The 57,671-nt window shown below is 57.6% G+C and carries 52 protein-coding genes (2 of these 52 cut by a window edge); 17 read left to right on the top strand and 35 right to left on the bottom strand.

Annotated features, from left to right (window positions below):
- Positions 1-485: the start of an NADP-dependent isocitrate dehydrogenase gene (icd, locus tag QSJ80_RS12600; protein WP_285764820.1), read on the bottom strand. Its footprint begins 772 nt before the window's first position; only the first 485 of its 1,257 coding nucleotides appear in the window; it begins with the start codon at positions 483-485; its stop codon lies beyond the left edge, outside the window.
- Positions 486-795: 310 nt separating this feature from the next.
- Here icd and QSJ80_RS12595 point away from each other — a divergent pair, with 310 nt between their 5' ends.
- From QSJ80_RS12595 to QSJ80_RS12570, 6 genes are all read left to right on the top strand, one after another.
- Positions 796-1,401, top strand: a complete 606-nt coding sequence (locus tag QSJ80_RS12595; RefSeq protein WP_285764819.1) for a pseudouridine synthase — start codon at positions 796-798, stop codon at positions 1,399-1,401.
- Positions 1,402-1,557: 156 nt separating this feature from the next.
- Complete coding sequence (gene mnmA / locus QSJ80_RS12590) at positions 1,558-2,685, top strand: tRNA 2-thiouridine(34) synthase MnmA (RefSeq protein WP_285764818.1); 1,128 nt, start codon at positions 1,558-1,560, stop codon at positions 2,683-2,685.
- A 14-nt stretch (positions 2,686-2,699) separates the two neighbouring features.
- A complete protein-coding gene (gene hflD / locus QSJ80_RS12585) occupies positions 2,700-3,332 on the top strand; it encodes a high frequency lysogenization protein HflD (protein WP_285764817.1) in 633 nt (210 codons plus the stop codon).
- A 39-nt stretch (positions 3,333-3,371) separates the two neighbouring features.
- Positions 3,372-4,745 (top strand): adenylosuccinate lyase, encoded by a 1,374-nt coding sequence (gene purB / locus QSJ80_RS12580; protein ID WP_285764816.1) that lies wholly within the window; start codon positions 3,372-3,374, stop codon positions 4,743-4,745.
- Between the two features lie 52 nt (positions 4,746-4,797).
- A complete protein-coding gene (locus tag QSJ80_RS12575; protein ID WP_285764815.1) occupies positions 4,798-5,973 on the top strand; it encodes a cupin domain-containing protein in 1,176 nt (391 codons plus the stop codon).
- Between the two features lie 5 nt (positions 5,974-5,978).
- Complete coding sequence (locus QSJ80_RS12570) at positions 5,979-6,401, top strand: GNAT family N-acetyltransferase (protein WP_285764814.1); 423 nt, start codon at positions 5,979-5,981, stop codon at positions 6,399-6,401.
- Positions 6,402-6,424: 23 nt separating this feature from the next.
- On the opposite strand, the gene QSJ80_RS12565 is transcribed toward QSJ80_RS12570, so the two are convergent.
- Positions 6,425-8,593 (bottom strand): malate synthase G, encoded by a 2,169-nt coding sequence (locus tag QSJ80_RS12565; protein ID WP_285764813.1) that lies wholly within the window; start codon positions 8,591-8,593, stop codon positions 6,425-6,427.
- Between the two features lie 163 nt (positions 8,594-8,756).
- The gene (locus tag QSJ80_RS12560) at positions 8,757-9,692 is read right to left on the bottom strand and encodes a LysR family transcriptional regulator (protein WP_285764812.1); all 936 of its coding nucleotides are present in this window, start codon (positions 9,690-9,692) and stop codon (positions 8,757-8,759) included.
- A gap of 136 nt (positions 9,693-9,828) precedes the next feature.
- On the opposite strand from QSJ80_RS12560, the gene QSJ80_RS12555 reads away from it, so the two are divergent.
- A complete protein-coding gene (locus QSJ80_RS12555) occupies positions 9,829-11,424 on the top strand; it encodes an isocitrate lyase (protein WP_285764811.1) in 1,596 nt (531 codons plus the stop codon).
- Between the two features lie 97 nt (positions 11,425-11,521).
- Here the strand turns inward: QSJ80_RS12555 and QSJ80_RS12550 are convergent, their stop codons facing one another.
- From QSJ80_RS12550 to ppsA, 3 genes are all read right to left on the bottom strand, one after another.
- Positions 11,522-11,956, bottom strand: coding sequence for a potassium channel family protein (locus QSJ80_RS12550; RefSeq protein ID WP_285764810.1), 435 nt, complete (start codon positions 11,954-11,956; stop codon positions 11,522-11,524).
- Between the two features lie 126 nt (positions 11,957-12,082).
- Positions 12,083-13,483: an asparagine--tRNA ligase gene (asnS, locus tag QSJ80_RS12545; RefSeq protein ID WP_285764809.1), complete on the bottom strand. Its 1,401-nt coding sequence runs from the start codon at positions 13,481-13,483 to the stop codon at positions 12,083-12,085.
- A 224-nt stretch (positions 13,484-13,707) separates the two neighbouring features.
- The gene (gene ppsA, locus QSJ80_RS12540) at positions 13,708-16,077 is read right to left on the bottom strand and encodes a phosphoenolpyruvate synthase (protein ID WP_285764808.1); all 2,370 of its coding nucleotides are present in this window, start codon (positions 16,075-16,077) and stop codon (positions 13,708-13,710) included.
- A gap of 203 nt (positions 16,078-16,280) precedes the next feature.
- On the opposite strand from ppsA, the gene ppsR reads away from it, so the two are divergent.
- The 3 genes from ppsR to QSJ80_RS12525 all read left to right on the top strand — a co-directional run bounded on the left by ppsR (position 16,281) and on the right by QSJ80_RS12525 (position 18,995).
- Positions 16,281-17,105 carry a posphoenolpyruvate synthetase regulatory kinase/phosphorylase PpsR gene (gene ppsR / locus QSJ80_RS12535; RefSeq protein WP_285764807.1) on the top strand — a complete coding sequence of 275 codons (825 nt, stop codon included), beginning with the start codon at positions 16,281-16,283 and terminating at the stop codon, positions 17,103-17,105.
- 84 nt (positions 17,106-17,189) lie between these two features.
- Positions 17,190-18,545 (top strand): aminodeoxychorismate synthase component I, encoded by a 1,356-nt coding sequence (gene pabB / locus QSJ80_RS12530; RefSeq protein ID WP_285764806.1) that lies wholly within the window; start codon positions 17,190-17,192, stop codon positions 18,543-18,545.
- A gap of 129 nt (positions 18,546-18,674) precedes the next feature.
- On the top strand, positions 18,675-18,995 hold the full coding sequence (locus QSJ80_RS12525; RefSeq protein WP_285764805.1) for a hypothetical protein: 321 nt from the start codon (positions 18,675-18,677) through the stop codon (positions 18,993-18,995).
- A 13-nt stretch (positions 18,996-19,008) separates the two neighbouring features.
- On the opposite strand, the gene QSJ80_RS12520 is transcribed toward QSJ80_RS12525, so the two are convergent.
- From QSJ80_RS12520 to QSJ80_RS12495, 6 genes are all read right to left on the bottom strand, one after another.
- Entirely contained in the window at positions 19,009-19,563 is a 555-nt protein-coding gene (locus QSJ80_RS12520) for a DsrE family protein (RefSeq protein WP_285764804.1), read from the bottom strand.
- A 59-nt stretch (positions 19,564-19,622) separates the two neighbouring features.
- Positions 19,623-20,801, bottom strand: a complete 1,179-nt coding sequence (gene prpF, locus QSJ80_RS12515) for a 2-methylaconitate cis-trans isomerase PrpF (RefSeq protein WP_285764803.1) — start codon at positions 20,799-20,801, stop codon at positions 19,623-19,625.
- Between the two features lie 33 nt (positions 20,802-20,834).
- The gene (gene acnD / locus QSJ80_RS12510; protein ID WP_285764802.1) at positions 20,835-23,423 is read right to left on the bottom strand and encodes a Fe/S-dependent 2-methylisocitrate dehydratase AcnD; all 2,589 of its coding nucleotides are present in this window, start codon (positions 23,421-23,423) and stop codon (positions 20,835-20,837) included.
- A gap of 94 nt (positions 23,424-23,517) precedes the next feature.
- A complete protein-coding gene (prpC, locus tag QSJ80_RS12505; RefSeq protein ID WP_285764801.1) occupies positions 23,518-24,642 on the bottom strand; it encodes a bifunctional 2-methylcitrate synthase/citrate synthase in 1,125 nt (374 codons plus the stop codon).
- Positions 24,643-24,690: 48 nt separating this feature from the next.
- Positions 24,691-25,578: a methylisocitrate lyase gene (gene prpB, locus QSJ80_RS12500; protein WP_285764800.1), complete on the bottom strand. Its 888-nt coding sequence runs from the start codon at positions 25,576-25,578 to the stop codon at positions 24,691-24,693.
- Between the two features lie 5 nt (positions 25,579-25,583).
- The gene (locus QSJ80_RS12495) at positions 25,584-26,261 is read right to left on the bottom strand and encodes a GntR family transcriptional regulator (RefSeq protein ID WP_285764799.1); all 678 of its coding nucleotides are present in this window, start codon (positions 26,259-26,261) and stop codon (positions 25,584-25,586) included.
- A 432-nt stretch (positions 26,262-26,693) separates the two neighbouring features.
- Here QSJ80_RS12495 and QSJ80_RS12490 point away from each other — a divergent pair, with 432 nt between their 5' ends.
- Positions 26,694-27,221, top strand: a complete 528-nt coding sequence (locus QSJ80_RS12490; RefSeq protein ID WP_285764798.1) for a DUF2062 domain-containing protein — start codon at positions 26,694-26,696, stop codon at positions 27,219-27,221.
- Positions 27,222-27,266: 45 nt separating this feature from the next.
- Here QSJ80_RS12490 and QSJ80_RS12485 read toward each other — a convergent pair whose 3' ends face one another.
- The 3 genes from QSJ80_RS12485 to QSJ80_RS12475 form a co-directional block, all read right to left on the bottom strand.
- Entirely contained in the window at positions 27,267-28,523 is a 1,257-nt protein-coding gene (locus QSJ80_RS12485) for a lipoprotein-releasing ABC transporter permease subunit (protein ID WP_285764797.1), read from the bottom strand.
- Complete coding sequence (gene lolD, locus QSJ80_RS12480) at positions 28,516-29,238, bottom strand: lipoprotein-releasing ABC transporter ATP-binding protein LolD (protein WP_285764935.1); 723 nt, start codon at positions 29,236-29,238, stop codon at positions 28,516-28,518. The genes QSJ80_RS12485 and lolD overlap by 8 nt, the downstream gene beginning before the upstream one ends.
- A 75-nt stretch (positions 29,239-29,313) precedes the next feature.
- Positions 29,314-30,555 (bottom strand): lipoprotein-releasing ABC transporter permease subunit, encoded by a 1,242-nt coding sequence (locus tag QSJ80_RS12475; protein WP_285764796.1) that lies wholly within the window; start codon positions 30,553-30,555, stop codon positions 29,314-29,316.
- Positions 30,556-30,728: 173 nt separating this feature from the next.
- On the opposite strand from QSJ80_RS12475, the gene QSJ80_RS12470 reads away from it, so the two are divergent.
- Entirely contained in the window at positions 30,729-31,043 is a 315-nt protein-coding gene (locus QSJ80_RS12470) for a hypothetical protein (protein WP_285764795.1), read from the top strand.
- A gap of 93 nt (positions 31,044-31,136) precedes the next feature.
- On the opposite strand, the gene QSJ80_RS12465 is transcribed toward QSJ80_RS12470, so the two are convergent.
- From QSJ80_RS12465 to QSJ80_RS12415, 11 genes are all read right to left on the bottom strand, one after another.
- A complete protein-coding gene (locus tag QSJ80_RS12465) occupies positions 31,137-31,595 on the bottom strand; it encodes a thioesterase family protein (protein ID WP_285764794.1) in 459 nt (152 codons plus the stop codon).
- A 125-nt stretch (positions 31,596-31,720) separates the two neighbouring features.
- On the bottom strand, positions 31,721-33,118 hold the full coding sequence (sthA, locus tag QSJ80_RS12460; RefSeq protein WP_285764793.1) for a Si-specific NAD(P)(+) transhydrogenase: 1,398 nt from the start codon (positions 33,116-33,118) through the stop codon (positions 31,721-31,723).
- A gap of 185 nt (positions 33,119-33,303) precedes the next feature.
- Entirely contained in the window at positions 33,304-33,540 is a 237-nt protein-coding gene (gene nqrM / locus QSJ80_RS12455) for a (Na+)-NQR maturation NqrM (RefSeq protein ID WP_285764792.1), read from the bottom strand.
- Entirely contained in the window at positions 33,537-34,535 is a 999-nt protein-coding gene (locus QSJ80_RS12450) for an FAD:protein FMN transferase (RefSeq protein WP_285764791.1), read from the bottom strand. The genes nqrM and QSJ80_RS12450 overlap by 4 nt, the downstream gene beginning before the upstream one ends.
- A gap of 94 nt (positions 34,536-34,629) precedes the next feature.
- A complete protein-coding gene (gene nqrF, locus QSJ80_RS12445) occupies positions 34,630-35,853 on the bottom strand; it encodes an NADH:ubiquinone reductase (Na(+)-transporting) subunit F (protein ID WP_285764790.1) in 1,224 nt (407 codons plus the stop codon).
- Positions 35,854-35,872: 19 nt separating this feature from the next.
- On the bottom strand, positions 35,873-36,481 hold the full coding sequence (gene nqrE / locus QSJ80_RS12440) for an NADH:ubiquinone reductase (Na(+)-transporting) subunit E (RefSeq protein WP_285764789.1): 609 nt from the start codon (positions 36,479-36,481) through the stop codon (positions 35,873-35,875).
- Between the two features lie 2 nt (positions 36,482-36,483).
- Positions 36,484-37,140, bottom strand: a complete 657-nt coding sequence (locus tag QSJ80_RS12435; RefSeq protein ID WP_285764788.1) for an NADH:ubiquinone reductase (Na(+)-transporting) subunit D — start codon at positions 37,138-37,140, stop codon at positions 36,484-36,486.
- 2 nt (positions 37,141-37,142) lie between these two features.
- Positions 37,143-37,928 (bottom strand): Na(+)-translocating NADH-quinone reductase subunit C, encoded by a 786-nt coding sequence (locus tag QSJ80_RS12430; protein WP_285764787.1) that lies wholly within the window; start codon positions 37,926-37,928, stop codon positions 37,143-37,145.
- On the bottom strand, positions 37,921-39,129 hold the full coding sequence (locus QSJ80_RS12425) for an NADH:ubiquinone reductase (Na(+)-transporting) subunit B (protein WP_285764786.1): 1,209 nt from the start codon (positions 39,127-39,129) through the stop codon (positions 37,921-37,923). Before QSJ80_RS12425 ends, QSJ80_RS12430 begins: the two co-directional genes overlap by 8 nt.
- A 3-nt stretch (positions 39,130-39,132) precedes the next feature.
- Positions 39,133-40,473 carry a Na(+)-translocating NADH-quinone reductase subunit A gene (locus QSJ80_RS12420; RefSeq protein ID WP_285764785.1) on the bottom strand — a complete coding sequence of 447 codons (1,341 nt, stop codon included), beginning with the start codon at positions 40,471-40,473 and terminating at the stop codon, positions 39,133-39,135.
- A 428-nt stretch (positions 40,474-40,901) separates the two neighbouring features.
- Positions 40,902-42,287 (bottom strand): glyceraldehyde-3-phosphate dehydrogenase, encoded by a 1,386-nt coding sequence (locus QSJ80_RS12415; RefSeq protein ID WP_434219183.1) that lies wholly within the window; start codon positions 42,285-42,287, stop codon positions 40,902-40,904.
- Between the two features lie 356 nt (positions 42,288-42,643).
- Here QSJ80_RS12415 and mfd point away from each other — a divergent pair, with 356 nt between their 5' ends.
- Both mfd and QSJ80_RS12405 read left to right on the top strand, forming a co-directional pair.
- Positions 42,644-46,120, top strand: a complete 3,477-nt coding sequence (gene mfd / locus QSJ80_RS12410; protein WP_285764783.1) for a transcription-repair coupling factor — start codon at positions 42,644-42,646, stop codon at positions 46,118-46,120.
- Between the two features lie 24 nt (positions 46,121-46,144).
- On the top strand, positions 46,145-47,158 hold the full coding sequence (locus tag QSJ80_RS12405; RefSeq protein WP_285764782.1) for a CsiV family protein: 1,014 nt from the start codon (positions 46,145-46,147) through the stop codon (positions 47,156-47,158).
- 203 nt (positions 47,159-47,361) lie between these two features.
- Here QSJ80_RS12405 and QSJ80_RS12400 read toward each other — a convergent pair whose 3' ends face one another.
- The 4 genes from QSJ80_RS12400 to QSJ80_RS12385 form a co-directional block, all read right to left on the bottom strand.
- A complete protein-coding gene (locus QSJ80_RS12400) occupies positions 47,362-47,574 on the bottom strand; it encodes a cold-shock protein (protein ID WP_285764781.1) in 213 nt (70 codons plus the stop codon).
- 334 nt (positions 47,575-47,908) lie between these two features.
- A complete protein-coding gene (locus QSJ80_RS12395) occupies positions 47,909-49,030 on the bottom strand; it encodes a mechanosensitive ion channel family protein (RefSeq protein WP_285764780.1) in 1,122 nt (373 codons plus the stop codon).
- Between the two features lie 41 nt (positions 49,031-49,071).
- Positions 49,072-50,106: a beta-N-acetylhexosaminidase gene (gene nagZ, locus QSJ80_RS12390; protein WP_285764779.1), complete on the bottom strand. Its 1,035-nt coding sequence runs from the start codon at positions 50,104-50,106 to the stop codon at positions 49,072-49,074.
- Between the two features lie 50 nt (positions 50,107-50,156).
- Complete coding sequence (locus QSJ80_RS12385; RefSeq protein ID WP_285764778.1) at positions 50,157-50,789, bottom strand: TetR/AcrR family transcriptional regulator; 633 nt, start codon at positions 50,787-50,789, stop codon at positions 50,157-50,159.
- A 206-nt stretch (positions 50,790-50,995) separates the two neighbouring features.
- Here QSJ80_RS12385 and QSJ80_RS12380 point away from each other — a divergent pair, with 206 nt between their 5' ends.
- Together QSJ80_RS12380 and lexA are read left to right on the top strand one after the other, a co-directional pair.
- Positions 50,996-51,310, top strand: a complete 315-nt coding sequence (locus QSJ80_RS12380; RefSeq protein ID WP_285764777.1) for a DUF6763 family protein — start codon at positions 50,996-50,998, stop codon at positions 51,308-51,310.
- Between the two features lie 169 nt (positions 51,311-51,479).
- Positions 51,480-52,085: a transcriptional repressor LexA gene (gene lexA, locus QSJ80_RS12375; RefSeq protein ID WP_285764776.1), complete on the top strand. Its 606-nt coding sequence runs from the start codon at positions 51,480-51,482 to the stop codon at positions 52,083-52,085.
- 93 nt (positions 52,086-52,178) lie between these two features.
- On the opposite strand, the gene QSJ80_RS12370 is transcribed toward lexA, so the two are convergent.
- The 4 genes from QSJ80_RS12370 to QSJ80_RS12355 all read right to left on the bottom strand — a co-directional run bounded on the left by QSJ80_RS12370 (position 52,179) and on the right by QSJ80_RS12355 (position 56,466).
- The gene (locus QSJ80_RS12370) at positions 52,179-52,469 is read right to left on the bottom strand and encodes a hypothetical protein (protein ID WP_285764775.1); all 291 of its coding nucleotides are present in this window, start codon (positions 52,467-52,469) and stop codon (positions 52,179-52,181) included.
- An 89-nt stretch (positions 52,470-52,558) separates the two neighbouring features.
- Positions 52,559-53,041, bottom strand: a complete 483-nt coding sequence (locus QSJ80_RS12365) for a DUF6586 family protein (RefSeq protein WP_285764774.1) — start codon at positions 53,039-53,041, stop codon at positions 52,559-52,561.
- Positions 53,038-55,761 carry a type I DNA topoisomerase gene (gene topA / locus QSJ80_RS12360; protein WP_285764773.1) on the bottom strand — a complete coding sequence of 908 codons (2,724 nt, stop codon included), beginning with the start codon at positions 55,759-55,761 and terminating at the stop codon, positions 53,038-53,040. Before topA ends, QSJ80_RS12365 begins: the two co-directional genes overlap by 4 nt.
- Positions 55,762-55,959: 198 nt before the next feature.
- Positions 55,960-56,466 carry a hypothetical protein gene (locus tag QSJ80_RS12355; RefSeq protein WP_285764772.1) on the bottom strand — a complete coding sequence of 169 codons (507 nt, stop codon included), beginning with the start codon at positions 56,464-56,466 and terminating at the stop codon, positions 55,960-55,962.
- Between the two features lie 123 nt (positions 56,467-56,589).
- Between QSJ80_RS12355 and QSJ80_RS12350 the strand changes: the two genes are divergently transcribed.
- Positions 56,590-57,018 (top strand): universal stress protein, encoded by a 429-nt coding sequence (locus QSJ80_RS12350; RefSeq protein WP_285764771.1) that lies wholly within the window; start codon positions 56,590-56,592, stop codon positions 57,016-57,018.
- On the opposite strand, the gene QSJ80_RS12345 is transcribed toward QSJ80_RS12350, so the two are convergent.
- Positions 57,015-57,671, bottom strand: the end of a protein-coding gene (locus QSJ80_RS12345) for an ATP-binding cassette domain-containing protein (RefSeq protein ID WP_285764770.1). Its footprint extends 1,251 nt past the window's final position; the window shows 657 of its 1,908 coding nt (coding positions 1,252-1,908); its start codon lies beyond the right edge, outside the window; its stop codon occupies positions 57,015-57,017. The genes QSJ80_RS12350 and QSJ80_RS12345 overlap by 4 nt on opposite strands.

Here is a 57,671-nt window from a genome sequence, read left to right as displayed (position 1 = left end):
GCGTAAATGTCTTCGGAGTTTTCACGGAAGATCACCATGTCTACCTTGTTCGGCTCTTTAACCGGAGAAGGCACGCCCTGGAACCAGCGCACCGGGCGCTGGCACACGTACAGGTCCATTTCCTGGCGCAGGGCAACGTTCAGGGAACGGAAACCGCCACCCACAGGCGTGGTCAGCGGGCCCTTGATGCCGACAACGTATTCACGTACGGCTTCCAGGGTTTCAGCCGGGAACCAGTCGCCAGCGTAGGTTTCAGCAGCCTTCTCGCCGCAGTAGACTTCCATCCACGCGATGGACTTGTCTCCACCGTACGCTTTCTCGATGGCCGCATCGGTCACCTTGCGCATGACCGGGGTAATATCAACGCCGATGCCGTCACCCTCGATGAAAGGGATGATCGGGCGGTTCGGGACATTCAGGGAATTGTCCGCGTTGACCGTAATCTTTTCGCCGTCAGCCGGCACCTGGATATGCTGGTAACCCATATTGGTGAAACTCCATACTCCGAATTGGTTTCAGCCACACAATCTGTACAATTCCGCTGCATTCAGCTTACGCGGCTGCAGCACAGTGTAATGATTGCGGGCTGGCATAAATAAGAGAACCCCCGGTCAGTCAGTAGCGCTGCCAGAACACTGACAGTACATATCTGCGTCGAAATCCCCAGGATTTGAACGTTTACTACCGAAAGAGGGATCACTGGCCCAAAAAATCGGCGCGATTATAGCAGAACCCACTTTTTTTTGTAGCTGGCTTACAGAATTGTGGCCAAATAGTCCGGAATCAATATCATCAATGAGCAAGGTCCTGCTGTTCAACAAGCCTTACAACGTTCTCAGCCAGTTCACTGATGAGCGCGCCGATGGCAGCGCCCGGCGCACCCTGGCCGAGTTCATCAGTCGGCCCGGGTACTATGCGGCCGGGCGCCTTGACTACGACTCTGAAGGCCTGCTGATCCTGACCGATGACGGCCAGCTACAACAGCGCATCAGCAATCCTCGCAACAAACTGCCAAAAACTTACTGGGTGCAGGTGGAAGGCCTGCCTGACGAGGCCGCCCTTCGCCAGCTTCGCCAGGGCGTTCTCCTGAAAGACGGCCCCACCGCGCCAGCGAAGGCCGCAGAAATGGCGCCACCTGCCATCTGGCCGCGCAAGCCGCCGATCCGCGAGCGCCGTGACACACCCACCTGCTGGATTGAGCTCACTATTACGGAAGGTCGCAATCGCCAGGTCCGGCGGATGACAGCGGCGGTGGGCCACCCTACCCTGCGTCTGGTACGGGCCGGGATTGGCCACTGGACCCTTGGGTCACTTCAGCCCGGGGAATACCGTGAGGAAACCGTGCACCTGCCCACCAGCGCGCGGCAGAAACCAGTACGGAAGCACCGCCAGCGGCGCTAAGGTTCAGGATTCACGGCAAAATTGGGAAATATTGGCCTTCCCGAACAACACGGGTAGAATTACGCCCCCTTTTTGGCGCTTCGGGCACCGATACGGTCCAAGGCACCCGAAGCGACTTGATCCAGAACCCTGAACAAACACCGGTATCCGATCCTGATGAATCCAGCTTCCAAATCGGCTCGCGTTATCGTCGGCATGTCCGGCGGCGTCGATTCCTCCGTCTCCGCTCTCCTGTTGATGCAGCAGGGTTACGAGGTGGAGGGCCTGTTCATGAAGAACTGGGATGAAGATGACGGCACCGAATACTGTACCGCCAAGGAAGACCTCGCTGACGCGCAGGCAGTCTGCGACAAGCTCGGCATCAAGCTGAATACCGTGAATTTTGCGGCGGAATACTGGGACAATGTATTCGAGTACTTTCTGTCCGAGTATCGTGCAGGACGCACGCCAAACCCGGACATCCTCTGCAACCGGGAAATCAAGTTCAAGGTCTTTCTGGAATATGCCCAGATACTCGGGGCAGACTATATCGCGACAGGTCATTACACTCGCCGCCTTGATAAGGATGGGCATACCTACCTGCTGAAGGGACTCGACAACAACAAGGACCAGAGCTACTTCCTGCATGCCGTTGGCGAGCGGGAATTTGCGCGCTCGTTGTTCCCTGTAGGCGAGCTGGAGAAGCCGGAAGTCCGCAGGATCGCCGAGGAGCACGACCTCATCACCCACAACAAGAAAGACAGCACTGGCATCTGCTTTATTGGTGAGCGCCGCTTCAAGGACTTTCTTGAGCAATACCTGCCCGCGCAGCCGGGTCACATGGAGACCCCGGAAGGCGAAAAAATGGGTCACCATCAGGGCCTGATGTACCACACCATCGGCCAGCGCCAGGGTTTGCACATCGGCGGCGTCAAAGGCAGCGACAACGCCCCCTGGTTTGTGGTCGGCAAGGACCTCGAGCGCAACGTATTGCTGGTTGGCCAGGGCAAGCACCATCCACTGCTTTACAGCACAGGCCTGATCGCAACCCAGGCACACTGGATCAACGGCGCACCGACGGCCGCGGAGCTCACCTGCAAGGCGAAGACACGCTACCGCCAGGAAGATCAGGCCTGCCGGATTTTTGTCGGCGACAAGGGTCGCCTGGCGATCGAATTCGATACGCCCCAGCGCGCCATAACACCCGGTCAATCGATTGTCTTTTATGACGGCGAAGTATGCCTCGGCGGCGCCGTGATCGAAGAAGCGACCGGAACCGGCACCGTAGACACTTCCAACTACTGAGGCGGGAACAAGCATTGAACTCATCGCCGCGCAACCAGATTATCGCCCTGGCAGGGGTCTTCCAGGCGGCAGCGCTTGTGGAGCGTCTGGCCAAGACAGGTACTGCACCGGAGGCAGAATGCACGACCTGCGTGGAAAGCCTGTTCAAGCAGAACCCCGAATCCGTGGAGGATGTTTTTGGGGGTGCGGAAAATATCGAATTTGGCCTCAAGATCCTCAGGCAGTTCCTGGCCAAGCGCCAGCACCCGGAGTTCACTGACAGCCTGCGTTACGTACTCTCCATCCTTTACCTGCAACGACAGCTTGGCAAGAACCAGGCAGTGATGGAGATTGTCGGCAGCCGCCTGGACAAGGCAAAGAGCCAACTGGAGCACTTTGGCCCGAACCACGACAACCTGTTTGCGGCCCTCGCTGGAATCTATACCGACACGCTCAGCACCTTCCGTTTCCGTATTCAGGTGCTCGGGGATTTCAATTATCTGCAACAGCAGAGGATCGCAAACCAGATCCGAACACTGCTGTTTTCCGGCGTGCGCGCCGCCATGCTCTGGCGGCAGACCGGTGGCTCCCGAATGCATCTGGTGTTCAAGCGCAAGAAACTGGTTGCCGCAGCGGACCGACTGCTGGAAGAATTTCACACACTTTAATTTCGTACTTTTTGACCTGGTACTCTGGAGAGAGTCATTATGAATTTCGAGCTTTCCGCGCTGACAGCGGTTTCCCCTATCGATGGCCGTTATGGCAGCAAAACGGCACCGCTGCGGGGAATTTTCAGTGAATACGGATTGATCCGGGCCCGCGTCACCGTGGAAATCCGCTGGCTGCAGAAGCTCGCGGCGCACACCCAGATCAGCGAAGTGGCACCCTTTAACGATGCCTCAAACGCCCTGCTCAATAGCATCGTCGACAACTTCAATGAGACGGATGCAGCGCGCATCAAGGAAATCGAAGGCACCACCAACCATGATGTAAAAGCGGTCGAGTACTTCATCAAGGAAAAGATTTCTGCGGATGAATCCCTGAACGCAATCAATGAGTTCGTACACTTTGCCTGCACGTCCGAAGACATCAACAACCTCTCCCACGCGCTGATGCTGCGCGAAGGTCGCGACCAGGTCGTAGTGCCGGCCATGCAGGAAATCGCAGATAGCATTGCAGCGATGGGCCGTACATTTGCCAGCGTACCTATGCTCTCGCGCACCCATGGCCAGACCGCCAGCCCGACCACTGTGGGTAAGGAATTCGCCAATGTAGCAGCGCGGATGCGCCGCCAGATCGAGCAGGTCAACAAAGTTGAACTCCTCGGCAAGATCAATGGCGCGGTCGGCAACTACAACGCACACCTGTCGGCTTACCCGGACGTAGACTGGGAACAGAACGCGGAAGATTTTATCACCGGCCTGGGCCTGACCTGGAATCCCTACACTACCCAGATTGAACCGCACGATTACATCGCTGAACTGTTCGATGCCATGGCACGCTTCAACACCATCCTGATCGACTTCGATCGTGATGTATGGGGCTATATCTCGCTCGGCTATTTCAAGCAGAAAACCGTCGCTGGCGAGGTCGGATCCTCCACCATGCCGCACAAGGTAAACCCGATCGACTTCGAAAACTCGGAGGGCAACCTTGGCCTGGCCAATGCTGTGTTCCAGCACCTGGCTGCGAAGCTGCCGGTTTCCCGCTGGCAGCGGGACCTGACCGACTCCACCGTACTGCGCAACATGGGCGTGGGCGTTGGCTACTCGGCAATTGCCTATGCCGCCACCATGAAAGGCCTGGGCAAGCTGGAACTCAATGAGGCTCGCCTCGCGGAAGACCTGGACAATGCCTGGGAAGTCCTTGCAGAGCCAATCCAGACCGTGATGCGCCGCTACAATGTAGAAGAGCCCTACGAGAAGCTGAAGGCCCTGACCCGCGGCCACGGCATGACAAAGGAAACCATGCTCAACTTCATCGAGACCCTGGAAATCCCTGAAGAGGCCAAACAGCGCTTGCGGGAGATGACACCGTCCAGCTATATCGGCAACGCGGTCGAACAGGCCTCGAAATTCTGATCCGGCAATCTGGGGCGGCAAATTTGCCGCCCTTTTTTATGGAAGTACCAGCATGAACGCCACCCCGTTACAGCCACTCACAATGCTTGGCGACATTCCAGTTGAGCAATTCCTGAGTGAATACTGGCAAAAGAAGCCATTACTGGTTCGCAATGCGTTTCCGGGTTTTCGGTCACCACTCTCCCCGGAGGAACTTGCCGGCCTTGCAATGGAAGAAGCTGTCGAATCCAGGCTTGTGTTAGAGCATGGAGAAGACGGCCCGTGGCAACTGAAAAACGGCCCCTTTACGGAAGAGGAATTCCTGCAGACACCGGAGTCTCACTGGACGCTACTCGTTCAGGCGGTGGATCAGTGGGTCCCGGAAATTGCGCAGCTTCTGGAGCCCTTCCGCTTCCTGCCCTCCTGGCGACTCGACGACATCATGATCAGCTACGCCTCCGATAAAGGTAGTGTCGGGCCGCATTTCGATTTCTACGATGTTTTCCTGCTGCAGGCGGAGGGTAAACGACGCTGGCAGGTGGGCAGACTGGTGGATGCTGACAGCCCCCGGGTAGAGGGTACGCCGCTGAACATCCTGCGCGAGTTTGAGCCGCTGCAGGATTGGGCGCTGGAACCGGGTGACATGCTCTACCTGCCTCCACAGGTCAGCCACTGGGGTACCGCTGTTGGTCCCTGTACGACGATCTCTGTGGGATTCCGCGCGCCATCCGCAAAGATGCTACTCGAGGATCTGAGTGGCGATCTTGCACAGCAGATACCGGACTCCACGCGCTTTACCGATGCTGCCATAGACCCGAAGCAGGCACAGGGAGAGATCCTTCCGGATGCGGTCTCGCAGGTGCGTAACCTGATTATCCGGCAAATGGATAACCCGGCCTTTATTTCGCGGTGGTTCGGCGAGCTGATGACCGAAGTAAAATATCCTGAAGTCGTCGCCGCGGAAGCGGGCCTGGCGGAAAACTGGCGTGAGCAGGTCGCGGAGCATCCACTGGTATTGAACAGCAGTTCGCGCTGCGCTTTCACGCGCGAGCCCGGTTTCCTGTTTGTCGACGGAGACAGCTACCCTGCCCCTGTGGATTTCTGTGAGGTATTCTGCGCAGGCCAGTTGATCGACCGTGATACCCTGGAAAAATGGCCGTTTCTGATGGAGGCCAACGGCCTGGTGGACCAGCTGGTGAATCACGGCGCATTGCATTTTCCGATAGATGATGAATACCAAGAAGAATAACTGTGGTGGCAAATATCCGTATTGAAGATGCAACCTGGCCGGACGATGAGGCACCATTGCGCACCGTACGCCAGAAAGTGTTCGTCGAGGAGCAGTCCATTGATCCGGCAATAGAATGGGATTCGCTGGAGCCGAGTTGCCAGCATTTTATCGCCTATGACGGCGAGCGCCCCATTGCAACCGGCAGACTCTCACCCGCCGGCAAGATCGGTCGCATGGCGGTACTACCGCAATACCGCGGCAGCGGCATTGGCCGCAGAATACTCGACCACATCTGCGACTTCGCGCGGGAACATGGCCACAGGCAGGTACACCTCCATGCACAGAGCGGTGCCACCGCCTTTTACGAAAAATCCGGGTTCCAAATAGATGGACCCGGATTTGTGGAGGCAGGTATCGACCACCTGCCGATGTCACGCGAGCTCTAAAGCCCGCGCAACCCTGAGCGGCCTCAGCCGTTCAACGCCTTAAACTGACGACGACGTGCATGCAACACCGGCTCTGTGTAACCACTCGGCTGCTCACAACCCCTGAACACCAGTTCACACGCGGCCTGATACGCAATGCTGCCATCGAGGTCCGCGGCCATCGGGCGATAGCTCGGGTCGCCAGCATTCTGTCCGTCTACAACCTTTGCCATGCGCGCCATCACTTCGCGCACCTGTGACTCGCTGCAGATGCCGTGCGCGAGCCAGTTTGCGATATGCTGGGACGAAATACGCAGTGTTGCGCGATCTTCCATCAGACCAACATCGTTGATGTCCGGCACCTTTGAACAGCCGACTCCATGCTCCACCCAGCGCACCACATACCCCAGGATGCCCTGGGCATTGTTTTCCAGCTCCCGCGTGATCTGCTCTTCTGACCATTCGGGCCTGGTTGCAACCGGGATTGTCAGGATGTCGTCAAGGGAAGCGGGCTGCCTGCCTGCAAGCGATTGCTGCACGCTCGCCACATCCACCTTGTGATAATGCAACGCATGCAGCGTTGCCGCTGTCGGGGACGGTACCCATGCAGTATTCGCACCCGCCTGCGGGTGGCCAATCTTGGCCGCCATCATGTCAGCCATGTTGTCGGGGATTGGCCACATACCCTTGCCAATCTGGGCCCGACCACTGAACCCGCTGGCAAGGCCGCAGTCCACGTTCCAGTCCTCGTATGCAGAGAGCCACGGGCACTGCTTCATCTCTGCCTTAGGCACCATCGGTCCCGCGCGCATCGAAGTGTGGATTTCATCTCCGGTACGATCGAGGAAACCGGTATTGATAAACACCACCCGATCCTTGGCGGCATGAATACAGGCTTTCAGGTTGACCGTGGTGCGGCGCTCTTCATCCATGATGCCGACCTTCAGCGTGTTGCGCGGCAGACCGATCGCATCTTCAACGCGGTCGAAGAGGTCATTGGTCAGCGTCACTTCCTCCGGGCCATGCATCTTCGGTTTCACGATATAGACACTGCCGGTACGGGAATTACGTGGGCCTTCCTTCTTGTAGAGGTCGTGCAGTGCAATAGTTGCTGTAAACATCGCATCCAGCATGCCTTCAGGAACCTCATTGCCGTCAGCATCCAGTACCGCATCGTTCTTCATCAGGTGGCCGACATTGCGGACGAACATCAGGCTGCGGCCAGGCAGGGAGAAGGAGTCCCCGTTGGCTGCCGTATAAGTGCGATCGGCATTCAGCTGACGGCTGAACGTCTTGCCGCCTTTACTGACCTCCTCCGCGAGGTCACCTTTCATCAGGCCAAGCCAGTTTTTGTAGACCAGCGCCTTGTCTTCTGCGTCAACCGCCGCCACGGAGTCTTCGCAGTCCATGATGGTTGTCAGCGCAGACTCTACCAGAAGATCCTTCACCCCGGCCTTGTCGGTCTTGCCGATTGGGTGTTCCCGGTCTATCTGGATTTCCACGTGCAAGTTGTTGTGCGCAAGCAATACACTCTCTGGCGCAGCAGCGTCACCGCGATAACCCTTGAAAGCGGAGGGGTCTTGCAGGCCACTCTTTTCACCGCCCTCGAGCTCCACCTCAAGATGGGCGCCTGAAACCGCATAGCGAACGGCATCACTGTGCGAGCCGCTGGCAAGCGGCAGCGTCAGGTCGAGGAAGTCACGCGCGTATTCGACAACCCTGGCACCACGTACCGGGTTGTAAACGCTGCCCTTTTCGGCACCGCCGGCATCGCTAATCACATCGGTGCCATACAGCGAGTCATACAAACTACCCCAGCGGGCATTTGCGGCGTTCAGGGCGTAACGCGCATTCATCACCGGCACCACCAGTTGCGGCCCTGCCAGCCGGGCTATCTCGGCATCTACATTGTTGGTACCGATTAAAAACGCGGCCGGCTCCTCGACCAGGTAGCCGATCTCTGTAAGGAAAGCTTTATAGGCCTCCGCATCCACGGCGGGATTGGCGCGGTGCCAGGCATCGATCTTTTCCTGCAGCGCATCGCGTTTGGCGAGTAGCGCAGCATTGCGCGGTCCAAGTTCTTCCAGAATGCCCTCGAAACCCCGCCAGAACTCCGAGGATTCGATTCCCGTCCCCGGCAGGATTTCCTGCTCCAGCAATTCCTGGATTACCCCTGCGACCTGCAAGCCGCCAATTCGGATACGTTCCGTCATGCCTGATGTCTCTCCGCTGTACTTATTCCGCGTCTTGATGCGCGGCCGTCCTCTATGGCGAAGCTGCCGCCACCTGTTACCTGCTGGAGTCTAAAACGAACCACCATAATTTAGCGAATCAATATTGGTGATTATGGGTATAAATCAAATCCATGGAGTAAAATTACAAGGCACGCCCCACTTCAAGAATCAGCCGGCGCATCCAGCGATGCGCCGCGCTCTGCTGAAGCAGCGGACTCCAGGCCATCTTCAGCTCCAGCGGCGGTATCTCCATGGGCGGTTCCTTCACGACCAGACGAGGATTGTTATCCGCCAGATGCGCCATTCTGGAGGGCACGGTTACTATCAGATCCTCTGTTTCCGCAAGCAGCATTGCTGCCTGGTAGTGCCGCGTGAACACGGCAATCTCCCGTCGCTTGCCGAGGCGCGCGAGCGCCTCATCCACCCAGCCGAGGCGCTGCACGTCCCCGGGGTTCACGCCCACGCCAACGCCCATGCCGGTCTTGCTGACCCATACGTGCTGCCCATGTAAATAATTTTCAAGATTGAAGTCTTCCAGCACCGGGTTGTCCGCATTCAATACGCAGGAAAAGCTGTCGCGCCAGACCGTGGCCTGATGAAAGCTTTGTGGCATAGAGTTAAAGCGGTTTATCACCATATCCACCTTGCCCTGCTCTACATCAATAAAGCTCACATCACTGGGTGTCATTATGTCCAGACTGATACCCGGCGCTTCGGTACGCAGGCGCTTGAGCAGAGGAGGCATCAGGGTTGACTCCGCATAATCGCTCGCCATTATCCGGAACAACCTGGCGCCGTTTTCGGGCTCGAATGGCCGGTTGGGCTGTACCACGCGATCCACCGCAGACAACGCCTCCCGAACCATCGGCTGCAATTCCGCCGCGCGCTCCGTCGGCATCATGCCCTCCCGTGTGCGCACCAACAGCGGGTCATCAAACAGGTCTCGCAGGCGCTTGAGCCCATTACTCATGGCGGGCTGGGAAAGGCCAAGATAGTTGGCCGCGCGAGTGACATTTCGCTCCCGCAGCAACACATCCAGGTACACCAGCAGATTCAGGTCGACGCGCTCTATATTCATATGACTAATACTGAAAATCGTGGCAATAAATTGGGCAAATTATGCCACGAAGGATAGGATCCTTGTAAACCGTTATTTCACGAAGGCGAATTAACGGGCTTTTAAACCGCAATAATCGACATAAAGGGGATTAGCCATGTCAGCATACCGCTCTGATATCGACACGCTGGACGGCCTGATTAAATCCAAAGGCGACAGCTGGAACGCCATCAATCCTGAATACGCTGCGCGTATGAGGGCCCAGAACCGCTTCCAGACCGGACTGGACATCGCGCGCTATACCGCGAAGATCATGCGCGACGACATGGCTCGCTATGACAGGGACACCAGCCAGTACACCCAGTCCCTGGGCTGCTGGCACGGCTTTATCGGCCAGCAGAAGATGATCTCCATCAAGAAGCACTTCAACAGCACCGATCGCCGCTACCTGTACCTCTCCGGATGGATGATCGCTGCACTGCGCTCAGAGTTCGGCCCCTTGCCCGACCAGTCCATGCACGAAAAGACTTCCGTACCGGGCCTGATCGAGGAGCTGTACACCTTCCTGCGCCAGGCAGACGCGCGCGAAATGGGTGGTCTGTTCCGCGATCTCGACGCTGTACGCGAAGCGGGCGACACCGTCAAACAGGATGAAATCCAGGCCAAAATTGACAACTTCCAGACCCACGTGGTGCCGATCATTGCCGATATCGACGCCGGCTTTGGTAACGAGGAAGCAACTTACCTGCTCGCCAAGAAGATGATTGAGGCGGGTGCCTGTGCCATCCAGATCGAAAACCAGGTCTCCGACGAGAAGCAGTGCGGACACCAGGACGGCAAGGTAACGGTCCCCCACGAGGACTTCCTCGCCAAGATCCGCGCCGTGCGCTACGCGTTCCTGGAGCTGGGTGTTGAAGACGGTGTTATCGTCGCCCGTACCGACTCACTCGGTGCCGGCCTGACCAAGCAGATCGCGGTTACCGCTGAGCCGGGTGACCTGGGCGACCAGTACAACAGCTTCCTCGACTGTGAAGAGCTGGAAGCGTCCCAGCTGAACAATGGTGACGTGGTCCTGAACCGCAATGGCAAGCTGCTGCGCCCGAAGCGCCTGCCTTCCAACCTGTTCCAGTTCCGCAAGGGCACCGGTGAGGACCGCGTTGTACTCGACTGCATCACCTCCCTGCAGAATGGCGCAGACCTCTTGTGGATTGAAACCGAGAAGCCACACGTTGGCCAGATCGCCGGCATGGTAAACCGTATCCGTCAGGTCGTTCCGGATGCGAAGCTCGTCTACAACAATTCACCGTCCTTCAACTGGACGCTGAACTTCCGCCAGCAGGTGTTCGATGCCTGGGCAGAAGCAGGCAAGGATGTATCCGCCTATGACCGCGCCAACCTGATGAGCGTCGAGTACGACACCTCTGAACTGGCCGTAGCGGCTGATGAGAAGATTCAGGCGTTCCAGGCCGATGCGGCCCGTGAAGCAGGCATCTTCCACCATCTGATCACCCTGCCCACCTACCACACTGCGGCGCTGTCTACCGACAACCTGGCGAAGGAATACTTCGGTGCTGAAGGCATGCTGGGCTACGTGAAAAATGTCCAGCGCAAGGAAATCCGTGAGGGTATCGCCTGTGTGAAGCACCAGAACATGGCCGGTTCCGACATGGGTGACGATCACAAGGAATACTTTGCCGGTGAGGCCGCGCTGAAGGCTGGCGGTAAAGACAACACCATGAACCAGTTCGGTTGAGATTGACGAGAGCTGAGTTAACTCAAACGAAATTTGCCTCAGGATGAGGTCCGGTTATATGGAAATTCTGGCGGGAGGGATCCCGCCAAACAGGGTCTCAGGAGAGATTCACGCTCGTTGTTCTGTTTTTTGTGCCGCTCTCCGGAGCGGCTTTTTTGTGCTCCCGCACAGGGCCCTGCGATTCAGTTGGGCGCTCACTGCCAGTCAAATGACTTCCCAGGTGTTTCTCGATCGCCGAGCCAGTCGCCTCCACCGTGATCGCCACAAATATCCCGGTCACCATAAAACCTACCATGGCGATAACGATAGAGAGTGCCTTGGAGGATCGCCTGAGCGGCCTGATATCGCCATAACCGACCGTCAACGCGGTAATAAAGGCCCAGTAGGCAGCGTCGAAACGATTCCAGCCCTCAATCCGCCCGACTATCTCTCCGAGCGCAATAATGGTCAACCCAAGCATCACAAGGATGGGAACCACATACAGAATCGCCTGTAGAAATTCGCGTAGGAAAACAAACGTATACGCCAGCATCGCCCCATCAAGCCCTTTACCGCTCCCTATTAACTAAAGGTTCGCCCGGCGCTATTTTCCAGCCCGTATTGAACAGGCACAAAAAACCCGGCGCGGGGCCGGGTCTATGTAAACATCCTACGCGCGTCAGAAAGCGACGTTCTTCGGGGTACGCGGGAACGGGATTACATCGCGGATATTGGCCATGCCGGTGACATAGGTAACAAGGCGGTCAAAGCCGAGCCCGAAACCACCGTGCGGCACGGTGCCGTAACGGCGCAGGTCACGATACCAGTCCAGGTGCTCCTTCGGGATATCCATTTCATCCATGCGCTGATCGAGCCTGTCCAGGCGCTCCTCACGCTGTGAACCACCGACAATCTCACCGATGCCCGGCGCCAGAATATCCATCGCCGCGACCGTCTTGCCATCGTCGTTCTGGCGCATGTAGAACGCCTTGATGTCCTTCGGGTAGTTCATCACGATCACTGGCTTCTTGAAGTGCTTCTCTGCGAGGTAGCGTTCGTGCTCCGACGCCATATCGATTCCCCAGGAAACAGGAAATTCAAACTTCTCACCGCACTCTTCCAGGATCCTGATGGCATCGGTGTAATCCACGCGCACAAAACTGGCGTTGATGATACTTTCCAGGCGGCTGATTGCCTCCTTGTCGACCCGCTGGGCGAAGAACGCCATATCGTCCGCGCGCTCTTCCAGCACAGCCTTGAACACATACTTGAGCATCTCTTCGGCCAGGTCTGCGCAATCGCTCAGGTCTGCGAATGCGATTTCCGGCTCGACCATCCAGAACTCGGCCAAGTGGCGACTGGTGTTGGAGTTTTCGGCGCGGAAAGTAGGGCCGAAGGTGTAAACCCTGCTCATGGACTGGCAGTAGGACTCGACGTTAAGCTGACCGGATACCGTCAGGAATGTCTCTTCGCCGAAGAAGTCCTTGCTGTAATCCACTGCGCCTTTGTCATTCCGTGGCAGGTTCTGCATATCCAGCGTGCTAACCCGGAACAGCTCTCCCGCCCCTTCACAGTCGGATGCCGTTATCAGTGGTGTGTGCACATAAAGGAACTCGCGCTCGTAGAAAAAGCGGTGAATGGCATGCGCCAGGCAGTTGCGCACCCGCGCTACCGCCCCGGATACATTCGTGCGCGGGCGCAGGTGTGCATGCTCGCGCAGGTATTCGAAGGTATGGCGCTTGGGAGACATCGGGTAGGTTTCCGGGTCATCCACCCAGCCCACTACCTCGAGGCGGGAAGCCAGGATCTCGACTGATTGCCCCTTGCCTTCGGAAGGCTTCAGTTCACCCTCGATATCCACAGAACAGCCGGTGGTGAGCTTGAGCACCTGGGACTCGTAGTGCTCGATGGACGACTCCACGACCACCTGTATCGGGTCGAAGCAGCTGCCGTCGTGGACTGCGAGGAAAGAGAGGCCCGCCTTGGAGTCGCGGCGGGTGCGGATCCACCCCTGGACGCGGACTTTCTGGCCGCTTTCCGGGGTACCTTTGAGAATGCTGGAAATCGATGAAACTTGCATTGTGTGCTCGATTATCTGGTCCCGCGACTGATCAAGCCGCGGGATCTTTTATTGACGAGGCGCCCGCGCAGGGCGAAAAACCTGCGCGATTATAGCAAGGTAGCAGTTAAAAACAGCCGTTGACCAATCAGCCACGCCTGCCTTCGATGACTTCCGCGCGGTAGCACATGAACGGCCAAGGCCTATTGAGGCCGATCACACAGCTCCGGTGTCGTCCCGGCCGGCTATTGCGCCGCGGTTTCGTGGGCCAGGTAGAGCCAGGTATCAACGGCGGTATCCGGGTTCAGGGATACGCTGTCAATGCCCTCCTGCATCAGCCACAGCGCGAAGTCCTTGTGGTCGGAGGGTCCCTGGCCGCAAATACCAATATATTTGCCCTGCTTCTTGCAGGCGCGGATCGCCATGGACAGCAGCGACTTGACTGCCGCATTGCGCTCATCAAACAGCTCCGCCACCAGGCCGGAATCACGATCCAGCCCCAGGGTGAGCTGGGTGAGGTCGTTGGATCCGATCGAGAAGCCATCGAAGTGCTCGAGGAACTCATCTGCCAGCAGCGCATTGGAGGGTAGCTCGCACATCATGATCACTTTCAGGCCATTCTCTCCACGCTTGAGGCCATTCTCCTCCAGCAGCGCCAGCACCTCTGCCGCTTCCTGCGGAGTGCGTACAAACGGCACCATGATCTCGATATTGGTAAGCCCCATTTCGTCGCGCACCTTCTTCAGTGCACGACATTCCAGCGCGAAGCACTCGCGGAAGTCCTCGGAGCGGTATCGGGACGCGCCCCGAAAGCCGAGCATCGGGTTCTCTTCGGTCGGCTCATAAAGATGGCCACCGAGCAGGTGTGCATATTCATTGGACTTGAAATCAGAAAGCCGCACGATGACACGGTTGGGCGCGAACGCGGCACCCAGGGTGGAGATGCCCTCCACCAGCTTCTGCACGATGAAATCCTCGCCACTGGCATAGCCGCCGATACGCTGCTGGATTCGGCTTTGCAGGTCCGATGGGAGCTTGTCGATCTCGAGCAAGGCCTTGGGATGAATACCGATCATCCGGTTAAGGATGAATTCCAGGCGCGCCAGGCCAACCCCCTGGTTTGGTATGCCGCTGAACGCGAATGCGCGATCAGGATTACCGACATTGAGCATGATCTTGAATGGCAGTTCCGGCATGGAGGACACCTCGGTCTCCTCACGATCGAATTCAAGCTCGCCGGCCATCACGAAACCGGTATCACCTTCCGCACAGGAAACTGTCACTGGCATTCCGCTCTTGAGTATATCCGTCGCGTCGCCACAGCCTACTACTGCCGGTATGCCAAGCTCCCGCGCAATGATTGCCGCATGACAGGTGCGACCGCCACGGTTGGTGACGATGGCGCTTGCCTTCTTCAGTACTGGCTCCCAATCCGGGTCGGTCATGTCCGTTACCAGCACTTCGCCGCCCTGCATCAGCGCCATGTCATCGATGCTGTTCATCACGCGCACCTTGCCCGCGCCAATACGCTGGCCGATGCTGCGTCCTTCACACAGAATTTCACCTCGCTCACGTAACAGGTAGCGCTCGATACTGCCCCGGCGCTCCTGCGCCTGGACCGTTTCCGGGCGTGCCTGCAGGATGTAGATCTCGCCGGTATCACCATCCTTGCCCCATTCGATATCCATCGGCCGGCCATAGTGCTTTTCAATCAACACGGCCTGCTCTGCGAGGCGGGTAAGTTCATCATCAGTGAGAGAGAAGTTGAGTCGCTCCTCCGGATCCACTTCGACTGTCTTGACCGCACGGGCGCCCACGCCTTCCGGGTCGTAAACCATCTTGATGGCCTTGCTGCCGCGATTGCGGCGCAGGACAGCCGGACGCCCGGCTTCCAGCGCCGGCTTGTACACGTAGAACTCGTCCGGGTTTACTGCGCCCTGGACGACCGTTTCCCCGAGCCCATAGGAAGAAGTGACAAAAATCACATCGCGGAAGCCGCTTTCCGTATCGAGCGTGAACATCACGCCCGATGCGCCGGTTTCACTGCGCACCATGTGCTGGATACCGGCAGAAAGGGCCACGCCCTCGTGCTCGAAGCCCTGGTGTACGCGGTAGGCGATGGCGCGGTCGTTGTAGAGTGAAGCGAAGACCTCATGGACGGCCTTGATGACCGCATCGATGCCACGAATATTCAGGAAGGTTTCCTGCTGACCCGCAAATGAAGCATCTGGCAGGTCTTCAGCCGTCGCGGATGAGCGAACCGCAACCGGGGTCATGCCCCCACCGAGCTTTTCGTAGCCGGCGCGAATCTGCTGCTCAAGCTCTGGCGGGAAAGGGGTATCCATTACCCACTGGCGAATTTCCTTGCCTGCTGCGGCCAGTGCCACGACGTCTTCTACATCGAGCTTACCCAGCTTTTCATGGATTCGACTTTCCAGCGCATCCTGGGCCAGAAACTGGTTGAACGCGAAAGCAGTAGTGGCAAAGCCACCGGGAACCTGGACACCGGCACCGGCGAGTGAGCTGATCATTTCCCCCAGAGAGGCATTCTTGCCACCGACACGATCGACATCCGACATCCCCAGCTGCTGGAATTCCAAGGTAAAATCTGTCACGTAATTTGCCCCTATTGCCACACTCTTTGGTTGGTTACGGCGGTCGATTATACGGTAACGTTTTGCAAAAGATAGCGCCCGGCAGCGACTACAAAAAAATCGTACGTTTTGTAATTTTGTTACAAAATCAATCAGTTATCGTAAACTTGCCGCATCGCTAAAGTAGCGCCAAACTGCGCGGGTCTTCAAGGGAGAAAACGACGTTGACAGCCAAAAGAACGGCCTTTTTTATTTCAGACGGAACCGGCCTCACAGTGGAGGCAATCGGCCACAGCCTGCTGGCCCAGTTTCGCGATCAGCATGTCGAACAGGTAACCCTGCCCTATATCAACACCAGGGAAAAGGCAGACCTCGCCGTTGAACGCATCAGTAACGCCGCCCGGGACAGCGGTACCCGTCCGATTCTGATCAGCAGTATTGTCGATCCGGAGATTCGCGCGGCACTGCGCGTCAGCCCGGCGATGATGCTTGATGTTTTTGACAGTTACCTGGATCCTCTCGCGCGTGAATTTGGCTCAGGGCCGTCGCAAGTCGTAGGCACCTCACACGGTATCGACTTTGATGCGCGCTACAACGACCGCATCGACGCTGTGCACTTTGCAATGGACAACGATGACGGTCGTCGCACCCGGGAATTTGACCAGGCGGATATCATTCTGCTCGGCGTGTCCCGCTCCGGAAAAACACCCACCTGCCTCTATCTTGCGTTGCAATTTGGTTTGCGCGCCGCAAACTACCCGATCACAGAGGAAGACCTCGACCAGATAAGCCTGCCGAAAATACTGCGCCCTTACCGCCACAAGCTGTTTGGACTCACCATCGAGCCACACCGCCTGATGGCAATCCGCCAACAGCGTCGCGCAAATAGTCGCTATGCTTCTATAGACCAGTGTGAATTCGAGGTAAGGCAAGTCGAGGCGATGATGCGCCGTGCAAGCATTCCATTCCTGAACGCAACGCACCTTTCCATTGAGGAGCTTGCGACGCAGCTTATGTCCCAGGCCGGGATTGAGCGCCGTGTTGGCTGAGCGCGCCGTGCACTTGGGTAAAACTTTGAATCCGCATCCAGATACGGTTTTTATCGCAATTTGCATTGAGCCGGGCGGGAACTTATGAAGTCACTGAAAATTTTCAGCCTGCCTTATCATGAGAACAGTGCGCCTGTATTCCATGCGTTTTCCGATATGCCCTGCCCTGTCTGGCTCGACAGCGCCAAACCCGGTTCACCGAGCGGGCGCTTCGATATCATTGCCGCAGACCCGGTCAACCAGGTCGCGCTGGATGCGGATGCGGCCGCCTCGTTCAGCCCGGTAGATGACTTGCTATGTGAGCTGCAGCCACTGGACGCGACACCGCAGCTCCCGTTCAGCGGTGGCATCATCGGTTTTGCGGGCTACGAAACCGGCGCGCCATTGAACCACCTTTCGCCGGACACACGCGCGACCCCCCTGCCGACAACCTATTTCGGCCTGTATCTGTGGGCGGTGATTGTCGACCATCAATTGCGCAGCAGCCACCTGGTCATTCACCCGGCCGCGACGCCAGTTCAGGTCAGCGATATCCAGGCACGGGTGGCGACAATAGACTGGCAAACCGATCCCCGCATGCACCTGGGGGGCTTCCAGCTGCGCAGCCAGTTTGCGCCGGTATTCGATCGCGGCGCCTACGGTCATGCCTTCCGGAAATTGCAGCAATACATACATGCTGGAGACATTTATCAGGCAAACCTTACCCAGGAATTCCGGGCCGCCTTCAGCGGCAATCCCTTCAGTGCCTACCTGGCATTACGGGAGGCCACGCCAGCGCCCTTTTCAGCCTATATCGACCTGCCCACGGGGCAGATTCTGAGCGTGTCCCCCGAGCGATTCGTCCTTACGGACGGCGAGCAGGTGGAAAGCCGGCCGATCAAGGGGACTGCGCCACGCGGGGCGTCTGCAATTGAGGATGCGCGGCTCGCCGCGGACCTTCAGGCGAGTATCAAGGACCGCGCCGAGAACCTGATGATTGTTGACCTGCTGCGCAACGACATCGGCAAGATCTGCCGCAAGGGCAGTGTCCAGGTACCGCAACTGTTTGGGGTTGAGAGCTACGCCAATGTACATCACCTGGTGAGCATCGTTACCGGTCGCATGGGCGAGGACCAGTACCCTACCGACCTTCTGGATGCCTGTTTTCCCGGTGGTTCCATCACCGGTGCCCCCAAGCGCCGGGCAATGGAAATTATTCGCGAACTCGAGTCCGGGCCGCGCGGCGTCTACTGTGGCAGCATCGGTTATGTAAGTGTCTGTGGGCGCAGTGATACCAGTATCGCCATACGCACATTGACCTGCGCGGACGGCCAGGTGCATTGCTGGGGCGGTGGCGGCATAGTGGCAGACTCAGACGAGGAATCCGAGTATCAGGAGTCGCTCATCAAGGTGCGCAAACTTATGACCACCCTGGAAAGCTTCCTTTCAACCAGCCGCTGAACAGGCTCTGCCACGGCATTTACCACTTTCGCGTAGCAAATGGTTATAACGCTATCCCATTTTGGTATTTCCAGGATTTCTGGCGCTTTGGTAAATTGCCCGCAATCGTGAAAAAGACCCGGCAGAATTATGCGTATCACGCTGGTTAAGAAACGCCTGAGCGACGGCAACCTTTGCAGCAAGTGCCGCGATGTGCATGCACGCCTGCAAGACAACGATCAATTGAAGTTTATCGACCGTGTACTGATCGCAGAGGAAGGCGATACCTCAAGTGAGGGCACGCAGCTGGCGCGCCAGCTGGGCGTGGACAAGGCCCCGTTCTTCGTCGTTGAAGGTAGAGATGGTAGGCACGATGTTTACACCGTGTACTTCAAGTTTGCCAGGGAAGTGCTGGCGCCCCTGCAACAGGGCGCACAGCCGGGTGCAAACAGAGCATCGAGCACAGCCTGAAACCCCCGCCCCATTAGAACGGATTTACGGTATACCCCGCCTGCTGAAGCAGGGCGTGCGCGGTCATCGCTGACACAGCCACCTCCACTCCCGGCAGCAGGTCACCCGCGGCAATTCCCTGGTAAGCTGCGGACTGGCCACAGATGATTACCCTCACCCCCTGCTTCTGCAATTCGGCAAGCAATTCGGCATTCGGGTTCTCCGCGCTGTATTTTGCCTGGTATGCCCTGGTATTCAGCAGGTCGAAGCCCGCCTTGCCATGCACCACCAGCGCCAGGTCAATCTGCTCTGGCGGTACGCCGGCAAGCGCCTGCATATTGATAAACCGCGCCAGGCTGACGAACTTCCGGTTCGGACTTTCCTGCCCGCCGCTGTCCGTCGCATCAAAGGCAACCTTGAATTCTTCTGAACCAGACAGCGGACGACTCTGCTCGACAGAAACTACAGGCCCGTAAGCCTTGATGACAGGCCCGGTGCTGAACTCGGAAGCAAAAGCAGGCTGTATGAACGCTATCGAGACTGCCCCCATTGCAATGCGGTTGCCATAACTGCGGTCTCTTCTTTTCATTGGTCTTTTTTTCATTGGTTTTTTCTTTATTCTTGCCGCAAACTGCTTTTTGACTTCGTCTAGAACGTATCGCCCGGCACGCGTACCCAACCTTCCATCAGAACGCGCGCGCTGCGACTCATGGAAACCTTTTTAGCAATCCACTTATCCCCCTGCTGTTCAGCTTCTGCGCCGACACGCAGGGTCCCCGAAGGATGCCCGAAATTCACTGCAGAGCGTTCACCACCGCCCGCGGCCAGGTTCACCAGTGTACCGGGAATTGCCGCTGCAGTACCGATCGCAACGGCAGCTGTACCCATCATGGCATGGTGCAGCTTGCCCATGGAGAGTGCGCGTACATTGAGGTCAATATCCGCAGCCTCTACCTGCTTGCCACTGGAAGCTTGGTAAGCTGAAGCAGGGGCGACAAATGCGACTTTAGGCGTATGCTGCCGTGCAGCTGCCTGCTCCACAGATCCGATCAAGCCCATACGCACGGCACCATGCGCGCGGATGGTTTCGAACATCGCCAGTGCCTTCGCATCCGCGTTGATGTCGTCCTGCAGCTCGGTCCCGCTGTAACCGATCTCCGCCGCATTCAGGAAGATGGTCGGTATACCGGCATTGATCATGGTCGCCTGCAGGCTCCCGACACCCGGGACCGCCAGGGTATCCACCAGGTTTCCGGTAGGAAACATATCACCCTCACCGTCCGCCGGTTCCAGGAAGTCGATCCGCACTTCCGCCGCCGGGAATGTGACCCCGTCGAGCTCGAAATCACCGGTTTCCTGAACCTGCCCGCTGCTCATCGGCACATGCGCGATAATCGTCTTGCCAATATTGGCCTGCCAGATACGAACTTCGGCGATGCCATCTTGTGGTATCCGCTCCGCATCGACCAGGCCATTACTGATCGCAAAAGCACCCACCGCAGCGGTCAGGTTACCGCAGTTACCACTCCAATCCACAAATGGCCTGTCGATCGCGACCTGCCCGAAAAGGTAGTCCACTTCGTGATCATCCTTCGAACTTCTGGACAGGATCACCGTCTTGCTGGTGCTTGAGGTGGCCCCACCCATGCCATCGGTCTGCTTGCCATAGGGATCGGGACTGCCGATTACGCGCAGCAGCATTGCGTCGCGCGCCGGGCCAGCCTCCTGCAGCGCCTGGGGCAATTGCTCCAGGCTGAAGAACACACCCTTGCTGGTCCCGCCGCGCATATAGGTTGCGGGAATCTTGATCTGTGGAGAAAACGCCATACGTATAGTTATCCTGTTCCTCAGTTGGGCGCGTCAGGCATTCGCCTGCTCGAGGAAATCCTTGGCAAAGCGCTGCAATACACCACCCGCCTCGTAGATTGAAACCTCTTCCGCGGTGTCCAGGCGGCACTTGACCGGGACCTCCACGGACTCACCGCTGCTGCGCTGTATTACCAGCGTCAGGGACGCACCCGGTGTACGCTCGCCCAGCACATCGAAAGTTTCGGTGCCGTCGATACCAAGCGTCTTGCGGGTTGTGCCGGGCAGGAACTCGAGCGGCAGCACACCCATACCAATCAGGTTGGTGCGATGAATGCGCTCGAAACCTTCCGCGACGATCGCTTCAACGCCCGCCAGCCGAACACCCTTTGCAGCCCAGTCCCGCGACGAGCCCTGACCGTAATCGGCACCGGCGACGATGATCAGCGGCTGCTTGCGGTCCATATAGGTTTCAATCGCTTCCCACATCCGCGTAACCTTGCCCTCCGGCTCGACGCGTGCGAGGGACCCCTGCCTGACCTCGCCATCCTCACGAATCATTTCATTGAAGAGTTTCGGATTGGCAAAAGTGGCACGCTGTGCCGTCAGGTGGTCGCCACGGTGGGTCGCATAGGAGTTGAAGTCTTCTTCGGGCAGCCCCATCTTTGCGAGGTATTCGCCGGCTGCACTGCTGGCCAGAATCGCATTGGAGGGTGACAGGTGGTCAGTGGTGATATTGTCACCCAGCACCGCCAATGGGCGCATGCCTTTCAGGGCGCGCTCGCCAGCAAGAGCACCTTCCCAGTAAGGTGGACGACGAATATAGGTGCTCTGCGGGCGCCAGTCATACAGCGGGTTGCCCTGCTCGCTCTCGTCCTTCAATTCGAACATGGGGATATAGACATCGCGGAACTGTTCTGGTTTGACGCTGGCCTTCACGATCGCATCGATCTCCTCATCGCTCGGCCAGATGTCCTTCAGCATGATCGGGTTGCCATCGGCATCGTACCCCAGTGCATCCTTTTCAATATCGAAACGGATGCTGCCGGCAATAGCGTAGGCCACCACCAGCGGCGGTGAAGCGAGGAATGCCTGCTTTGCAAACGGGTGAATGCGGCCATCGAAGTTGCGATTGCCGGACAGGACCGCAGTTGCATACAGGTCGCGCTCTACCACTTCCTTCTGGATCACCGGGTCCAGCGCACCACTCATGCCGTTACAGGTGGTGCAGGCAAACGCGACCACGCCGAAGCCCAGTTGCTCGAGTTCCGGCAACAGGTTGGCCTCCGTCAGGTAGGTCTTGACCGTTTTAGATCCCGGAGCCAGGGAGGATTTTACCCACGGCTTACGGGCAAGTCCGAGGCGGTTTGCATTGCGGGCAATCAGGCCGGCGGCAATCATGTTGCGCGGATTGCTGGTGTTGGTACAGCTGGTGATTGCCGCGATAATCACAGCACCGTCGGGCATCAGGCCTTCCGGTTGCTCATAGTCACGCGCGATGCCGCGGCTTGCCAGTTCTGCGGCGGGCAGCAGCGCGTGCGGGTTGGACGGGCCGGCGAGGTTGCGGCCGACGCTGTCCAGGTCAAACTTGAGCACCCGCTCGTATTCTGCGTGTTCCAGCGACTCTGCCCACAGGCCAGTTTCCTTTGCATAGCACTCGACCAGCGCGATCTGGTCGTCCTCGCGCCCGGTCAGGCGCAGATAATCGATTGTCTGCTGGTCAATCGCGAACATCGCCGCGGTTGCGCCGTACTCAGGCGTCATATTGGAAATGGTCGCACGGTCGCCGAGGGAAAGGTTGGCAGCACCCTCACCAAAGAACTCGAGGTAGGCGCCAACGACCCGCTCCCGTCGCAGGAATTCCGTCAGCGCAAGTACCAGGTCCGTACCGGTGATACCCGGCTGCAGCTTGCCGGTAAGCTCGACACCGACGATGTCTGGCAGGCGCATGTAGGACGCGCGGCCCAGCATCACGCTCTCTGCCTCGAGCCCACCAACGCCAACGGAGATTACACCCAGCGCATCCACCATGGGCGTGTGGCTGTCGGTGCCGACACAGGTATCCGGGAAGGCCACACCGTCGCGCACCTGCACGACCGGAGACATTTTTTCCAGATTGATCTGGTGCATGATGCCGTTACCCGGCGGGATCACGTCGACGTTCTTGAACGCCGTCTTGGTCCAGTTGATAAAGTGGAAGCGATCTTCGTTGCGTCGCTCCTCTACCGCCCGGTTCTTCTCAAACGCATCCTTTTCAAAACCGGGGTGTTCCACCGCAAGCGAGTGGTCCACGATCAGCTGCGTGGGCACCACGGGATTGACCATGGCGGGGTCGCCACCCTTGTCAGCAATTGCATCGCGCAAACCGGCGAGGTCCACCAGGGCCGTCTGGCCCAGGATGTCATGACACACGACACGCGCAGGAAACCATGGGAAGTCCATCTCTCGCTTGCGCTCAATAATCTGCCTGAGGCTGCCAGTGAGCTTTTCCGGCTCGCAGCGGCGAACGAGGTTTTCCGCCAGGATCCTCGAGGTGTAGGGCAGCTTTTCAAATGCACCGGGGGCAATCGCATCGACCGCCGCACGGGTATCGTAAAAATCGAGAGAGGTGCCCGGCAAGGGCTTGCGGTATTCGGTATTCATGAATAGATATCGCTGGAATTTGGAAAACAGGAATGGGCACCCACCGGCGGGCGCCCCCCTTTGTATCGACAGCCGCGAAGGATTGCGGCCGAAATCAACGCTGTTCGATCGGCGTTACATGACGCGGCTCGGGGCCGGTGTATTCCGCACTCGGGCGAATAATCCGATTGTCTGCACGCTGCTCGAACACGTGTGCGGCCCAGCCAGTGAGGCGTGACATCACAAAGATCGGGGTAAACAGCTTGGTAGGAATCCCCATGAAGTGGTAAGCCGATGCGTGGAAGAAGTCTGCGTTGCAGAACAGCTTTTTCTCACGCCACATGACTTCCTCACAACGTACGGAGACCGGGTAAAGAGCCGTATCACCCACGTCAGCGGCCAGCTTTTCTGACCACGCCTTGATGATCACGTTACGTGGGTCGGATTCGCGGTAGATCGCGTGGCCGAAGCCCATGATCTTTTCCTTGCGCTCCAGCATGCCCAGCAGTTCTTTTTCCGCTTCATCGGCATTACTGAAGCGTTCGATCAGCTCCATGGCCGCTTCGTTGGCGCCGCCGTGCAGCGGTCCGCGCAGGGAGCCAATGGCACCGGTCACGCAGCTGAACAGGTCGGACAGCGTGGAGGCGCAAACACGCGCAGTAAAAGTAGAGGCGTTGAACTCATGCTCCGCGTACAGGATCAGGGAAACATTCATCACCTGCTCATGCAGGGCATTTGGCTTTTCACCACGCAGCATGTGGAGGAAGTGCGCTCCCATGGAATCATCGTCGGTCTCTGTCTCGATACGCACGCCATCATGGCTGTATCGGTACCAGTAGCAGATAATTGACGGGAAGGCAGCTAGCAGGCGATCAGCCTTGGCCTCCTGCTGGGAGAAATCGTCCTCGCCTTCAAGGTTACCCAACATTGAGCACCCGGTGCGCATGACATCCATCGGGTGCGCATCGGCCGGGATACGCTCAAGCACTTCCTTCAGCGCCTGCGGCAAGCCGCGCATGCCTTTCAGTGCAGCCTTGTATTCGTCAAGCTGCGCCTGGTTCGGCAACTCACCCTTGAGAATCAGGTAAGCCACTTCTTCGAACGTGCAGCATTCCGCGAGATCCTTGACATCATAGCCACGGTAAGTGAGGCCGGACCCGGATACACCCACTGTCGAAAGCGCGGTCTTGCCCGCTACCTGGCCACGCAGGCCGGCACCACCCAGTTTTTTCTCTGCCATTTCCTTAATCTCCCATCCTAACCATTATGTTTTTAACGTTTGAAATTCTTACTTCTTGCTCACTGCAAACAGCGCGTCGAGTTTGTCCTCGAAGGCGTGGTAGTTCAGGTAGTCGTAGAGCTCTGCACGAGTCTGCATGGTGTCCACCACCGCCTTCTGGTCGCCATTCTCGAGGATTGAGCCGTAGACATTCTCCGCAGCCTTGTTCATGGCACGGAACGCAGACAGCGGGTAAAGCACGATGTCCGCACCGGACTCCATCAGCTCTGCCTTGTTAAACAGTTCGGTCTTGCCGAACTCGGTGATATTGGCAAGGATCGGTACATTCAGGGCGCCCTTGAATGCGCGATAGTGTTCGAGCTGGGTAACGGCTTCCGCGAAGATACCGTCTGCGCCGGCTTCAATGCATGCCTGCGCACGATCAATTGCAGCCTCCAGGCCCTCCTGCGCGAAGGAATCCGTGCGTGCCATCACAAAGAAATTGTCATCGGTGCGTGCATCCACAGCAGCTTTGATCCGGTCCACCATTTCCTGCTTGGACACGATCTCCTTGTTCGGGCGGTGGCCACAGCGCTTTTGTGCGACCTGATCTTCGATGTGCACCGCAGCAACACCCGCACGCACCATTTCCTTTACAGTGCGTGCAATGTTGAATGCACCACCCCAACCGGTATCGATATCGACCAGCAGCGGAAGTTCGCTGGCGGCGGTGATGCGGCGAGCGTCTTCGATGACGTTTTCAAGGCTGGTCATGCCAAGATCCGGCATCCCGTAGGACGCGTTGGCAACACCGGCGCCGGAGAGGTAAATCGCCTTGTGGCCGATTCGCTCAGCCATCATTGCGCAATAGGCATTGACGGTACCCACTACCTGCAGAGGCTTGTTATCGACGATTGCCTGGCGAAAGCGCGCGCCGGGGGAAACCAGTGTGGACATAAGTATTACCCTATCTTTGCTTGAATATTGTTGCGCGACGCACGAATGTGGCGGCGCATAAGAATTTCTGCCAATTCGCCATCTCTGGCTTCGATGGCGTCGATGATGTGCATATGTTCCCGGAACGCCCTTTTGGCGCGCGGGCTGGCCATGCCAAGCTGGTAGCGATACATGCGCACCCGGTAATAGAGCCGGTTGCACAGCGTATCGATCAGCAGCTGGTTCCCCGAGCCCTGTACGATCCGGAAGTGGAAGTCGAAGTCACCCTCTGGCTGGAAGTAGGCCGTACCGGCCTGCAGCTCTGACTGCTGCTCATGCTCTTCCATCACCGCGCGCAGGCCATCTATCTCGGCCTGGTTCATATTTTCAGCGGCGAGCCTGCACGCCATGCCCTCCAGGGCCTCGCGCACCTCGTAGAGCTCCAGCAGTCCGCGACCATCCAGCTCCACCACTCGTGCACCCACGTTGACCCGGCGCTCCAGTAACCCCAGCGATTCCAGTCGCATCAGCGCCTCGCGCAGGGAACCCCGGCTGGTCTGGAAGCGCTTCGCCAGCTCGGGCTCGCTGATTTTGGAGCCGGCTGCAATATTGCCCTCGACGATCTCCCCGCGAAGGGACTCGAACAACCGGTCAGCGAGGCTTTGGCCGCCATTTGCGTAAGCGGGAGTGGATACAGACGACATAAGTTGAATCCGGGCGACATTGTCGACAATGTTTTTCTTGGCAGCAACGATATAGCCACAAAATGGGGAGGTCAAGTAGCCGAAGGTCGCTATTGTCGACACTTTTAAGGCACCGATAGACCTTCCAAGGTCCTGTGACCGAACTCAAAACTAGAGTTTGCAGACTGGCCGAGGCATAATGCGCGCGCGGAAATGGCGCGGGATCCCACGCTGAGGGAAGGACCGGAAGCGAAGGGTTCTACACTGCCTAAGCGCCCTTCCCTATAATCGCGGGGCGTGGGGTTTACGAGATTTACGGATGGCCATTGTTGGTAAGCGAATGGAATTCAGGCAGGCAACATCCTGGGCGCGGCGCGCTTTGGATATTGCCACGTCGGGTGGCGAGGAATCTACCGCACCCGCGATAAGCTATACCACCACAGGCGGCTACTGATGCCCAAACGGACGATCAAACGCTGGCTGCCCTCACCGGAAAAAATCCGCAGCCTCAACGCGCTCGGGTTTCTCGGCGAAATACTCCACGAGCCCAATCTGTTCCACCTCAACCGGCAGTCCGTATCCATGGCCATCGCCGTGGGCATTTTTGTCGCGTTCCTGCCCATCCCCGGCCAGATGCCGGTGGCGGCGCTGCTCGCCCTGTTGCTGCGCTGCAACCTGCCCATTTCGGTCATCCTGGTCTGGATCAGTAACCCGGTCACCATACCGGCAATCTTTTACGCCACGTATAAATTCGGGGCCTGGCTACTGGGTACACCACCGATCAATTTCACCATTGAACTGTCATGGGAATGGATCAGCACCGAACTGCAAAAGATCTGGGCACCCCTGCTACTCGGCTCCATTCTCTGCGGGTTGGTATTAGCAACTACGGCATACTTCGGTATGCGCGCATTCTGGCGCTGGCACGTGTTGAAGCGCTGGAAACACCGCCTGGCCCAGCGGCGCCTGAAAGAGGCGTAGCGCTCGCCCCTTAGAATTAGGCTCGAAGGTCCCTTCAAGAAACATTCACTCGTGACGCAGCGCGACAGCGGGCTCCACGCGGCTCGCCTTGGTGGCGGGATAGATGGTCGCGACAAGACTGAGCAGGAACCCGGCTACCGTCACCAGCAGCACATCTGCCCAGTGCAACTCCGCGGGCAGATAGTCCACCGGATAGACGTCCGAGGTCAGGAACTTGACCGAAAGCATGCGCTCTACCAGCGCCACCAGATCGGTAACCCCGAGAGACGCGATGACTCCCAGCACTGCCCCGATCACGCTACCCACAGCGCCAACCAGCGCGCCCTGAACGACAAAAGTTTTCAGTATCTGGGAGGTGGTTACACCCATGGTGCGCAAGATGGCAATATCGCCCTGCTTGTCGATTACCACCATTACCAGCGTTGAAACGACGTTGAAGGCAGCGATACCGATAATCAGCAGCACCAGCAAGCTGACCAGGTTGCGGGACATCTGGATGGCCTGGTAGAGGTTGCCGTGCGTACGGGTCCAGTCGGCACCATAGAAGCCGGTGCCGCTGTAGTCGCGCAACGCTTCACGCAACAGCTGATTTGCCTGCAGCATTTCATCGAACCGCAACTGCATTCCGGCGCCACCCTGCCCACCGGCAAGTGCCCTTGCCTCACCCCAGGCGACCAGGGCCAGGCTCTGGTCGAGCGCGGTTCCGGAGTGGAATACTTCCAGTACCCGAAAACCCGCCAGGCGGGCCGCTGCGCGACCGCCAGTGCGACTGGTGTCCGGCACCACGATGGTCAGCCGCTCTCCCGCATTGATACCCAACGCATCTGCCAGCCCCTTACCCAGGATGATCTGTGCCTCGGCCCCATCGGCCGAGAGTCCGGCGAGGGCTCCGCCCGGCAGGTGCTCGGCAATACTGGAAACGGTAGTGATGGTCTCGGGGTTTACGCCTTGCACCAGCAGGGGCGTGACCTCGCGCCCCTTGCGCGCAAGCGCATTCACTTGCCAGACCTCTGCGGCACCGGTGATTGCGGATTTTGCCAGCATTACTTGACGCAGGTCTGGCCAATCTACGTCGTCGGTGCGGTTATAGATGGTTGCATGGGGCATGATGCCGAGAATGCGCTCGCGCAGTTCCCGGTCAAAGCCATTCATGATGGACATCACCACGATCATCAATGCCACACCGAGGATCAGCCCCACCATCGACAGTCCGGAAATGAATGACACCAGCGCACCACTGTCATCACCGCGACGACCGCTCGCGTAGCGCAGGCCTATGTAGGCCGGAAGCGGCCTAAACATCGGCGCCCTTGTAGATCTCGCCATCGCGCAACTCCAGGCATCGGTCGAGGGAGGCCGCCAACTGCTGGTCGTGCGTGACGATGACAAAACTGATGCCCATGTCGCGGTTTAGCTGTGCCATCAGCGCCTGAACTTCCTCTGCAGTCGCGCGATCGAGGTTGCCGGTAGGCTCGTCCATCAGTACGCACTGCGGGTAATTGACCAGCGCACGCGCGATGGCAACACGCTGCCGCTCACCACCGGACAACTGCGCCGGTTTATGGCTGGTCCGCGCACCAAGACCAACGGCTTCCAGCATACTGGCGGCCCGTTCCCGCGCCTCAGCGACGCCAGCCTTGCCAATCAACATTGGCATGGCCACATTCTCCAGCGCGGTAAACTCATCCAGCAGATGGTGAAACTGGTAGACGAACCCAAGGCTCGAATTTCGCAATAGCCCCCGGGCATTGGCATCCAGGTTATCGAGGTTTTCCCCGGCGATACTGACACTGCCAGAGGTAGGTGTATCCAGCCCGCCTAGCAGGTTCAGCAAGGTTGACTTGCCGGAGCCCGACGCACCAATAATCGCGACCCTTTCGCCAGGCATGACGCTGAAAGAAACCCCTTTGAGAACCGGCAATTGGTTGCCTGCCTGCGAGTAACTCTTGTGCAGGTCTTCACAGAGCAAGACGGCCGTGGGGTTGCCGGCGCCTTGGGCAGACGCTTTTTGCTGCATACGCTCACCGATCACTTCCATACTGCCAATCCCGTGTCCAAATAAACTGTTACTTGTGCCATTCCTTAGAATGCCTCATTCGTATCGGAGCGCTTCGGCAGGCTCCACTTGGGACGCACGCCATGCCGGGTACAGTGTCGCAGCAAAGCTCATCAAAAGGGCCGCAACCAGAACCACCAGTACATCATCTCCACGCAGCTCACTCGGCAGGTAGCTGACGAAAAAAACACTGGGATCAAACAGGTAGGTACCGGTGAGCTCTTCGAACCAGCGCACGATGTCGCTGATATTCAGTGCCAGCAAAATACCCAACACTGCACCGGCCAGCGCACCCAGCACGCCGATGGCACTCCCCTGCACGACAAAAACGCCCATGATCTGGCGGGACGTCAAACCCAGCGTGCGCAATACGGCAATATCTGCACGCTTGTCCGCCACCATCAATACCAGGGCGGACACAATATTGAATGCGGCAACCGCGACGATGATCATCAACATCACCATGACTACGGTTTTTTCCATCTTGACCGCAGCAAACAGGCTCCCCTGTGTCTTGCTCCAGTCTGTGCCGACAAAACCCTCACCAAGACCGTCTGCGTACCTTGATACGGTTCCAACAGCGTCATTCATATCTGCGAACTTGAGCTGCAGGCCCTGAACCTTGCCGCGCATGCGGACCAGTCGCGCCGCATCCTCGATATTGATCAACGCCAGGCTCTGGTCAACCTGGGCGCCAACGGAAAAGACCCCGGTTACGGTGAAGCGTTTGGTCCTGGGGAAAATGCCCGCGGGCGTAACAGTTACGTCCGGCAGTGTTAACAACACCTGATCTCCGGGTGTTACGCCAAGGCTGAGCGCCAGTAAACGCCCCAATACAATCGAATAGCTGCGGGGCTGCAGCGTTTCCAGGTCACCCAGCAGCATATGCTCACCGACAACGGAAACCCGGCCCAGGTCTGCCGGTAACACACCCTGGAATTCAACGCCCTGGCTGTGCGCATTGGCAGCGAGCAGACCAAAACCTTTCACAAATGGGCTTGCAGCGACAACACCCGGCAACCCCTCGAGTTCCGCTCGAGCAGTACGCCAGTCCGAAATACCGCCCGTTTTCTCGACAAAGCCATGCGGCACAACGCTGAGAATGCGGGTTTTCAACTCCCGGTCAAAACCGTTCATTACCGAGCTCACAACAATAAGCGCCATGACACCGAGGGCCATGCCGAGCAAGGAGAAACCGTTAATAAAGGAGATGAACTGCTGGCGCCGCCTGGCAGCGACGTACTTCAATCCAACATACAGAGGAACAGGCTTTATCATCAGGCGATTAAAGCTGAAAAACGTGAAGAAATCCAAGCGTTTAGCCGCCGTGCAGGCATATACTTGGTGGAACACGGGAATTCACGCCGGCCGAATAGTCAACCCAGCACAGCCATGCTACGCTGGTGGCAACTCAGGCGCCGCCGTATAAATAATAAACACCTCGGAGAATAATGATGTTCAGTATCTTGCACCGTAAAATCCTGATGCCACTCATTGCCGCCAGCCTTCTAGCCGGTATGCCTGCCGTTGCTGAGGAAGTGAAGGTTCCCGTGGGCTCCCAGGGCAGCCTTTATCAGGAAGTACAGATGCGCGGCCTGTCCATGGATGACATTATCAACCGTCTCGGTGAACCACTCGCAAAAGAAGGTCCGGTTGGTGAACCGCCAATCAGCCGCTGGGAGTACCAGGAATTCTACGTGTATTTTGAGCACCGTACCGTACTTCACACAGTGATGAAGTTCCGCCCGAAGACTGAAGACCAATAAGGTTTTTGGCATCGGTTCGGCCGCACCAGACGGCCGAACCCGCAAGATACACTTCCCTGCTCGCTACCAGCTCGCCACCTTTCTTTCTGCGGCCTAGTACAGGTAAGTTGCGGTACCTACCGCGATCAGCTCGCCTTCACTATTCGAAAGCTCCATCCGCGTTACAACCAGTTTGTTACCTGTACGTAAAATACTGCCAACGCCCCTGAACCACTCCCCTCTCCCCGGTTTCAGGTAATCGATCCGCATATCAATGGTGCCAAGCTTGCCGAGGCGCTTTACCTTCTCCTGCCAACTGATATCCCCAAGGCGCATATAAGCCGCGTACATGGCCGTCATACCGCCAACAGCATCCAGTACGCTCGCTGTAACCCCTCCGTGCAGAATCTTTTGCCAGACATTACCGACCAGCTCGGGTTTGAACTCGAAGCGGGCACTCAGGGTGTCGCTTTCGATATCCTCGAGCGCCAGGCCAATATGCTTGTTGAACGGAATGTCATTGAACGCTTTGCCGATCAGGGCGCGGAGTTCGTCAGGGGAAGGTTCGGTCATGCTCGGTACAACAGGTTGGGAATCACAGCTCTGATTCTGCTTATTGGGCAATGAAAGCGGTAGGCAAAATTTACCGAGTTGACAGGCAATGAATGCGGAAGCGCAGGCGCGCTTCCGCACAGGAGTCAGAGCCGGGTAACCCGGTTCAGGCCCTCAAGTGCCGCACTGCGGTACGCCTCGGCCATGGTCGGGTAATTGAACGTGGTATTCACAAAGAACTCGATCGAATTATTGGGTGCAGGCTGGTTCATCACCGCCTGCCCGATATGCACGATCTCCGCCGCCTCGGCACCGAAACAGTGAATGCCCAGAATCTCCAGGGTGTCGATATGGAACAGGATCTTGAGCATCCCCACCTTCTCACCGGAGATCTGCGCCCTTGCGGTGTGCTTGAAGAAAGCACGCCCAACTTCGTAAGGTACTTTTGCCGCAGTCAGCTCGGACTCTGTCTTGCCGACGGAGGAAATCTCGGGAAGCGTATAGATGCCGGTGGGCGCATCCTTGATGATACGGTGGCCCTTGCCAATCACAGCATTCGCGACTGCCCTGCCCTGGTCGTAGGAAGCGCTCGCGAGGCTCGGCCAACCGATCACATCGCCCACCGCATAAACACCTTCTACGGCCGACATGTAGTGCTCATCCACGCTCAACTGGCCACGGTGGTTCGCCTCCAGACCAATTTCCTCGAGCCCCAGGTATTGGGTGTTACCGGTACGACCATTACACCAAAGCAGCGCGTCGCCATGGATGCGCTTGCCGCTTTTCATCTCAATAGTGACGCCGCGACCATCAGGAATTACCTTGGCATATTCTTCGCGATGACGGACGTTAACGCCGATGTCCCGCAGGTGGTAACTCAGGGCATCGGAGATTTCATCATCAAGGAATTCGAGCAAACTGCCGCGGCTATTGATCAGGTCGACCTTTACGCCGAGACCCGCAAAAATGGAGGCATACTCACAGCCGATTACACCCGCACCGTAAATGATGAGGTTCTTCGGGGTGTGTTGCATATCCAGGATGGTGTCACTGTCATAGACACGCGGGTGCGAGAAATCCACGTCTTCCGGACGGTACGGGCGTGAACCGGTGGCAATGACAACCTTCTCGGCACTGATAGTTTCCACAGCGCCATCCAGAAGGTGCACTTCCAGCTTGCCAGCCTCAACGAACCGCGCTTCGCCGATATGCAGATCCACACGATTGCGCGCATAGAAACTGGTATGCATTTCCACCTGCCGCGGAATGACCCGGTTCACCTCGGACATCACTTGCGGGAACGTCAGCCTGCGTGGCTCACCGAGCGCACGGAACAGGTGCTGGGTGTTGTAACGCATCAGTTGTTTTACCGCGTGACGCAGCGCTTTGGACGGAATGGTACCCTTGTGGGTGCAGTTACCCCCAACCACATTGCGCTTTTCGATCACCGCCGCACGCAGGCCTTTTTTTGCGGCACTCATCGCCGCAGCCTCGCCCGCCGGACCGGACCCGATAACTACCAGATCGTACTGATGGTCTGCCATATTCCCTCTATCGATATCCCAGGTTTCCGGGGCAGTCACCCCGCGGGGCCAGAGTCGTTGACTCTGACCCCAGTAATTCCAAATTCCGACCCCAGGGGTCAGAGTCTTCGCCGAGAGGGGTCAGAGTCTTCGACTCTGACCCCATAAATTGAGTCATTGACTCTGACCCCACTGGTTCTATACGCTTACCGGTCTTTCTTTGTGGCGTCATAGGCAAGATCGGTATTCTCACCGGCCTTGCGCTCCTGCTCTTTCTTGCATTCGTCATCGTCGCCGCCACAAACCGGGCAATCCTTCTTCAGGCCCAGTTTATTCAGGCCACCACAGGAACCCTTCAGTGGCTTGTTCGCAAAAATCGCACCGACCGCCATGCCGGCAACGACCAGCAGCATCAGGCCAAATACAAACAGAAAAGTGCTCATTGTTCTGCCCTCTCCAGATACTTCTCAAAGGCCGGGTTATATATTTCCCGGAACGAATCGCCATCCCTGATCAAAAGGTACACTGCCAAATTTTCCTTTTCTGCCAATTCCAGTGCCGCATGCTGACCAAGCACATTCATTGCCGTGGCATAGCCATCTGCAATCGCCGCACTGCCTGCGACTACCGTAACCGAGGCCAGGCTGTGGGTAATCGGGTAACCGGTTCTCGGATCAATCGTATGGGAGTAGCGAACGCCCTCACGCTCAAAATAGTTCCGATAATCCCCTGACGTCGCCAGTGCGACACCTGATAAAAAGATTGGCCGCTGAACCATGCGCCCTTCGCCAGGGGATTCAACACCAATCGCCCACGGAAGACCCTGCGGATTATTCCCCTCAACCCGGATCTCCCCACCGATTTCCACCAGAAAATCGGTAAAGCCCCGCTCGAGCAGCAGTTCCGCCAGCCGGTCTACGCCGTGGCCTTTCGCAATCGCGGAAAGATCCAGCCGGCGCTGTCCAAGCTTCTGTAGCCGCGCCGGTTTTTCGAGCACCACAATGGCTTCGGAGCCAGTGGCCTCCCGCGCAGACTGCACTTCAGCTTCCAGCGGAACCCGGTCTTCGGTCTCTACGGCACCGAATCCCCACAGGTCCACCAGCGGTCCGACTGTCGCATCGAAAGCCCCGCCACTCTTTTCATGGATTTCCAGTGACAGCGCAACCACACCGGCGAGATCTGCAGAAACCGCCATCGGTACGTCGACCATGGAATCATTGAAAACGGAAAGCTCGGAATCCGGGATGTAGGTAGACATCTGCCGGTTTACCTCATCCAGCTCGCGCCGGAGCGCGGACTGTACCTCATCCCGCGCGGCCATCTCCGGCGGGTTCACCAGGGTAACGTTGTAAGTTGTCCCCATGGTTTGCCCGGAGATCTTCCAGGCCACCGGCTCGCGTTCGCAACCGGCAATATTTAGCAGCCCCAGAATAAGCAAAAACAGGGCCCCGAAACGGGACCCTGTCTTCGCATGTGGGCAGCAACCCTTACGGGCATCTGGCCAAGTCGCAGCCAAATCAGCCACCCCTTGATTAACCGCCGAAGTCGTCGAGGAGGATATTTTCGTCCTCAACCCCGAGGTCCTTCAGCATGTTGATCACTGCGGCGTTCATCATCGGAGGCCCACACATGTAGAACTCACAGTCTTCCGGCGCAGGGTGATCCTTCAGGTGGTTTTCATACACCACGTTGTGAATGAAACCAGTCAGGCCAGTCCAGTTGTCTTCCGGCTGCGGATCAGACAGTGCCACATGCCATTCGAAGTTATCGAATTCCGCGGCCAGGCCGTTGTAATCGTCTTCGTAGAAGAGCTCACGCAGGGAGCGCGCGCCATACCAGAAGCTGATCTTGCGCTTTGAATTCAGGCGCTTCAGCTGGTCGAAGATATGGGAGCGCATCGGCGCCATGCCCGCACCGCCACCAATGAATACCATTTCGTTATCGGTATCCTTGGCGAAGAACTCACCGAACGGTCCGTATACACGTACGGTATCACCTGGCTTCAGGCTGAACACATAAGAAGACATCTGCCCTGGTGGCAGGCCTTCAGTACGCGGCGGCGGCGTCGCGATACGGATGTTGAACTTAACAACGCCCTTCTCTTCCGGGTAGTTCGCCATGGAGTAGGCACGTACCACCGGCTCGGTTACCTTGGATTCCAGATTGAAGAAGCCAAAGTGCTCCCAGTCGCCACGGTACTGGTCTTCGATGTCGAAGTCCTTGAATTTGACATGGTGCGGTGGCGCTTCCAGCTGCACATAACCACCAGCACGGAAGTCGACATTTTCACCTTCCGGCAGACGCAGGGTCAGCTCCTTGATGAAGGTCGCAACGTTCGGGTTGGACTCAACGGTGCAGTCCCACTGCTTAACACCGAAGACCTCTTCAGGCACCTCGATTTCCATGTCCTGCTTGACCGCAACCTGACAGGACAGGCGCTTGCCGGCCTTTGCCTCGCGCGGGGTGAAGTGCGCGGCTTCGGTCGGCAGCATATCGCCACCGCCGGAATTAATCTTACACACACACTGGGCGCAGCTACCGCCACCACCACAGGCGGAGGCCAGGAACAGGTTGTTGGCTGCCAGCGTCTGCAGCAGCTTGCCGCCTGCCGGTACAGTGAGGGTCTTCTCACCGTTAACCACAATGTTTACGTCGCCGGTATTCACCAGCTTGGAGCGTGCCACCAGAATTACCGCGACCAGTGCAAGCACGATCAGGGTAAACATCAACACGCCGAGGATAATTTCAATATTCATACTGACTGCTTCCCCCGGATCAGATGTCGATGCCGCCGAAGGACATGAAGCCGAGCGACATCAGACCAACGGTGATAAAGGTGATGCCCAGGCCCTTGAGGCCATCCGGCACATCGCTGTACTTCAGCTTCTCGCGAATACCCGCCAGAGCCACGATCGCCAGTGCCCAGCCGAGGCCAGCACCGAAACCATAGGCAACGGATTCACCAAAGCTGTACTCACGCTCAACCATGAACAGGGACGCACCCATGATGGCGCAGTTCACGGTAATCAGGGGCAGGAACACGCCCAGCGCGTTGTACAGAGCCGGCATGTACTTATCGAGCACCATCTCCAGTATCTGCACCAGCGCGGCAATTACGCCGATATAGGTAAGCAGGCCAAGGAAGCTCAGGTCTACATCCGGGAAACCCGCCCAGGCCAGTGCACCCGGCTTCAGCAGATAGGTGTACAGCAGATTGTTAACCGGTACGGTAATGGTCAGTACCGCGATCACCGCAACACCGAGACCCAGGGCAGCGTCCACCTTCTTGGACACCGCCAGGAAGGTACACATGCCAAGGAAGAACGCCAGCGCCATGTTCTCGACGAAAACGGCGCGGACGATCAGGGAAATATAATGTTCCATCTTTACGCCTCCGCCGCTTTACTGTTGTGGGAGATCTTGAACTCATCCTGTTCTACCTGCTCAGGCTTCCAGGTGCGGATGCCCCAGATGATCAGGCCAATCAGGAAGAATGCACTCGGCGGCAGCAGCAGCATGCCGTTCGGCACATACCAGCCACCATTGTTTACGGTTTCCAGCAGCTCGATACCAAACAGCTTGCCCGCACCGAACAGCTCACGAATGAACGCGAGCGCAAGCAGGATTACGCTGTAGCCGAGTCCGTTGCCGATACCGTCGAAGAAGCTGGCCTTGGGACCGTTCTTCATCGCAAAGGCTTCAGCACGCCCCATCACGATACAGTTGGTGATAATCAGGCCCACGAATACAGACAGCTGCTTGGAAATATCGTAAGCAACAGCCTTCAACACCTGGTCAACCACAATTACCAACGAGGCAATCACGGTCATCTGTACGATGATTCGGATGCTGTTCGGGATGTAGTTGCGGATCAGGGAAACCGCAACGTTGGAACACGCCACAACGACGGTCAGTGCAATACACATAACCACGGTGACTTTAAGAGAACTGGTTACCGCCAGCGCCGAACACAGACCCAGAATTTGCAGGGCGATCGGGTTGTTGTTGATAACCGGTTCGATCAGGGTATCTTTGATCTTCATTGTCATACTTCACCCGCCTGCAATTTCTTGAGGAACGGACCAAAACCGTTGTCGCCCAGCCAGAAGCGAACGAGATTTTCCACACCGACGCTGGTCAGGGTCGCGCCGGAAAGGCCGTCCACCTGGTAAGCAAACTTGCTGCCCTTCGGGTCAGCAGAGCCCTTCACGACGTCGATGCCGACTTCGCCGTCCTCGTCGTAGACCTTCTTGCCAACCCAGAGGTTTTTCCAGTTCGGATTGTCGACTTCGCCACCGAGTCCCGGGGTCTCCTTGTGCTCGTAGAAGCCCAGGCCCGCGATGGTCTGGCCGTCGCTTTCAACAGCGAGGAAGCCGAACAGGGTGCCCCACAGGCCGTAGCCACGAACAGGCAGGATGACCTTTTCCAGACCGGACTCACCTTTTACCAGGTAAACCTGGGAGTACTTTTCCTGGCGGATGATCTTGGCCAGGTCAGCATCGCTGGAAAGCTTTTCAGACAGGGCCGGATCTTTGGCAGCAGCACGACCGTTAAATGTCGCAGCATCTACTGCATCGGTAAATTCACCGGTCTTGAGATCGACTACACGGGTCTCAACCGAGGAGAACTTCTCCTCGATAACCTTGCGGTTCTTCTCTTCGGCATCGATGAGGCCACCGGCCAGCAGTACGTTGCGCTTGATGTCCAGCTCAACGTTTTCCACCTGGCGCTTCTTGAGGCCTACCGCTGCACCGGAAACCAGCACAGCACAGACCAGACACACTACCAGTGCGACCAGTAAGGTGCCTTTTACGGAATCTTTATTAAACACGTGCCTGCCTCCGCTTGATGTGCTTCTGGATCACAAAGTGGTCGAACAGCGGCGCGAACAGGTTGGCGAACAGGATCGCCAGCATCATGCCTTCCGGGAAGGCCGGGTTCACAACGCGGATCAGTACAACCATCACGCCAATGAGGATGCCGTACCACCAGCGACCAACATTGGTCATGGCGGCGGATACCGGGTCAGTGGTCATGAAGATCAGGCCAAACGCAAAACCACCGACAACCAGGTGCCAGTACCAGGGCATGGCGAACATCGGGTTTTCTGCATCGATGAAATTGAACAGCGTGGACATGGCAATCATGCCGAGCAGCGTGCCCGCAATGATGCGCCAGCTGGCGATTTTCGTGATCAGCAGGATCGCACCGGCGAGCAGGATGGCCAGGGTGGAAACTTCACCGATTGAGCCATGCATGTTGCCGAGGAATGCATCCAGCCAGGTAAGCTGGCCAGTCGGCAGCAGTACCGCACCGTTCTGCAGGCCGTCAGAAGCCAGGCCACTCAGTGCGGTCGCACCGGAGTAACCGTCTACGGCAGTCCAGACACCGTCACCGGACATGGAAGCCGGGTAGGCAAAGAACAGGAATGCACGGCCAGTCAGTGCCGGGTTCAGGAAGTTCTTACCGGTACCACCGAAGACTTCCTTGCCGATCACCACACCGAAGCTGATACCCATGGCAACCATCCACAGGGGCAGGTCCGGCGGACAGGTCAGCGCAAACAGGATGGAGGTCACGAAGAAGCCTTCGTTGACTTCGTGGCCACGAATAGTCGCGAACAGCACTTCCCAGATACCGCCGACGATGAACGTCACAGCGTAAATCGGCAGGAAGTACATGGCGCCGTGCACCAGGTTGTCCCAGAAGCTGTTGGCGTCGTAGCCAGCCAGCAGCTGGATGAACCAGTGGCGCCAGCCTTCTGCATCGGTCATGCCCATGTCGGCCATGATGGTGTTGGCCTGGAAGCCGACGTTCCACATGCCGTAGAACATCGGGATCAGCGCGGCAAACCACACAGTGATCATGATGCGCTTCAGGTCGATACCGTCACGAACGTGCGCGGTGCCCTTGGTGCGATCAGCGGGCTGGAACAGACCGGTATCGATCGCTTCGTAAAGCGCGTAGTGCTTTTCCCACTTACCGCCCTTATGGAAGTGCGGCTCAATTGAATCTAAAAACTTGCGCAACATCCCTTACCCCTCCTTCTCGATACGGGTCAGGTTGTCCCGCAGAATCGGGCCGTACTCGTACTTGCCCGGGCACACATAGGTACAAAGCGCCAGATCTTCTTCATCCAGCTCCAGTGCGCCAAGTTGTTGTGCCGTAGCGGTATCGCCAACGATGAGCGAACGCAGCAGCTGGGTCGGCAGTACGTCCAGCGGCATGACTTTCTCATAAGCACCAATCGGCACCATGGCACGCTCGGAACCGTTACAGCTGGTTGTCATCGGGAACAGCTTGCTCTTGAACAGGCGCGACAGGTAAATCGGCATTGCCGAGTGACGCTCCTTGCCCAGCCCAATGTAGTGAAGGAACGGGCGCTCGCGGCCTTCCTGCAGCACAGTAACCTGGTTGGCATAGCGACCCAGGTAGCACAGACCTTCCGAGGAAGTACGGCCACCGAACACGGAACCTGAGATCACGCGATTCTCGCCGTCCTTGAGCTCACCAGCGGTCAGCTGGTTCATGCAGGCACCGAGGCGGGTGCGCAGCAGGCGCGGGTTGGATACCTGCGGTCCCGCCAGCGCAACGACGCGATCGGTATACAGCTTGCCGGTGCTGAACAGGTGGCCAACTGCAATCACGTCCTGATAGGAAATACTCAGTACCACACGGCCGCCAACTGCAGGCTTGAGGTAATGAATGTGCGTACCTGTGAGGCCAGCCGGGTGCGGGCCGGAAAAAGTCTCGCGGCGAATGCTGTCATTCGCCGGAACCGGAATATCGGCATCCGGGGCAGTACAGACGTAAGTTTCCGGAGCCAGCTTCGACAGGATGGTCACACCGCGCTCGAATGCATCACGCTGCTCGGTAATGATTACTGCCGGGTCCGCCGCGAGCGGATTGGTATCCATCGCGTTGATGAAGACTGCAGCCGCTTCGACATCCAGTGCAGGCACCTTGCTGTACGGGCGGGTGCGCAGCGCGGTCCAGAGACCGGAATTGACCAGGTTATCGCGCACCTGTTCGCCAGTCAGACCGCCGATTTCCGCGTCGGAATACTGGGCGAAAGATTCCGCTTCTTCCCCGTCGATATCAATTACCACCGACTGCAGCACGCGCCTGGCGCCGCGGTTGATGGCGGAAACTGTACCTGCGGCAGGCGCTGTATAGCGCACACCCTCTGTTTTCTTGTCCGTGAACAGTAACTGCCCAAGCTTGACCCGATCCCCAACCTGAACGGCCATAGTCGGCTTCATCCCGTGATAATCGGGGCCAACTACGGCAACGGAAGTGATCTTCGGGCCATCTGTGATGGCCTGCTCGGGAGCACCGGATATGGGTAAATCCAAGCCCCGACGGATCTTTCTCATACGTCTCTGCCTAATTACTTGTAGAATTTTCTCGGAATTCTTAACGCTTGCACACAGAGCGTGCGCACTGGGTGGACTGGGCTCCAGGCCCATCTCTTTCGCTAGAACGGCGATTCACAATCGCACTACCGCTACTTTCCGTTGGCGCCGAAAATGCTATATCAATGATAGCTGACGGTAAAAACCGCTACGTGGCGCGCAACTGCCCCAGCAAAGCCGCGCGCATTATAAAGATGCACCCCCCGAATGACCAGACCAACAATGTTGTAAATCAGCGTTTTAGGGGGCAGTTACGACCAAAAGATGAGTGATCGCTCGGATTTTCTGCAGGTGGATTGCAACGCCTGTGTACGAAAAAGGCCCGCGGGCAGTGCACCGGCGGGCCTTCAGTCACTTTTCGCCTGTCCAGTCAGGCGTTAGCGAGCAGCTCAGTCCTTCTTCGGGTACACGTCGTAGCGTACGCCGGCCATATCTTCGAGGCACCGCACCACCTGACAGGAGTAGCCGAACTCATTGTCGTACCAGCAGTAGAGCACTGCACTGTTACCTTCCACAATGGTGGCCAGTGAGTCAAACACACATGCCTTGCGCGAGCCCACGAAGTCTGTGGAAACAGCTTCCGGCGAATTGGAGAAGCCGATCTGCTGGCGCAGCGCGGAGTGCAGTGCCACTTCGCGAATGTACTCGTTGAGCTCGTCCTTGTTGGTCTCCTGGCCCAGTTGCAGGTTCAGGATTGCCATGGATACGTTCGGAGTAGGAACCCGGATCGCATTACCAGTCAGCTTACCTTTCAGCTCCGGCAGCGCCTTGGCCACCGCCTTGGCTGCGCCGGTTTCGGTCAGAACCATATTCAGCGCCGCAGAGCGGCCGCGACGCTCGCCCTTGTGGTAGTTGTCGATCAGGTTCTGGTCATTGGTATAGGCGTGGACGGTTTCCACGTGGCCGTGCTTCACACCGAACTTGTCCATCATTGCTTTCAGGACAGGCACGATCGCATTGGTGGTACAGGAGGCGGCGGACAGGATTTTGTCTTCCGGCTTGATCTCACCATTGTTGATACCATAAACGATATTCTTGATGTCGCCCTTGGCCGGCGCAGTCAGGATCACCTTGCTGGCGCCCGGGCACGCAAGGTGCTGGGACAGTGCTTCCTCATCACGCCAGATACCGGTGCTGTCCACGACGATAGCGTTATTGATGCCGTGCGCGGTGTAATCCACTTCTGCCGGTGAGTTGGCATAGATCACCTTGATCTCATTGCCGTTACAGATCAGGGAGTTGGTCTCTTCATCTACGCGAATGGTGCCATTAAAGGAACCGTGCACGGAATCACGACGCAGCAGGCTGGCGCGCTTGACCAGATCGTTCGGGGCTTTGCCCTTGCGCAGGACGATTGCACGCAGGCGCATGACGTCACCGCTGCCCGCCTTCTCAACCATAAGGCGCGTGACCAGGCGGCCAATTCGGCCAAAGCCGTACAGGACGACATCCTGCGACTGCGGGATCGGCTTGGAGCTGCCTTCAGCAGTGGCCAGCTCTTCACCAACGAAATCCGCCACGGACAGGCCGCGATCGTCGCGCATGTATTTGTTGGTCAGGGTGCCCAGGTCGATATGTACCGGGCCCAGGTTCATCGCCGCAATTGCTTCCAGCACCGGGAAGGTCTCAAACTCACTGAGCTCATTCTCTTCCACCTGGCGAACAAAACGGTGCGCCTTCATCAGCTGCAGTACAGACTTGTTCACGAGGTTCTGTCCATACATGTAGATACCGACATTGCGCTCACGGTTGAGCTTGCCGATCATCGGGATCATGGATTCGGCCAGGGCTTCACGAGCCTTCCAGTCTTTGAAGAAATCCGCGGGCTTTGGACGCTGCTGGGTCACAGTTTCATACCTTTGCTGACTTAGGGAGACAGCCCCTTTTTGCCGGGGCCTTGGAATTTGGCGCGTATTATCGGGGCAACAAAGTCACTACGCAAGCTACTGAATTTAGGGGGTTTTCCTGTAATTTAACTACAAAAACAAACCGTGGTTTCTCATCTTCGCAACAGCTCCCCTCCCCTCACCTGAAGAGCCAGTTTCAACCCGAATCTTATAATGTCGCCTGTACCGCGAGGGAATCATCGCTACAATAGCGCCCTTATTTTAGTAGTGCCTTCAGGACAGGGATGACCAAATACAGCCCATTTACGCCACCGGAATTCAGGCAGGACAACGACAGGCAGTTCTGGTGCCAGCTTCAGGGCGCAGCAGCGCCACTCGCGATATACAATCGCGCCCGCAGCGAAGACAGGCCCGTACTGGTCATTGCCGCAGACAGCACCGAAGCCGCCCGGCTCGAGCAGGAACTGCGCTTTTTCGCCGACGAGAACGATGCCATCCCGGTGCTGCTTTTCCCGGACTGGGAGATCCTGCCTTACGACAGCTTCTCACCCCACCAGGACATCATTTCCGAACGCCTCTCAATCCTGTACCGGCTCCCGCGCATGGGTCGCGGGATTGTCGTGGTACCACTCACCACTCTGATGCACCGCCTTCCCCCTGTCTCTTACGTTGGCGGCAATTCGCTGATGGTGTCACAGGGAGACTCGTTCAATCCGATCGAAACCCGCAAGCTGCTCGAGCAGGCCGGCTACATCTGCGTGGATACCGTGTACGAACATGGGGAGTTCGCGGTGCGCGGGGCACTGATGGACATCTACCCGATGGGCAGCAAACTGCCCTACCGCATCGACCTGTTCGATGACGAGGTAGACTCGCTGCGCACCTTTGACCCGGAAACCCAGCGCACCATCGAAACCGTCGACCAGATCAACCTCCTGCCAGCGCGTGAATTCCCGCTGAATAAGGTCGGGATAGACCGGTTCCTCGACAACTGGCACAGCGTTTTTGAGGGCGACCCGAGCATTGTGCCCCTGTACACCGACATACAGGACGGCATCGCGCCCGCAGGCATCGAGTACTACCTGAAACTGTTTTTCAATGACTGCGCCAGCCTCTTTGATTACCTGCCGCCGGAAAGCTGCCTTTTTATTGCCGGAGACCTGCATACCGGCATCGATCGCTTCTGGAATGAGGTCAACAGCCGTTACGAAAGCCGCCGCGTGGACCCCACCCGGCCACTGCTACCGCCGACCGATATCCTGCTACCGCCGGATGAACTGTTCAGCGCACTGAAGCCGAGGCGCCGCGCCATCGTATCCGAGACCACGGAAACAGACAGCGCTGGTAGCTACCTCTTTGACAGTGCGCCACCACCCGCCCTGCCGGTGCAGGGCCAATCAGAAACACCCCTTACCGCAGTGGAAGCCTACCTGATGGAGTTCGACGGGCGGGTACTGCTCTGCGCTGACAGCCCGGGGCGCAGGGAATCGCTTCTGGAGCTGCTGGGCAAGATCAACCTGCGCCCGCACGTGGTCAAGGGCTGGCACGACTTCCTTGCCTCAAGTGAGCAGTACTGCATTACTGTGGCGCCGCTCGCCGCAGGGCTGGTGGTGATTGAGCCCCATATCAGCCTGATTGCCGAATCGCAGCTCTTTGGTGACCGGGTCATCCAGAGTCGCCGGCGCAAGAAGGCGCGCGACGACAGCGAACAGGTTGTGCGCAATCTGGCGGAGTTGAAAACAGGCGCACCCGTTGTCCATATTGATCATGGTGTGGGCAGATATCGCGGTCTGGAGACACTGGACATCGATAACCAGCAGGCCGAATTCCTGCTGCTTGAGTACGCAGACGCTGCCAAACTCTACGTTCCTGTAGCCAATTTACACCTGATTAGCCGCTACACCGGTGCGGATGAGGCACTTGCGCCCATGCACCGGCTGGGCAGTGAACAGTGGCAGAAGGCCAAACGCAAGGCTGCAGAGAAAGTGCGAGATGTGGCGGCAGAGCTGCTGGACATCTACGCCCGGCGCGAAGCCCGCGTGGGACATGCCTTCGCCGACCCCAGCGACTCCTACCGTGCTTTCTGCGCGGCCTTCCCGTTCGAGGAGACCCCGGACCAGCAGCTGGCGATCGATGCGGTGCGCGCCGATATGCTCACTGCAAAGCCCATGGACCGACTGGTTTGCGGCGACGTCGGCTTCGGCAAGACGGAAGTTGCAATGCGCGCGGCATTTATCGCTGTGCACAGCGGCCGGCAGGTGGCAATGCTGGTACCAACCACCCTGCTCGCGCAGCAGCATTACCAGACATTCCAGGATCGCTTTGCGGACTGGCCCGTGTCGATCGAGGTTCTGTCACGCTTCCGCTCCGCCAAGGAAGTGGAGTCAATCAAGCGGCGCGTGGAGGACGGCAAGGTGGATATCCTCGTCGGCACACACAAGCTGTTGCAGACCGATATGAACTTCAAGCAGCTGGGCCTGCTGATGATCGACGAGGAGCACCGCTTCGGGGTGCGCCAGAAAGAGCGCATCAAGAGCCTGCGTGCGGAAGTCGACATCCTCGCCCTCACCGCCACGCCCATCCCGCGCACTCTCAATATGGCGATGTCGGGTATCCGCGACCTCTCTGTGATCGCGACACCGCCATCGCGACGCCTGTCGGTGAAGACCTTTGTACGCGTGCGTGACGACAACCTGATCAAGGAAGCCATCCTCCGGGAGATACTGCGCGGCGGCCAGGTTTATTTCCTGCACAACGAAGTGAAGAGTATCGAGAGACTGGCGCAGGAGGTGCGCGAGCTGGTTCCGGAGGCGCGCGTGGTGACTGGCCACGGCCAGATGCGCGAACGCGAGCTCGAACAGGTCATGAGTGACTTCTACCACAAGCGCTTCAACGTGCTGGTGTGCACCACCATTATCGAGACGGGCATCGACGTACCCAATGCCAATACCATCATCATCGAACGCGCAGACAAGTTTGGCCTTGCCCAGCTGCACCAGCTGCGCGGCCGGGTTGGCCGGTCACACCACCAGGCCTACGCCTACCTGCTAACCCCGGGCAAGCGCAACATGACCTCCGATGCCGTCAAGCGTCTGGAGGCCATCGCCGAAGCGCAGGATCTCGGGGCCGGCTTTACCCTCGCCACCCATGACATGGAAATCCGCGGCGCGGGCGAACTGCTCGGCGACGAACAGAGCGGACAGATCCAGGGCGTAGGCTTTACCCTTTACATGGAAATGCTGGATCGCGCCGTCAAGGCAATCCGCTCCGGCAAGACCCCGAACATCGATGACCCGCTGGAATCACCGGCCATTGACGTCAACCTGCGCATCCCCGCGCTGATTCCCGACGACTACCTGCCTGACGTTCACAGCCGCCTGCTGATGTACAAGCGAATCGCCAACGCCGAATCCTCCGAGGCGCTGCGTGAACTTCAGGTCGAAATGATTGACCGCTTCGGCCTGCTACCGGAAGCGACCAAGAACCTTTTCCGGGTCACTGAGATCAAGCTCACGGCAGGCGAACTGGGGATCAGTAAACTGGAGGCCAACGCGGAGCGCGGGCGTATGGAATTTGCGGACTCCACCCAGGTGGATCCGTTTACCATCGTCAAGCTGGTGCAGGCGCAACCCGGTCGCTATCAGCTGCAGGGGGCAAACCAGCTGCGCTTTGAGCTGGATGACGATTCAACACCAGACAGTCGCATTCGCGAAGTGAATGAGCTGCTGCAGAAGTTGAAGCGATCCGGCAGCGCGTCATAATACAGGGTCCAACACGAGCATTTGATGAGCAGAATGGCCAGAAACCCCACACTGATAAAATTTGCACTGGCGGCACTCGTCGCTGTCCCTTTCGGCCTGTCGGCCCAGGATCGCAATGGCAGCTATGCCGGGACCGAATTTGAAATTGAGGTCATCGTGCTCAAGCGCAATCCCGGCTACCGGATCAGCCAGGAAACCTGGCCGCAGAAGCCACAGCTGCGCTACGAGCGCAACTGGATCGACTTTGAGACCCCGGATCCGAACCCGCCTGCAATCGAGCGCGCCGAACCACTTTCGATCGGAGCAAATGATGCTTCGCTCGAAAACACTGAGGAGCAGCTTGACCTGCTGCCCGCAGTTACAGTCGATCGCGAGCAAGGATCCCTGGAAGCTCAGGAAGACACGCCGAATCAGGCCATGATTCCACCACTGCTAAAGCCCGTGGATGGCACATTACAGAATGTGGTTGCGGCACTTACCCGTGATCCGAATTACCAGGTATTGTTCCACAAGGCCTGGCGCCAGGTACTGCAGGAACATGATGAAGCGCCCCAGATTCTGATCAAGGGCGGAGATGCCCTGGAGGGCAACCAATACCAGCTCGGCGGCGGCATCACCGTCAGCGTTTCGCGGTACCTGAATCTCACCACCAACCTCTGGTATACCGATGAGCTATCGACCCAGCAGGCGAGCGCCACCCCGGGGAACCCTCCCATTCAGGTACCGATTTCCCCCCGCGCGATCCAGAATGCGGAAATGGCACGGGCCGCACTGGCCGAGCAGCTGGAGAGTGGCTTGGTTGTGAATACCGTACAAGAGGTCGGCAGCACAGTGATGGCCGACTGGCCCCCTTCTATTCCGGAACCGGTGACTGAAGAGGAAACCACAAACCCGCTGCTCGCAACCCGCGTTGCGTTACTGCAGGAGAAAAGGCGTATGCGCAGCAAGGAGCTGCACTACATTGACCACCCGCTCCTGAACGTCCTGATTGAAGTCCGCCCGATAGAAACCGAGACGGAGGCAGGCGCCGACCAGTAGCCAGTAGGCGGGGCTCGGGTTCGGGCCCTGTGAAGCTCCGGCACGCCTGTGTTACAGGCACAAAAAAAAGCGAGCTGTGCTCGCTTTTTTCTTTCTCTGGCTTTTATATCCACATGAAACCCGCGTGCAACACGGGTTTGTTACACGGTGATGTAAAGGCCTTCAACCGCGTTAACAGCGGCAACCAGGGCGATTGACCCGGGTCAGCAGGGAATGACGTCTTCCGCCAGCAACCCCTTGTCACCATTCTGCATTTCAAATTCTACAGACTGCCCTTCGTTCAGTGTTTTGTAGCCATCGCCACGAATGCTGCGGTAATGGACGAAGATATCGTCGGTCCCTTCACCACGGGTAATAAAACCGTATCCGCGAGCATTATTAAACCACTTCACTGTGCCTGTTACGCGATCACTCATTGAGCCAACCTCATTATTGTTATAGCGCTAACCACTAATCAAAATAATTGGTGCAGCTAAAAACCTAGCGCTTAAACCGCCTGGCCTTTCAGCCTTATTCTTATAGCGCTCCAGGGCAATTAAACCCCTAAGACCCTTGGAGCTAATACTGATTTTTAGTTAAAAAAGCGCCACTGTCCAGTTTTCAACGCAAATAATATTTCAACATCTGCGTAGATTGGACAATAAATCGCCAAATCAAAACGAAAACCTGGAAACACCCAGACCGAAATGCCTTACCTGACAAACCATCAGTCCAGGACCGCTCTCCCAGTTGTTGTACTTTCATACAATTTTATTCGCGGACTCCGGCCGCCTGTATGGTTTCAAGGCGCAGATTGTCCGGCATATGCACGGTTCGTGTCGGGAAGGCACAGGAAGCACCGTGTTCATCAATGATCTGTAATACACGCAACAATACGTCCTGTTTAATTTCATGATATCGAATCCAGTCCGTTGTCTTGGTAAATGTATAGATAAAGAAATCCAGAGACGATGCTGCAAATGCATTGAAATTTACAATGAGCGTTTGCTGCGTATCGATCTCCGGGTGCTGTTTCAGCATTTCCTTTACTGAGCTGATTATCCCCGGAATCGCGGCTGCATCATCGTAACGAACACCAATCGTTTCATAGATGCGCCGGTTCAACATGCGCGACGGGTTTTCAACAGAGATCTGGGTAAAGGTCGCATTGGGTATATAAAGCGGACGTTTATCAAAAGTACGTATACGGGTCAGGCGCCAGCCAATATCCTCTACCGTGCCCTCTATTTCCTTGTCCGGGGAGCGTATCCAGTCCCCCACCGCAAAAGGCCTGTCCAGGTAGATCATCAGGCCACCGAAAAAATTGGCGAGCAGGTCCTTCGCTGCGAAACCGACCGCAAGGCCGCCGATACCACCAAACGCAAGCACCCCGCTAATGCTATAACCCAGCTTCTGCATCACCACCATCGCCGCGGTGATAAGGATGGAAATCCGGACCAGCTTACCTATCGCACGAACCGTCGTGACATCCACCGGCTTCGATGTATAACGTGGATCGCGCAGGTTTTCTTCCGCATTACGGACAAAACGCACCGCAAACCAGGCCAGCACCAGGATGACACCGACCTCACGGAACTCTGCCACATAGTCGAATATGGAAACGCCCGTTTGCTCGCCGGCGATGCCCGCGGCAACGGAAAGCCCGAGCAGCCATACAAGCACTCTTCCGGGCGCTTCGATCGCCCCAACAAGGGCGTCATCCCAGGGATTTGCCGTTCCCTCGGCCCGCCTTGCCAAACGGTCAATAAAGCGTTGCAGGAACCAGGCAGCCAACAGTGTGAGGAAAACGATAACGAAGATTTCGACAATCCAGCTATTGCCCTCGCCTACCCATCCACTGAAAAGCTTCAGCTTTTCCCTTAGAAACTCCACCTGATGCATTCCTTATTCTTTTAAAGCCAACAAAAGTACTGTTACACGGGCATCCAGCCAGATAGCCATTCGCGTGTTGCACGCCAGCGTGGGTGCGCCATCAGTGCATCCCAATTGGCGACTGCGGGCCGGCCACGCATTGCCTCGAGGCGCGCGGCAGATTCCGCAGAAACTTCCCTGCCCTGAAGCGCATCCAGGATCGCAACTGCGCCCTCGCGATTATTGCACACGATACCCATATCACAGCCCGCATCCAGGGCCGCATGAATACGACCACCATAATCGCCACCAACACTCGCCCCCTCCATCGACAGGTCGTCACTGAAAATGACGCCGTCGAAGCCAAGCCGGGCGCGCAGGATATCCTGCAGCCAGTAACGGGAAAAGCCCACAGCGGCCCCATCCACTTTGGGGAACCGGATATGCGCGGGCATGACGGCCTCAAGGCTGCCTGCTGCCATCAAGGCAGTAAACGGCTGGCAATCCCGGCAGAGCACTTGCTCCAGCGTCCGGTCGTCAACCGGCAGCTCAACATGGCTGTCCTCCACAACAAAGCCATGGCCCGGGAAATGCTTGCCTGTCGTGCTCATTCCGGCCTCGTGCATACCCGCAATAAAAGGGCTGACCCGTTCGGAGACCGCTGCGGGATCCGGGCTGAAACTGCGGTCGCCGATCACCCTGCTCTGGTTACTATCCGCATCGAGTACCGGCGCAAAACTAAAGTCTATTCCGCTGGCAAGCAGCTCCGCCGCCATCAGCCAGCCCACGTCTGCAAGTCTTTGCGCCGGGTCCTGATCGGCCGCGGCATGCTCACTTAATGCCTGCATGCTCGGCAGGCGCGTGAACTCCTCACGAAATCGCTGTACCCGGCCGCCTTCCTGGTCCACCGCGAGCAGTATCCCCGGCCGCACGGAACGAATGTCCTGAACCAGCTGCTGCAACTGGGCACGGTCAGAATAATTACGCGCGAAGAAAATGAGCCCGCCAACCTGAGGATGCCGCAACAGCTGGCGATCCTCCGCATCGAGTTCTTGCCCGGCAATATCGATCATCACCTGGCCAAGCTTGCTAGTCATTCCTTTCTTCTCCTCAACCGGGGATATTGCAGACGATCAACATGGCAGGCCTACCCGGTCGCCCGGAGCATGGCCGAGGCAGAAGGCACGAAGCGATCGATAGTGTCCTGTAACGTGGTTTCCGCCCCAAAGTCTTCCTTCAAGATAGCCTCAATGGCATCGAAACTCGACAGCGTGAAAATAGTCGCACCCAGCATGAAATAGAGGCGCCAGTAGAAGGTGACCGGATCGATTTCCGGCAGGGCCTGCTTGAGCAGATCAATAAAACGACGGTAGGTCTGCCCGTACCGAGCGACGATAAACCGCCGCAGGTGCCCCTGGGATTGCGAATAGGCAAGCCCCAGCAGTCGCATAAACCGCTGCGGATCCCTGCCCTGGGCCTTGAGGCCGCCGAGACTGACGGTATAGAGGCTTTCGAGGAGATCGTCTGCGCTGGCTGCGCCGCCTTCGTCGGCGATACGCTGTGTCAGCGCTGTTTCCAGACAGTCGGTAAAGGGCGTCAGAAACCGCTCGAAAACCGCCTGTATCAGCTCTTTCTTGGACCCGAAGTGATAGTTCACCGCTGCCAGGTTGACACCGGCGGTGCTGGTAATCGTCCGCAGGGAAGTCTCCGCGAAGCCCCGCTCCGCAAAGAGTATCTCGGCGGCATCCAGAATTCTGTCTGCAGTATCGGAGTGACTCATGGCTGTTTTAAACCCCCGATTAAAACAAATGTTTACAATCTGGCCGGAGGTTAGCACAAAGCGGGATGGTCGTCCCATGCCGGCACACTGCCTACTGTCACTGCGCCGGAGACATTATCAATTAACTGTGTTTGAAAGCCGCGTGACCGGTCTTGCGAATTACAGCGAGCCCACCCGGCACCGGCATTGAAATGAAGGGGTGATCTATGCGGTTCTTTCGGCCGGAAATCGGCAACTGGTTTCAGGATAAGGAAACCGGTGATTATTTCGAGATAGTCGCACTCGACGAACTGAACAATACCATCGAAATCCAGTTTCTCGACGGCTCCCTTGGTGAAGTCGACTGGGAGGCGTGGCGACACATGCCGATGGAAGAGGCCGCTCCCCCGGAAGATGCGAACGCGGGCTACGAGGTCGCCAGCGAAGAGCGCATCACCGACAGCGACGGCGCCGCACCAGCACCGCACAATCCACTCTCGCTAATCGAGGGAGAGAACTTTCAGGGCACCGACGAGTACTAGCCCGGCGCCCGACTCCATCCCGAGCCCGACCAGCCTCGGGTTCAGTATCACATGCGATATTCTCTTAGGCGCCCTTGAATGACTTTGGCGTCGAAAGCTTGCCACACCACTCGATCTGTATATAATCACAGCACCTGTACAAAAAAACAGATACCTGAATGGTGCCCGTATGACCAACCTCACGCCCCGCCAGCAAGAAGTCCTGGAGCTGATAAAACGCTATCTGGACGACACCGGATACCCGCCTACACGCGCCGAAATTGCCAAGGAACTTGGCTTCAGGTCGGCCAATGCCGCCGAAGAGCACCTGAAGGCCCTCGCACGTAAAGGCGCGATTGAAATGGTTGCAGGCGCATCCCGCGGGATACGCATTCCGGATCACCACAGCGGTATGCCCATTGTGGGCCGCGTTGCCGCGGGCAACCCCATTCTCGCTGCAGAGAATATCGAAGATTACTGTGATATCACCCCGAGCTTTTTCCACCCGCCGGCAGATTTTCTTCTGCGTGTGCACGGTATGAGCATGAAGGACGCGGGCATCCTCGATGGTGACCTGCTCGCGGTAAAAAAGGCCGAGCAGGCCCACAACGGACAGATCGTCGTTGCCCGCATTGATGACGAAGTCACGGTGAAACGGTTCCAGCGTAAAGGCGGCCAGGCAGAGGTACAGCTTTTCCCTGAAAACGAAGACTTTGAGGTAATCAAGGTGGACCTCCGCGAGCAGGATTTTGCCATCGAAGGCCTGGCGGTCGGCGTGATCCGGCAGACCACCTGATAGCAACAAACCTATCCAGGCCTAACCGGCTCCAGATGCACAAAGCCCGGCGATTGCCGGGCTTTGTGCATGTTCGGTATCTGACTGAATCTGTCAGTGCAGGGTCCGAGACTCCAACGCGATCTCATCAAGCTCGGCATCCTCATCGAATGCGCCCGCCTGCTGCTCCTCCTCGTCGAGGACCGAATCCTCATGAATTTCCTGGACCGCCTGGATACCGGCTTCCATCATCGCCTTGGCAACCGAAATCTTGTGATCCTGCAGAAAGTTAAGGCTCTGACTTGAGAAACGAATACGAACAAGCGGCGCCTCATCATGCCCTGCCCTGCGCAGTGCAATATCGCCGTCAGTCAATTCGATAATTTCAAAAGTCTCCGTGGTCATTTACCACTCCCTGCCACATGAAAAAAGCCATGGTATCACACTGGTGCTCAGCGTGCCGTCACTGCCCCGGGGCGGACTTGTCCCGGGGGTCACCACTCCTGCAGCTGTTCCAGCTGGCGCGCGGCCAATCGCGTAAACTCTTCGTGGATCTGGGCGAGCTGAATAACGTCCAGCAACTCTGCCTGCGCAGGTGCAGCCGAACTACCAATCAAGGCTACCGGTTTTTCCGCAGACTCACGCACCCATAAAGCTGCCCAGGCGCCCGCGAGTTTGGCGAGCCAGGATCCGCGGTCTTCCAGTAATTCAGTAAGCTCCCCTGCCTCCCTGCAGACCTGCCCTTTGGCACCTACGCGTTCGGCCAGCTCCTGCGGCGACTGGGGGTCGGGCGCGCCCAGCCGGTATATATCGGCAAGTGCACCGAGGTGTGCCCTGTAGGCTCGCTGAAGCTGAAGCGTGGCCGACTCGCACAGGGCCAGGGAAGCAAATTCGTCACCCTGCAGTCCTTCGCTCTGAACCCGCTTCAGCAGGTATTCCGCCTTGCGCAGAAACTGGACTGTTTCGGCACCACTCACGATTTCTTACCGGCCGGCTTCTTCTTGGCTGCAGCTTTTTTCTTCGGAGCGGCTTTTTTCTTGGGTGCAGCCTTCGCAGCTGCGCCTTTCTTGCGCTTGTCTTCAGCTACCCACTTGCCACCGTCAAAATACGCACGCCAGCCGGTGGCCTTGCCCTCAACCTCAGACTGGACATACTGCTCCTGGGTTTTGCGGCTGAAGCGCACAACCGTAGGTACGCCGTCCGGATCCTCTGTCGGTGCAGCAAAAATGTGTGCATATTTCGGATCGATTTCATCCTTGTGCGGTAGCAGCTCCTGCACCAGCGGCGCCCGCGTTTCACGGTTCTTGGGAAATTGGCTTGCCGCCAGGAACAACCCGGAAGCGCCATCGCGCAAAATATAGGTGTCGTCGACTTTCTCGCAGGCAAGCTCCGGCATCGGAACCGGATCCATTTTCGGTGGCGCAGGTTCACCACTCTTCAACAGCTTGCGAGTATTCTTGCAGTTCTCATTGGTACAGCCGAAGTATTTTCCGAAACGACCGGACTTGAGCTGCATCTCACTGCCACACTTGTCGCACTCGATCGTCGGGCCGTCATAACCCTTGATCTTGAACGTCCCTGCCTCAACTTCAAAACCGGCACAGTCCGGGTTGTTACCGCAGATATGCAGCTTGCGCTGCTCATCCACCAGATAACTATCCATCGCGGTGTTACAGATCTTGCAACGGCGCTTGTCGATCAACTGACGGGATTCCGCCTCGTCGTCCTTGTCAGCATCCACCGCCTCGTCACCTGAAACCAGGTTCATGGTATTGGTGCAGCGCTCTTTCGGCGGCAGTGCATAGCCAGAGCAGCCGAGAAACACACCGGTACTGCCGGTACGAATCTGCATGTGCCGGCCGCACTTGTCACAGTTAATGTCGGTGTCGGTGGGATTGTTACGGCGCATCCCACCCTCGGGCGCCTGCGCTTTCTGCAGCAGGCCCTCAAACTCTTCATAGAAGCGGTTGAGCACATCCTTCCAGTTTTTATCACCTTCCGCGACTTCATCCAGCGCTTGCTCGAGGTTGGCGGTAAAGCCGTAGTCCATCAAGTCGGTGAAACTTTCTGTCAGGCGCTCAGTAACGATGTCACCCATTTTTTCCGCATAGAATCGGCGGTTTTCCAGGCGCACATAACCGCGATCCTGAATGGTGGAAATGATGGACGCATAGGTAGACGGGCGACCAATTCCCCGCTTTTCCAGCTCCTTTACCAGCGCAGCTTCACTGAAGCGTGCCGGCGGCTTGGTAAAATGCTGCTTGGGTTCAAGCTTTTTCAGGTTCAGCTTGTCCCCGACCTTCACATCGGGCAACACCACATCTTCATCTTTTTTCGCGACCTGCGGCGCCACCTTGAGGAAACCGTCAAAACGGATAACCCGGCCTCGGGTACGCAACTCGAAGTCACCGGCTTTGACAGTGATTGAGCTGGATGTAAATTCCGCGTCCGTCATCTGGCAGGCTACGAATTGTTGCCAGATCAGGTTGTAGAGGCGCTCTGCATCGCGCTCTGCGCCCTGCAGCATGTTTGGCTGTATGCGGACGTCTGAGGGGCGAATCGCCTCGTGCGCCTCCTGTGCCCCCTCCTTGCTGCTGTAGGAAATCGGGTTTTCCGGAAGGTACCTGGGTCCGAACTTGTCGCCGATAAAGTCCCGCGCCGCCGACACCGCCTCTGCACTCAGGTTGGTGGAGTCGGTACGCATGTAGGTGATGTGTCCCGCCTCGTAGAGCCGTTGCGCCAGTACCATGGTTTTCTTGACGCTGAAGCCAAGACGCGTGCTTGCGGCCTGCTGAAGGGTCGAGGTTATGAAAGGGGCACCCGGCTTGGAACGGGTCGGCTTGTCTTCCCGCGCGGCAACCGAGAAAGCACTCTCGCCAAGCGCCTTTACTGCGGCCTCGGCCTGCTCCTGGTTTGTTGGCCGGAAAGCCTTGCCGCCCTGCTTCTTGGTCTCAATGCGCAGTGCGGCGCCGGCACCGGTTTCCGTATTGGCAAAAAGGGTCCAGTACTCTTCAGGGATGAATGCACGGATCTCCCGTTCGCGCTCGACTACGAGGCGCACCGCAACCGATTGGACGCGGCCCGCAGACAATCCCCGCGCGACCTTTTCCCACAGGAGCGGGGACACCATATAGCCCACGATGCGGTCAAGGAAGCGGCGGGTCTGCTGCGCATTGACCCGGTTTTCATCGACCATGCCGGGATCCTTGAACGCCTCCTGGATCGCAGACTTGGTAATTTCATTGAATACCACGCGCCGATAACGATCAGGCTCACCGCCGATTGCTTCGCGCAGGTGCCAGGCAATGGCCTCTCCCTCGCGGTCAAGGTCCGTCGCGAGGAAGATGTGGTCGGCGTCCGCAGCGAGCTTTTTCAGCTCCTGGACCACCTTTTCCTTGCCGGGCAGGATTTCATAATGGGCACGCCAATCATTTCCCGGGTCGATGCCCATGCGATTGATCAGCTGCTCGCGATTCTTTTTCGCCTTGTGCGCCGCCTTCTGCTCAGGTGACATTTTGCGCGTTTCTGCCGCACGTCGTGCCCGTTCTTTGGCGTCGACGGGTTTCTTGGCGCCGCCACTGGTGGGCAGGTCGCGAATGTGGCCAACGCTCGACTTAACAATAAAGTCCTTTCCGAGGTACTTATTGATTGTCTTGGCCTTCGCCGGGGACTCCACTATGACCAGGGATTTACTCATAAGTCCTTGTTTTAAAACCTGTTTTACTACACTTCCAAAGGACGAAGGGCCGCTCATGGACCGTTCCGGTTAGCGCGATATATAAGTCGCCCATCCCGAGGGGTCAAGAAACCCGTGTAATTTTTTTTCTTGTTGCACACCTGAACAGCCGGAACTGAGCAGGATTTTCGTACACTTTTTATACGCTTTTTGCGCCTTTCAGAAAGCTGAAGTACGCAACTCCGGCTCGATCTTCGACCGCGTTGACCGCAGCAGAGACAGCAGCTTGCTGTACGCGGCATCACCACCAGTTTCCCGCCACTGGATACCCAGCCCCGCAGGATTCGCAAACAGCGCCAGATAACCGTCAGGCATGTCGGCAATCGCCTCCTTTATATAGGGCTGGGCGGATTGCGGTGGTCTGGCACTACCCTGCCAGTCCCACTGACCACTGAAGTGCAGATCGTGGCTGATACTGCGCCTCTCTAGCCCCCAGCCGAGCGACAACCCGGATGACTTTTTCCAGGGCAAATAATATACAGCGGCTGTACCACTGCCTTCCGGCTCGGGAATTGCCGCCATACGCACAGACAAGCCATCGCTGGCGGCCTTCTGGCGGAGCTTTGCCAGTGCTACCTGTCGTTTGCTGGGACGCAGCCACATGACGGGGCCAATCACCAGCGTCACCGCGAGGACAATAAATATCAGGGGTATCCAGGAATCCATTCAATGCTCCTCGATGGGACAGCAACAGCGATCAACGAATAAAACCCCAGGGACTGCCGCTGCGCAAATTTTCTGTTTAAAGTAGACTGGTGACTGAGCATACTCATAAGGGGAAACAGAGTCATGACAATCTATAAACACTTGCTGGTTGCGCTGGACCTGTCAGAGGACTCAAACACTGTAGTTGAGCGTGCAAAGGCACTGGCCGGTGCCACTGGCGCCGAGCTCAGCCTTGCGCACGTGATAGAGCCGCTGACCTTTGCCTACGGCGGGGATATACCCATGGACCTCACAGAGGTTCAGGAGCAACTGCAGCAACAGGCAACAGATCAACTGGCGAAGATCGGATCCGGGCTCGGTCTTGCAGAAGAGCAGAACCACGTCATTATCGGGCAGCCCTCAGCGGAAATTCACCGCCTTGCCGGCGAGGTGGATGCCGACCTGATTGTCGTGGGTAGCCACGGCCGCCACGGCATTGCGCTGCTGCTCGGTTCCACTGCAAACGGCGTACTGCACGGTGCCAATTGCGACGTACTGGCGGTGCGCGTCTAGGACATTTCGTCTAGCTCGCTCCAGCGCTCAAAGGCCGCCTCCAGTGCGGCCTGCTTGTCTGTCAGCGCTGCCAACTGATCCTCAACCGACTGGGCGTCCTGCTGGTAGAAATCGGGATCTGACACCCGCGCTTCCAGATCTGAAATTTCCTTTTCCAGGCTCTCAATCTGGGCCGGCAATGCATCCAGCTCCCTTTGCAGCTTGTAGCTCAGCTTTTTACGCTTTGGCGTTTCGCTGGAAGCCTTTTGCGTCTTTGTGGCCGGGGAAGCCGACTGCCCGCCTGAGGGCTCCGACGGGCTGCCAGTTCCGGCACGCTCGCGTACCTGGAAGCCACCGGCCTGGCGCACAAAATCGGAATAGCCACCGACGTACTCCCGCACGCGACCGTCACCTTCAAATGCGATACAGCTGTCAACGACGTTGTCGAGAAATACACGATCGTGACTGACCAACAGCACCGTGCCCTTGAAGCCGCTCAGGAGTTCTTCCAGCAACTCGAGCGTTTCCACATCGAGGTCGTTGGTGGGCTCATCCAGCACGAGGATATTGGCCGGCTGACTGAACAGCTTTGCCAGTAGCGCGCGATTGCGCTCGCCCCCGCTAAGGGCAGAAACCCTGGTATGGGCCTTGGGGCCAGTGAAGAGAAAGTCTGC

It is taken from the genome of Biformimicrobium ophioploci, assembly GCF_030270605.1.
GTDB lineage: Bacteria > Pseudomonadota > Gammaproteobacteria > Pseudomonadales > Cellvibrionaceae > Biformimicrobium > Biformimicrobium ophioploci.
This window is presented reverse-complemented; position numbering and strand designations above follow the sequence as displayed.

Coding starts and splice junctions, on each gene's coding strand:
- topA (WP_285764773.1), bottom strand. CDS start 55,761: ATGAGTAAATCCCTGGTCATAGTGGAGTCCCCGGCGAAGGCCAAGACA.
- QSJ80_RS12525 (WP_285764805.1), top strand. CDS start 18,675: ATGCGTATCACGCTGGTTAAGAAACGCCTGAGCGACGGCAACCTTTGC.
- QSJ80_RS12490 (WP_285764798.1), top strand. CDS start 26,694: ATGCCCAAACGGACGATCAAACGCTGGCTGCCCTCACCGGAAAAAATC.
- lexA (WP_285764776.1), top strand. CDS start 51,480: ATGACCAACCTCACGCCCCGCCAGCAAGAAGTCCTGGAGCTGATAAAA.
- QSJ80_RS12380 (WP_285764777.1), top strand. CDS start 50,996: ATGCGGTTCTTTCGGCCGGAAATCGGCAACTGGTTTCAGGATAAGGAA.
- QSJ80_RS12385 (WP_285764778.1), bottom strand. CDS start 50,789: ATGAGTCACTCCGATACTGCAGACAGAATTCTGGATGCCGCCGAGATA.
- prpF (WP_285764803.1), bottom strand. CDS start 20,801: ATGGCGTTTTCTCCACAGATCAAGATTCCCGCAACCTATATGCGCGGC.
- QSJ80_RS12400 (WP_285764781.1), bottom strand. CDS start 47,574: ATGAGTGATCGCGTAACAGGCACAGTGAAGTGGTTTAATAATGCTCGC.
- nqrE (WP_285764789.1), bottom strand. CDS start 36,481: ATGGAACATTATATTTCCCTGATCGTCCGCGCCGTTTTCGTCGAGAAC.
- QSJ80_RS12485 (WP_285764797.1), bottom strand. CDS start 28,523: ATGTTTAGGCCGCTTCCGGCCTACATAGGCCTGCGCTACGCGAGCGGT.
- QSJ80_RS12560 (WP_285764812.1), bottom strand. CDS start 9,692: ATGAATATAGAGCGCGTCGACCTGAATCTGCTGGTGTACCTGGATGTG.
- mnmA (WP_285764818.1), top strand. CDS start 1,558: ATGAATCCAGCTTCCAAATCGGCTCGCGTTATCGTCGGCATGTCCGGC.
- QSJ80_RS12520 (WP_285764804.1), bottom strand. CDS start 19,563: ATGAAAAGAAGAGACCGCAGTTATGGCAACCGCATTGCAATGGGGGCA.
- QSJ80_RS12420 (WP_285764785.1), bottom strand. CDS start 40,473: ATGAGAAAGATCCGTCGGGGCTTGGATTTACCCATATCCGGTGCTCCC.
- sthA (WP_285764793.1), bottom strand. CDS start 33,118: ATGGCAGACCATCAGTACGATCTGGTAGTTATCGGGTCCGGTCCGGCG.
- QSJ80_RS12415 (WP_434219183.1), bottom strand. CDS start 42,287: ATGATCCCGATGATCGGCAAGCTCAACCGTGAGCGCAATGTCGGTATC.
- nqrM (WP_285764792.1), bottom strand. CDS start 33,540: ATGAGCACTTTTCTGTTTGTATTTGGCCTGATGCTGCTGGTCGTTGCC.
- QSJ80_RS12370 (WP_285764775.1), bottom strand. CDS start 52,469: ATGACCACGGAGACTTTTGAAATTATCGAATTGACTGACGGCGATATT.
- pabB (WP_285764806.1), top strand. CDS start 17,190: ATGAAGTCACTGAAAATTTTCAGCCTGCCTTATCATGAGAACAGTGCG.
- lolD (WP_285764935.1), bottom strand. CDS start 29,238: ATGCAGCAAAAAGCGTCTGCCCAAGGCGCCGGCAACCCCACGGCCGTC.
- QSJ80_RS12575 (WP_285764815.1), top strand. CDS start 4,798: ATGAACGCCACCCCGTTACAGCCACTCACAATGCTTGGCGACATTCCA.
- acnD (WP_285764802.1), bottom strand. CDS start 23,423: ATGAATACCGAATACCGCAAGCCCTTGCCGGGCACCTCTCTCGATTTT.
- QSJ80_RS12425 (WP_285764786.1), bottom strand. CDS start 39,129: ATGTTGCGCAAGTTTTTAGATTCAATTGAGCCGCACTTCCATAAGGGC.
- QSJ80_RS12555 (WP_285764811.1), top strand. CDS start 9,829: ATGTCAGCATACCGCTCTGATATCGACACGCTGGACGGCCTGATTAAA.
- asnS (WP_285764809.1), bottom strand. CDS start 13,483: ATGCAAGTTTCATCGATTTCCAGCATTCTCAAAGGTACCCCGGAAAGC.
- QSJ80_RS12475 (WP_285764796.1), bottom strand. CDS start 30,555: ATGATAAAGCCTGTTCCTCTGTATGTTGGATTGAAGTACGTCGCTGCC.
- QSJ80_RS12435 (WP_285764788.1), bottom strand. CDS start 37,140: ATGAAGATCAAAGATACCCTGATCGAACCGGTTATCAACAACAACCCG.
- QSJ80_RS12595 (WP_285764819.1), top strand. CDS start 796: ATGAGCAAGGTCCTGCTGTTCAACAAGCCTTACAACGTTCTCAGCCAG.
- nagZ (WP_285764779.1), bottom strand. CDS start 50,106: ATGACTAGCAAGCTTGGCCAGGTGATGATCGATATTGCCGGGCAAGAA.
- QSJ80_RS12465 (WP_285764794.1), bottom strand. CDS start 31,595: ATGACCGAACCTTCCCCTGACGAACTCCGCGCCCTGATCGGCAAAGCG.
- prpB (WP_285764800.1), bottom strand. CDS start 25,578: ATGTCCACACTGGTTTCCCCCGGCGCGCGCTTTCGCCAGGCAATCGTC.
- QSJ80_RS12350 (WP_285764771.1), top strand. CDS start 56,590: ATGACAATCTATAAACACTTGCTGGTTGCGCTGGACCTGTCAGAGGAC.
- mfd (WP_285764783.1), top strand. CDS start 42,644: ATGACCAAATACAGCCCATTTACGCCACCGGAATTCAGGCAGGACAAC.
- QSJ80_RS12405 (WP_285764782.1), top strand. CDS start 46,145: ATGAGCAGAATGGCCAGAAACCCCACACTGATAAAATTTGCACTGGCG.
- QSJ80_RS12565 (WP_285764813.1), bottom strand. CDS start 8,593: ATGACGGAACGTATCCGAATTGGCGGCTTGCAGGTCGCAGGGGTAATC.
- QSJ80_RS12495 (WP_285764799.1), bottom strand. CDS start 26,261: ATGTCGTCTGTATCCACTCCCGCTTACGCAAATGGCGGCCAAAGCCTC.
- QSJ80_RS12470 (WP_285764795.1), top strand. CDS start 30,729: ATGATGTTCAGTATCTTGCACCGTAAAATCCTGATGCCACTCATTGCC.
- purB (WP_285764816.1), top strand. CDS start 3,372: ATGAATTTCGAGCTTTCCGCGCTGACAGCGGTTTCCCCTATCGATGGC.
- QSJ80_RS12550 (WP_285764810.1), bottom strand. CDS start 11,956: ATGCTGGCGTATACGTTTGTTTTCCTACGCGAATTTCTACAGGCGATT.
- QSJ80_RS12355 (WP_285764772.1), bottom strand. CDS start 56,466: ATGGATTCCTGGATACCCCTGATATTTATTGTCCTCGCGGTGACGCTG.
- nqrF (WP_285764790.1), bottom strand. CDS start 35,853: ATGAATATTGAAATTATCCTCGGCGTGTTGATGTTTACCCTGATCGTG.
- prpC (WP_285764801.1), bottom strand. CDS start 24,642: ATGGCAGAGAAAAAACTGGGTGGTGCCGGCCTGCGTGGCCAGGTAGCG.